53 protein-coding genes (2 of these 53 running past the window's edge) are annotated in these 55,239 nt (G+C 71.7%); 31 read left to right on the plus strand and 22 right to left on the minus strand.

Annotation, left to right across the window (positions count from 1 at the left end; translation table 11 throughout):
- The 3 genes from HYN04_RS03425 to HYN04_RS03435 all read right to left on the minus strand — a co-directional run.
- Positions 1 to 88: the 5' portion of a DUF2147 domain-containing protein gene (locus tag HYN04_RS03425; protein ID WP_110449460.1), read on the minus strand. 380 nt of this gene lie to the left of the window's left edge; only the first 88 of its 468 coding nucleotides appear in the window; the start codon lies at positions 86 to 88; its stop codon lies beyond the left edge, outside the window.
- Positions 89 to 233: 145 nt separating this feature from the next.
- Positions 234 to 1,589: an ATP-binding protein gene (locus tag HYN04_RS03430; RefSeq protein WP_110449461.1), complete on the minus strand. Its 1,356-nt coding sequence runs from the start codon at positions 1,587 to 1,589 to the stop codon at positions 234 to 236.
- Positions 1,589 to 2,299, minus strand: a complete 711-nt coding sequence (locus tag HYN04_RS03435; protein WP_110449462.1) for a response regulator — start codon at positions 2,297 to 2,299, stop codon at positions 1,589 to 1,591. Before HYN04_RS03435 ends, HYN04_RS03430 begins: the two co-directional genes overlap by 1 nt.
- A 94-nt stretch (positions 2,300 to 2,393) precedes the next feature.
- Between HYN04_RS03435 and HYN04_RS03440 the strand changes: the two genes are divergently transcribed.
- Positions 2,394 to 3,272 (plus strand): branched-chain amino acid aminotransferase, encoded by an 879-nt coding sequence (locus HYN04_RS03440; protein WP_110449463.1) that lies wholly within the window; start codon positions 2,394 to 2,396, stop codon positions 3,270 to 3,272.
- Positions 3,273 to 3,278: 6 nt separating this feature from the next.
- On the opposite strand, the gene HYN04_RS03445 is transcribed toward HYN04_RS03440, so the two are convergent.
- From HYN04_RS03445 to HYN04_RS03465, 5 genes are all read right to left on the minus strand, one after another.
- Positions 3,279 to 4,352 (minus strand): DUF2336 domain-containing protein, encoded by a 1,074-nt coding sequence (locus HYN04_RS03445; protein ID WP_110449464.1) that lies wholly within the window; start codon positions 4,350 to 4,352, stop codon positions 3,279 to 3,281.
- Positions 4,353 to 4,443: 91 nt separating this feature from the next.
- On the minus strand, positions 4,444 to 5,202 hold the full coding sequence (locus HYN04_RS03450) for an ABC transporter permease (RefSeq protein ID WP_110451279.1): 759 nt from the start codon (positions 5,200 to 5,202) through the stop codon (positions 4,444 to 4,446).
- A gap of 5 nt (positions 5,203 to 5,207) precedes the next feature.
- Complete coding sequence (locus tag HYN04_RS03455) at positions 5,208 to 5,960, minus strand: ABC transporter ATP-binding protein (protein ID WP_110449465.1); 753 nt, start codon at positions 5,958 to 5,960, stop codon at positions 5,208 to 5,210.
- Positions 5,961 to 6,968: an ABC transporter substrate-binding protein gene (locus HYN04_RS03460; RefSeq protein WP_110449466.1), complete on the minus strand. Its 1,008-nt coding sequence runs from the start codon at positions 6,966 to 6,968 to the stop codon at positions 5,961 to 5,963. It lies immediately after the preceding gene.
- Between the two features lie 493 nt (positions 6,969 to 7,461).
- Positions 7,462 to 9,261: an ABC-F family ATP-binding cassette domain-containing protein gene (locus HYN04_RS03465; RefSeq protein WP_110449467.1), complete on the minus strand. Its 1,800-nt coding sequence runs from the start codon at positions 9,259 to 9,261 to the stop codon at positions 7,462 to 7,464.
- Positions 9,262 to 9,340: 79 nt separating this feature from the next.
- Between HYN04_RS03465 and HYN04_RS03470 the strand changes: the two genes are divergently transcribed.
- The 17 genes from HYN04_RS03470 to HYN04_RS13390 all read left to right on the plus strand — a co-directional run bounded on the left by HYN04_RS03470 (position 9,341) and on the right by HYN04_RS13390 (position 26,345).
- Positions 9,341 to 9,805 (plus strand): YcgN family cysteine cluster protein, encoded by a 465-nt coding sequence (locus HYN04_RS03470; RefSeq protein ID WP_110449468.1) that lies wholly within the window; start codon positions 9,341 to 9,343, stop codon positions 9,803 to 9,805.
- Positions 9,806 to 9,911: 106 nt separating this feature from the next.
- Positions 9,912 to 10,820: a DnaJ C-terminal domain-containing protein gene (locus tag HYN04_RS03475; RefSeq protein WP_110449469.1), complete on the plus strand. Its 909-nt coding sequence runs from the start codon at positions 9,912 to 9,914 to the stop codon at positions 10,818 to 10,820.
- Between the two features lie 45 nt (positions 10,821 to 10,865).
- Positions 10,866 to 11,192 carry a PepSY domain-containing protein gene (locus tag HYN04_RS03480; protein ID WP_241962681.1) on the plus strand — a complete coding sequence of 109 codons (327 nt, stop codon included), beginning with the start codon at positions 10,866 to 10,868 and terminating at the stop codon, positions 11,190 to 11,192.
- 3 nt (positions 11,193 to 11,195) lie between these two features.
- Positions 11,196 to 11,867 (plus strand): response regulator transcription factor, encoded by a 672-nt coding sequence (locus tag HYN04_RS03485; protein ID WP_110449471.1) that lies wholly within the window; start codon positions 11,196 to 11,198, stop codon positions 11,865 to 11,867.
- A gap of 3 nt (positions 11,868 to 11,870) precedes the next feature.
- Entirely contained in the window at positions 11,871 to 13,274 is a 1,404-nt protein-coding gene (locus HYN04_RS03490) for a sensor histidine kinase (RefSeq protein ID WP_110449472.1), read from the plus strand.
- 40 nt (positions 13,275 to 13,314) lie between these two features.
- Positions 13,315 to 14,397: a c-type cytochrome biogenesis protein CcmI gene (ccmI, locus tag HYN04_RS03495; protein ID WP_241962682.1), complete on the plus strand. Its 1,083-nt coding sequence runs from the start codon at positions 13,315 to 13,317 to the stop codon at positions 14,395 to 14,397.
- On the plus strand, positions 14,394 to 14,870 hold the full coding sequence (gene ccmE / locus HYN04_RS03500; RefSeq protein WP_110449473.1) for a cytochrome c maturation protein CcmE: 477 nt from the start codon (positions 14,394 to 14,396) through the stop codon (positions 14,868 to 14,870). The genes ccmI and ccmE overlap by 4 nt, the downstream gene beginning before the upstream one ends.
- A complete protein-coding gene (locus HYN04_RS03505) occupies positions 14,867 to 16,843 on the plus strand; it encodes a heme lyase CcmF/NrfE family subunit (protein WP_110449474.1) in 1,977 nt (658 codons plus the stop codon). The genes ccmE and HYN04_RS03505 overlap by 4 nt, the downstream gene beginning before the upstream one ends.
- Positions 16,840 to 17,343 carry a cytochrome c-type biogenesis protein gene (locus HYN04_RS03510; protein ID WP_241962683.1) on the plus strand — a complete coding sequence of 168 codons (504 nt, stop codon included), beginning with the start codon at positions 16,840 to 16,842 and terminating at the stop codon, positions 17,341 to 17,343. Before HYN04_RS03505 ends, HYN04_RS03510 begins: the two co-directional genes overlap by 4 nt.
- A gap of 95 nt (positions 17,344 to 17,438) precedes the next feature.
- Entirely contained in the window at positions 17,439 to 18,977 is a 1,539-nt protein-coding gene (locus HYN04_RS03515) for a Do family serine endopeptidase (protein WP_110451282.1), read from the plus strand.
- Positions 18,978 to 18,991: 14 nt separating this feature from the next.
- The gene (locus HYN04_RS03520) at positions 18,992 to 19,663 is read left to right on the plus strand and encodes a response regulator transcription factor (protein WP_110449475.1); all 672 of its coding nucleotides are present in this window, start codon (positions 18,992 to 18,994) and stop codon (positions 19,661 to 19,663) included.
- The gene (locus HYN04_RS03525; protein ID WP_110449476.1) at positions 19,656 to 21,089 is read left to right on the plus strand and encodes a sensor histidine kinase; all 1,434 of its coding nucleotides are present in this window, start codon (positions 19,656 to 19,658) and stop codon (positions 21,087 to 21,089) included. Before HYN04_RS03520 ends, HYN04_RS03525 begins: the two co-directional genes overlap by 8 nt.
- Positions 21,086 to 23,959 (plus strand): bifunctional [glutamine synthetase] adenylyltransferase/[glutamine synthetase]-adenylyl-L-tyrosine phosphorylase, encoded by a 2,874-nt coding sequence (locus HYN04_RS03530; RefSeq protein WP_110449477.1) that lies wholly within the window; start codon positions 21,086 to 21,088, stop codon positions 23,957 to 23,959. Before HYN04_RS03525 ends, HYN04_RS03530 begins: the two co-directional genes overlap by 4 nt.
- Before the next feature lie 56 nt (positions 23,960 to 24,015).
- Positions 24,016 to 24,453, plus strand: a complete 438-nt coding sequence (locus tag HYN04_RS03535) for an EF-hand domain-containing protein (RefSeq protein WP_110449478.1) — start codon at positions 24,016 to 24,018, stop codon at positions 24,451 to 24,453.
- Positions 24,454 to 24,478: 25 nt separating this feature from the next.
- Entirely contained in the window at positions 24,479 to 25,045 is a 567-nt protein-coding gene (locus HYN04_RS03540) for an RNA polymerase sigma factor (protein WP_110451283.1), read from the plus strand.
- A complete protein-coding gene (locus HYN04_RS03545) occupies positions 25,042 to 25,572 on the plus strand; it encodes a hypothetical protein (protein WP_110449479.1) in 531 nt (176 codons plus the stop codon). The genes HYN04_RS03540 and HYN04_RS03545 overlap by 4 nt, the downstream gene beginning before the upstream one ends.
- Positions 25,573 to 25,961: 389 nt before the next feature.
- The gene (locus HYN04_RS13390; RefSeq protein ID WP_162599522.1) at positions 25,962 to 26,345 is read left to right on the plus strand and encodes a hypothetical protein; all 384 of its coding nucleotides are present in this window, start codon (positions 25,962 to 25,964) and stop codon (positions 26,343 to 26,345) included.
- Here HYN04_RS13390 and HYN04_RS03555 read toward each other — a convergent pair.
- Both HYN04_RS03555 and pepN read right to left on the minus strand, forming a co-directional pair.
- Positions 26,281 to 27,753 (minus strand): sensor histidine kinase, encoded by a 1,473-nt coding sequence (locus HYN04_RS03555; RefSeq protein WP_277870411.1) that lies wholly within the window; start codon positions 27,751 to 27,753, stop codon positions 26,281 to 26,283. The genes HYN04_RS13390 and HYN04_RS03555 overlap by 65 nt on opposite strands.
- A gap of 106 nt (positions 27,754 to 27,859) precedes the next feature.
- Positions 27,860 to 30,478, minus strand: coding sequence for an aminopeptidase N (pepN, locus tag HYN04_RS03560; RefSeq protein WP_110449481.1), 2,619 nt, complete (start codon positions 30,476 to 30,478; stop codon positions 27,860 to 27,862).
- 110 nt (positions 30,479 to 30,588) lie between these two features.
- On the opposite strand from pepN, the gene HYN04_RS03565 reads away from it, so the two are divergent.
- Both HYN04_RS03565 and HYN04_RS13805 read left to right on the plus strand, forming a co-directional pair.
- Positions 30,589 to 30,960, plus strand: a complete 372-nt coding sequence (locus tag HYN04_RS03565) for an EthD domain-containing protein (RefSeq protein WP_110451285.1) — start codon at positions 30,589 to 30,591, stop codon at positions 30,958 to 30,960.
- Positions 30,961 to 31,150: 190 nt separating this feature from the next.
- A complete protein-coding gene (locus HYN04_RS13805) occupies positions 31,151 to 31,297 on the plus strand; it encodes a lmo0937 family membrane protein (RefSeq protein WP_110449482.1) in 147 nt (48 codons plus the stop codon).
- Between the two features lie 195 nt (positions 31,298 to 31,492).
- Here the strand turns inward: HYN04_RS13805 and HYN04_RS03575 are convergent, their stop codons facing one another.
- The 3 genes from HYN04_RS03575 to HYN04_RS03585 are packed head-to-tail and all read right to left on the minus strand — an operon-like array spanning position 31,493 to position 36,520.
- The gene (locus tag HYN04_RS03575) at positions 31,493 to 32,137 is read right to left on the minus strand and encodes a DsbA family protein (protein WP_110449483.1); all 645 of its coding nucleotides are present in this window, start codon (positions 32,135 to 32,137) and stop codon (positions 31,493 to 31,495) included.
- A 52-nt stretch (positions 32,138 to 32,189) separates the two neighbouring features.
- Positions 32,190 to 32,906 carry a hypothetical protein gene (locus HYN04_RS03580; protein ID WP_110449484.1) on the minus strand — a complete coding sequence of 239 codons (717 nt, stop codon included), beginning with the start codon at positions 32,904 to 32,906 and terminating at the stop codon, positions 32,190 to 32,192.
- Positions 32,903 to 36,520: a hydantoinase B/oxoprolinase family protein gene (locus HYN04_RS03585; protein WP_241962684.1), complete on the minus strand. Its 3,618-nt coding sequence runs from the start codon at positions 36,518 to 36,520 to the stop codon at positions 32,903 to 32,905. Before HYN04_RS03585 ends, HYN04_RS03580 begins: the two co-directional genes overlap by 4 nt.
- 191 nt (positions 36,521 to 36,711) lie before the next feature.
- Here HYN04_RS03585 and HYN04_RS03590 point away from each other — a divergent pair, with 191 nt between their 5' ends.
- On the plus strand, positions 36,712 to 37,401 hold the full coding sequence (locus HYN04_RS03590) for a tellurite resistance TerB family protein (protein ID WP_110449486.1): 690 nt from the start codon (positions 36,712 to 36,714) through the stop codon (positions 37,399 to 37,401).
- A 62-nt stretch (positions 37,402 to 37,463) separates the two neighbouring features.
- On the opposite strand, the gene HYN04_RS03595 is transcribed toward HYN04_RS03590, so the two are convergent.
- A complete protein-coding gene (locus HYN04_RS03595) occupies positions 37,464 to 38,459 on the minus strand; it encodes a hypothetical protein (protein ID WP_110449487.1) in 996 nt (331 codons plus the stop codon).
- Between the two features lie 374 nt (positions 38,460 to 38,833).
- Between HYN04_RS03595 and HYN04_RS03600 the strand changes: the two genes are divergently transcribed.
- The 5 genes from HYN04_RS03600 (at position 38,834) to HYN04_RS03620 (ending at position 42,584) form a co-directional block, all read left to right on the plus strand.
- The gene (locus HYN04_RS03600) at positions 38,834 to 39,391 is read left to right on the plus strand and encodes a glycosyl hydrolase 108 family protein (protein ID WP_162599523.1); all 558 of its coding nucleotides are present in this window, start codon (positions 38,834 to 38,836) and stop codon (positions 39,389 to 39,391) included.
- Between the two features lie 105 nt (positions 39,392 to 39,496).
- Entirely contained in the window at positions 39,497 to 39,811 is a 315-nt protein-coding gene (locus HYN04_RS03605; RefSeq protein WP_241962685.1) for a hypothetical protein, read from the plus strand.
- Positions 39,812 to 39,899: 88 nt separating this feature from the next.
- Entirely contained in the window at positions 39,900 to 40,187 is a 288-nt protein-coding gene (locus HYN04_RS03610) for a putative quinol monooxygenase (protein ID WP_110449489.1), read from the plus strand.
- A 16-nt stretch (positions 40,188 to 40,203) separates the two neighbouring features.
- Entirely contained in the window at positions 40,204 to 41,427 is a 1,224-nt protein-coding gene (locus HYN04_RS03615; RefSeq protein ID WP_110449490.1) for an acyl-CoA dehydrogenase family protein, read from the plus strand.
- Between the two features lie 14 nt (positions 41,428 to 41,441).
- Complete coding sequence (locus HYN04_RS03620; protein WP_162599524.1) at positions 41,442 to 42,584, plus strand: serine hydrolase domain-containing protein; 1,143 nt, start codon at positions 41,442 to 41,444, stop codon at positions 42,582 to 42,584.
- Positions 42,585 to 42,725: 141 nt separating this feature from the next.
- On the opposite strand, the gene HYN04_RS03625 is transcribed toward HYN04_RS03620, so the two are convergent.
- Entirely contained in the window at positions 42,726 to 43,994 is a 1,269-nt protein-coding gene (locus HYN04_RS03625) for a cytochrome P450 (protein ID WP_110449492.1), read from the minus strand.
- Positions 43,995 to 44,214: 220 nt separating this feature from the next.
- Between HYN04_RS03625 and HYN04_RS03630 the strand changes: the two genes are divergently transcribed.
- Entirely contained in the window at positions 44,215 to 45,315 is a 1,101-nt protein-coding gene (locus HYN04_RS03630) for an NADH:flavin oxidoreductase (protein WP_110451287.1), read from the plus strand.
- A gap of 21 nt (positions 45,316 to 45,336) precedes the next feature.
- Here HYN04_RS03630 and HYN04_RS03635 read toward each other — a convergent pair whose 3' ends face one another.
- The 5 genes from HYN04_RS03635 to HYN04_RS03655 all read right to left on the minus strand — a co-directional run bounded on the left by HYN04_RS03635 (position 45,337) and on the right by HYN04_RS03655 (position 48,775).
- On the minus strand, positions 45,337 to 45,771 hold the full coding sequence (locus tag HYN04_RS03635) for a globin (protein WP_110449493.1): 435 nt from the start codon (positions 45,769 to 45,771) through the stop codon (positions 45,337 to 45,339).
- A gap of 7 nt (positions 45,772 to 45,778) precedes the next feature.
- Positions 45,779 to 46,690: an SMP-30/gluconolactonase/LRE family protein gene (locus HYN04_RS03640; protein WP_110449494.1), complete on the minus strand. Its 912-nt coding sequence runs from the start codon at positions 46,688 to 46,690 to the stop codon at positions 45,779 to 45,781.
- A 68-nt stretch (positions 46,691 to 46,758) separates the two neighbouring features.
- A complete protein-coding gene (locus tag HYN04_RS03645) occupies positions 46,759 to 47,277 on the minus strand; it encodes a dihydrofolate reductase (protein WP_110449495.1) in 519 nt (172 codons plus the stop codon).
- 5 nt (positions 47,278 to 47,282) lie between these two features.
- Positions 47,283 to 48,134 (minus strand): thymidylate synthase, encoded by an 852-nt coding sequence (locus tag HYN04_RS03650; protein WP_110449496.1) that lies wholly within the window; start codon positions 48,132 to 48,134, stop codon positions 47,283 to 47,285.
- An 86-nt stretch (positions 48,135 to 48,220) separates the two neighbouring features.
- The gene (locus tag HYN04_RS03655) at positions 48,221 to 48,775 is read right to left on the minus strand and encodes a DUF924 family protein (protein ID WP_110451288.1); all 555 of its coding nucleotides are present in this window, start codon (positions 48,773 to 48,775) and stop codon (positions 48,221 to 48,223) included.
- 123 nt (positions 48,776 to 48,898) lie between these two features.
- Between HYN04_RS03655 and HYN04_RS03660 the strand changes: the two genes are divergently transcribed.
- On the plus strand, positions 48,899 to 49,750 hold the full coding sequence (locus HYN04_RS03660; RefSeq protein ID WP_110449497.1) for an RcnB family protein: 852 nt from the start codon (positions 48,899 to 48,901) through the stop codon (positions 49,748 to 49,750).
- Positions 49,751 to 49,892: 142 nt separating this feature from the next.
- Positions 49,893 to 50,912 carry a ketol-acid reductoisomerase gene (ilvC, locus tag HYN04_RS03665; protein ID WP_110449498.1) on the plus strand — a complete coding sequence of 340 codons (1,020 nt, stop codon included), beginning with the start codon at positions 49,893 to 49,895 and terminating at the stop codon, positions 50,910 to 50,912.
- A gap of 396 nt (positions 50,913 to 51,308) precedes the next feature.
- Here ilvC and HYN04_RS03670 read toward each other — a convergent pair whose 3' ends face one another.
- Positions 51,309 to 52,295, minus strand: a complete 987-nt coding sequence (locus HYN04_RS03670; protein WP_110449499.1) for a sodium-dependent bicarbonate transport family permease — start codon at positions 52,293 to 52,295, stop codon at positions 51,309 to 51,311.
- 125 nt (positions 52,296 to 52,420) lie between these two features.
- Between HYN04_RS03670 and HYN04_RS03675 the strand changes: the two genes are divergently transcribed.
- Entirely contained in the window at positions 52,421 to 53,305 is an 885-nt protein-coding gene (locus HYN04_RS03675; protein WP_110449500.1) for a LysR substrate-binding domain-containing protein, read from the plus strand.
- Positions 53,306 to 53,470: 165 nt separating this feature from the next.
- Here HYN04_RS03675 and HYN04_RS03680 read toward each other — a convergent pair whose 3' ends face one another.
- Positions 53,471 to 54,214: a tRNA1(Val) (adenine(37)-N6)-methyltransferase gene (locus tag HYN04_RS03680; protein WP_110449501.1), complete on the minus strand. Its 744-nt coding sequence runs from the start codon at positions 54,212 to 54,214 to the stop codon at positions 53,471 to 53,473.
- Positions 54,215 to 54,279: 65 nt separating this feature from the next.
- Between HYN04_RS03680 and HYN04_RS03685 the strand changes: the two genes are divergently transcribed.
- Positions 54,280 to 55,239, plus strand: the 5' portion of a protein-coding gene (locus HYN04_RS03685; RefSeq protein WP_110449502.1) for a polyprenyl synthetase family protein. Its footprint extends 63 nt past the window's final position; only the first 960 of its 1,023 coding nucleotides appear in the window; the start codon lies at positions 54,280 to 54,282; its stop codon lies off the right edge, out of view.

Genomic DNA, 55,239 nt, shown 5'->3' on the forward strand with positions numbered 1-55,239 from the left:
AGGCAGTTAAGAGCAGCGCCGATGCGGCGGCGGCGCAGAGGCCAGCAATGACCGGTGCGCGGATCGCGCTTACGACGGGACGGGGCATGGCGGTCGGCTCCTCGAGGGTTGGACACTCAGAATTTTACAGTGTAAAAATACACGCAGGTCGGGGATTCTGTCAATCCCACGGGATCCTCTAACGCTCCGAAACGGGACGTTGAAAGGTGAAAGACAGGTCAGGTCTGCATCCACTAGCTGCCCGCCGGCAACCGTAGGACAGCACGAAGTCCGCCCAGCGGCGAGTCCTCCAGGCGTACGTCGCCGCCATGCCCCCGGGCGGCATCCCGGGCGATGGCGAGGCCCAAGCCAACACCCTTGGCGTTCTGGTTGCGGGACTCATCCAGGCGGTTGAAGGCGCGGAAGGCTTCTTCGCGGCGCTCGGGCGGAATCCCGGGCCCGTCATCGTCGACGGTCACCGTGACCCCACCGTCCGTGAGGCTCACGCCGACCTGCACCCGCTCTCCATGAGCCGCTGCATTGGAGATGAGGTTGGCGAGGGCCCGCTTGAGGGCGCCGCGACGACCCCGGCAGGAAACGCCGTCGGCGGGAAGCGCAACCTCGATTTGCGCGCCGCTCCGGCGGGCCCCTTCGGCGGCTTCCTGGACCAGGGCGCCCAGGTCCATATCCTCGGCCTGTTCGCCGCCCTCCCCGCGGGCGAAGGCCAGGTATTCGTCGATCATGTGCTCCATCTCGGAGAGATCGCGCTTCATGGCCTCCGTGGCGGGACCAGGGTCTGTCATGGCGAGCTCGAGGCGCAGGCGCGTAAGGGGCGTCCTGAGGTCGTGGCTAACCGAGGCCAGCAGCGCCGTCCTCTGTTCGATATGTCTCTGGATACGCGCCTTCATGGCGAGGAAGGCCTTGGCGGCCTGACGAACCTCCCGCGCCCCATAGGGCTTGAAGGCTGGCGCGTCCCGCCCGCGGCCGAAGTCCTCCGCCGCCTGGGCCAGGCGCTCGATCGCCCGGACCTGGTTGCGGATGAAGATCAGGGAAACCCCGGTCAGGATCAGGGTCGCCGCCGCCATCCACCCCAGGAAGATCAACCCCTGGGTCGCCACCGCGCGCTCGCGCGGCGCCAGGACCCTGAGCACCCCGTCCTGGACCTGGACCCGGATGTCGACATGCGCGGGATAGCGGGTGGTGTCGAACCAGAAGGGAGCGTCAATTCGCGCTTCCAGGGCCTGCCGCAGGGAAGAGTCCACCGTCGCCAGGGCGTTGCGGCGCCGGGTCTCCGGCAGTGTCCGGCCCGGCTGGAAGGCAATGGACAGGCTCATGGAGCGTTCTGCCCGCCCGGCGGTCCGGGCGAGGCCTGCGGGGGAGGGGTCATCCTCGTAGCTCTCCAGGGCCCAGGCGACATCGCCCGCCAAGCCATCGGAAAGCTGCATGGTCACGGTCCGCCAGTGGGCGTCGAAGAAGATCCAGGCCACGGCCAGCTGCATCAGGGCGACCGGCAGGACGATGATCAGGAAGGTGCGCCCGTAGAGGGTGGCGGGCAGGCTCTGCTTGACGAGCCGCCGCCAGGCCCCGGGAAGTCGGCCAAGCTCCGCCATCAGTCTGGCGCCAGGAGGTAGCCGATCCCGCGCACCGTCTGCAGGTAGCGGGGCGCGCGCGGGTCGGCCTCGATCTTCCGCCTCAGGCGGGTCACCTGGATGTCTATGGCCCGGCCCCCGGGATCCATGTCGTCCTGGATCAGGTCCCGGCGGTCGACCGGCTCGTGCGGGGTGCGGGCGAGGCGGCGCAGCAGGGCGACCTCGGCCTCGGTGAGGCGGACCGGGCGCCCGTCGCGAAGGAGTTCGCCCCGGGTCGGATCGAACAGGCACGGGCCAAGGATGAGGTCCCCGCCGCCGGCGCCCGGATCCTCTGCGGCCCGGCGCAGGATGGCCTCGATGCGCAGGACCAGCTCCTCCGGCTCGAAGGGCTTGGAAAGGTAGTCGTCGGCCCCCCGCCTGAGACCGGCGATGCGGTCCTCCGCTTCGCCCCGCGCCGTCAGCATCAGCACGGGCAGGCGGCCGGTCCGGCCGGGCTGGTCGCGCAGCCAGGCGACCAGGGACAGGCCGTCTTCGCCCGGCATCATCACGTCCAGGATCGCAAGGTCGAACTCCAGGACCTCCAGGAGCCGGCGGGCGGCGGGCGCGCCCGGGGCGGCGGTGACTCGGAACCCCGCGCGGTGCAGGAAGGTCTTGAGAAGTTCACGGATACGGTCGTCGTCGTCGACCACGAGGAGGTGCCGCGCGCGGGCGGGCGATGCCGGCGGGGTCATCGCCGGGACCCTCTGGACGGTTGCAGGTTAAGCCATTGACGCCGCGCGCTGCGGGGGCTGTAAGGGACCGCCTGCGAAAGGAGACACGCTTCCAATGTCAATCGTTCCCTTTGACGACCGCGACGGATGGATCTGGCTGGACGGCCAGTTTACGCCCTGGCGCGAGGCGAAGGTGCACGTACTGACCCATGGTCTCCACTACGCCTCCGCCGTCTTCGAGGGCGAGCGGATGTACGGCGGCGAGATCTTCAAGCTGCGCGAGCATACGGAACGGCTGTTCAAGTCGGCGGAGATCCTGGATTTCGAGATCCCGTTCACGGTGGACGAGATCGATCAGGCCTGCAAGGACGCGTGCGCCCGCAACAGCCTGGAGGACGCCTATGTCCGCCCCATCGCCTGGCGCGGTTCCGAGATGATCGGGGTCTCGGCCCAGAACACCCGGATCCACGTGGCCGTGGCTGTCTGGGACTGGCCCTCCTACTTCTCGCCGGAGCAGAAGGCCCAGGGCATCCGCCTGTGCTGGGCGAAGTACCGCCGGCCCTCACCGGACACCGAGCCGGTGCACGCCAAGGCCACCGGCCTCTACATGATCTGCACCCTGTCCAAGCACGCTGCAGAGAAGGCGGGCTACACCGACGCCATGATGCTCGACTACCGCGGCTATGTGGCCGAGAGCACGGGCTCGAACGTCTTCTTCGTCCAGGACGGGGCCCTGGTCACGCCCACGCCCGACTGCTTCCTCAACGGCCTGACCCGGCAGACGGTGATCGCCATCGCCCGGGCCAAGGGCTTTGAAGTCATCGAGCGCCATATACTCCCTGAGGAGCTGGCCAACTTCACCGAGTGCTTCGTGGTGGGCTCTGCGGCTGAGGTCACCCCTGTCGCCGAAATCGGGGAGTACCGGTTCACGCCGGGAAACATCTCCCTGAGCCTGATGGACGATTACGCCCGCCTGGTGCGCCGCCAGGGCTGAGCCGGCTCAGCCCTTGCGACCGCCCCAGAACCGGACCGTCCGCTTGGCGACCTCCTTCGGGAGGGCGTCGTAGATCTCGCCGTACTCGCGGGCCCGACCCATGGGGTTGTTCTCGCGGCCGAGGACCAGGACAGCCAGCGTGATGAAGATGGCCCGCTCGAAGCCGGCCGCCTTGCAGATGATGGACAGGGCGTCCAGCTCACGCCGCTCGTGAATGGTCCGGGCGGTCTCGAAGTCGACGCCGGCCAGCTTCGAGATGGCGATGAGGTAGGCGGTGTTGTCGCCGCTCCGCAGGAAGCCGACCAGGGCGTTGGGGCTGATGGTCCCGCGCACCTCCACCGCCTTGACGGTCTTTTGCGCCGTCGCGAAGTCATCCGGCGGGGGGCGCTTGCGGCTCGCGACGCGGTCACGGCTCTTCTTGAGGGCCTCGTCCAGGTCCTCAGGCTTGATCTGGGCGTTGCGCTGCAGGATGGCGCTGCGCATGCGCGCCTCCACGACGAAGTACATTTCGTTCAGGAGGTCGATGGGCAGCTTGGCGTAACGGACGACGGCCGACTGCAGGGCGGGGTGTTCCATCGCCCGGTCGACCAGACGCTCCTGGGCCTCCCGCGAGAGGTTGGCCGAGGCGTTGGCGAGCAGGACTTCCAGGGTGCCTTCACCCCCCCGGTCGACGATCACGTCGGATACGGTGGCGGGCAGGTTGGAGCGGCGCGAGATGGCCTTCAGGTGCGCCTCGCTGCGCGTGCTGGCCACCGCGATCAGGTCGTCCTCGGTCACCGCCCGCGACAGCTGGAGGATGGGACTGGCGACATCGATGGTCTCGTCCATGGCCAGGGACCGGATCAGTCCCTTTGGCGGCGTCTTGGCCAGGGCCATGCGGTTGGCCAGCTCGGCCCGCACCTTGCTTTCCATCTCCTGGGAGAGCTGGCTGAGGACGTCGTCGAACAGGCCCAGCTCCGGGTCATCCGGCCGCGGGCCGAACTGGAAGTACATGTCGGCGACGCGGTGCATGAGCTCGCGCCTTCGCTCTCCCGACTTCTCGCGGGCGAGTTCCATGAGATGGGCGGCGCTTTGCTTCATGCGCGGTTCACTCTCAGCGGCGTTTCTGCCGTCTGCGACAGGAGGTTGACCTCAGAGCCTACAGGCTAGCGTCCGCCCTGTTAACCGTCGCCTAACGGCCCCGCCACCAGCGCAGGCCCGCCCGCTCCAGGCGCTCCAGCCCCGCGTGTACGGCGACGCCCATGACCGCCAGGACAAAGAGGGCGGCGATCATCCGGTCGGTCTGAAGCTTGTTCCCGGCGTCGAGGATCTGCCAGGCCAGGCCCCGGACTCCGCCCGAGCCGGCAGCGAACTCTGCGACGACGGCCCCGATGATGGCCAGTCCTGCGCCGACCTTCAGGCCCTCCATCAGAAAGGGGACCGCCGCCGGCAGACGCAGCCGCATCACCCTCTGGAGACGGCCGGCCCCGTAAAGGTCGAACAGCCGCTCCAGGTCGGGATCCGCTGACCGGAGCCCCGTGACCGCACCGGAGAAGATCGGGAAGAAGGCCACAAGGACGGCCAGGGCGATGACCGCCCGCTCGGGGTTGTCGATCCCGGCCCAGATCAGGATCAGGGGCGCCACGGCCACGACGGGGGTCACCTGCAGGGCCGAGGCCAGCGGGCGGACAGCGCGTTCCAGCAGCGGACTGAGCCCCACCAGGATCGCCAGGAGCAAGGCGCCCGCCGCAGCCAGGGCGAGGGCGACGAGGGCCACCGACAGGGTGTTCCAGGCCGCCGGGACCAGCACCGGAAGGCCGGTGGCTGCGGCGACGGCCACCTGCGAGGGCGGCGGCAGGAAGTAGGCGGGCACGCCCGTCAGGCGGCAGGCCGCCTCCCAGGCGCCCAGCAGCAGGAGCATCAGCCCCAGGGGGGCGAGGGCGTCGGCCAGGCGGTTCACGGCGTCGCCTCCGCGCCCTTGGCCAGGAGGGCGGAGATCGCCTCCGCCGCCTCGCTGAAGACCGGCCAGGTGCGGAAGCCCGTCGGGCGGGGCAGGGGCGCCTCGACCCGGACCTCGCCGGCGATGCGTCCGGGACCGCGGGTCAGGACCACGATCCGCTCGGCCATGTAGGCGGCCTCCTCGACATTGTGGGTGACGAAGACAATGGCCGGCCGGGTCTGGGACCAGAGGGCCAGGACATCGTCGGCCAGGGTCCGCCGGGTGATCTCGTCGAGGGCCGCAAAGGGCTCGTCCAGCATGAGGAGGCGGGGCTGGGTCACCAGGGCCCTGGCCAGGGAGGCGCGCATGGCCATACCGCCTGACAGCTGGGCGGGCCGTGAGGCGCCGGCGCCCGCAAGGCCGACCCGCTCCAGGGCCTCCAGCGCGCGGGCGCGCGCCTCGGCCTTCGGGGTCCCGGAAAGCTCAAGGGGCAGGGCGACATTGGCCGCCGCGCTCATCCAGGGCGCGAGGGTGGGGGCCTGGAAGACCACCGAGGTCTCTCCACGCCCCGGCGCGCGCCTAACCTGTCCGCGGGTCGCGGGCTCCAGGCCGGCCAGCAGCCTCAGGGCCGTTGACTTGCCACAGCCCGAGGGTCCCACGAGGGCGACGATCTCACCCTCCCCGATGCTCAGGGACACCGGGCCGAGGGCCCTTCCGCGACCGCGGTAGTCGACCTCGACGTCCTCCAGGGCGACGGTGGCGGTGGTCATCTACTTCGGCGCCGGACCGGCGAAGCCGAGGCTGTAGGCCTTCGTGTAGTCCAGTCCCTTGGGATAGACCCCCTGGGCGATGGCCATCTCGGCAAAGGCCTTCCAGCGCGCCTCGGTCATCACGCCGACGCCCCCCGAGGCGGCGTCCCCGCCCTCGACCAGGGCGTACTGGCGCATCTTCTCCCGGGCCTGGTCCAGCACGTCCTGGGTCATTTCCGGGTTGTCCTTGAGGATCAGGGCGTCGCCGGGCTTCGGGTCGCCGTTCAGGTAGGACTTCCAGCCCGCCGCGCTGGCCTCGACGAAGGCGCGCACCCGGGCCGGGTCCTTCTCGATGGCGGACTGGGGAAACAGGATCATGGCGGCATAGGACGGATAGCCGTTGTCCGCGAGCAGGAAGACCTTGGGCTTCAGGCCGGCGGTCTTCTCGATCGTGTAGGGCTCGCTGGTCAGGTAGCCCTGCTGGGCCACTGACTTGTCCGCCAGGAAGGGCGCGGCGTTGAAGGTGTACTTGCGGATCTGGGCGTCCTCGAAGCCGTACTTCGACTTCAGCCAGACCCAGAAGGCGGAAACCGAGGCGTCCGACAGGAGGATGGGCCGGCCCTTCAGGTCCTCGATCTTCTCGATCCCCTGATCCGGGTGGGCGATCAGGACCTGGGGGTCCTTCTGCATCATGGCGGCGACGGCGCGCACCGGCGCGCCCTGGTTGGCCAGGTTCAGGGCGATGAAGCTGTTGGAGCCCATGCCCGCCTCCACCGCGCCGGCGGCCAGCAGCTGGGGCACGTTCACGCCGGGCCCACCCTGGATGATCTGGACCTTCAGCCCGCGCTTCTCGTACTCACCGGTAGCCAGGGCCTGGTAGAAGCCGCCCTGCTCGGCCTGGGCGCGCCAGTCGGTGGCGAAGCGGACCACGCCGGCGTCCCCGCCCGAGGGCGCGGCCTCCTTCTTCGGCGAGCAGGCCCATGCCAGCGCTGCGGCGGCGAGGATGGCGAATGTCCTGACGATCTTCATGGCGCGGCCTCCCGGAGCGGCTCTTGGGAGGCAAACTAGGCGCCTTTCAGGCGAAGGCAACCGCTGAGGCGGCTGGCAGGGCCTGCCCCGAAACGGCAAGAGGGCGACGCACCGGTCGCCCGGTCCGCCGCCCTCTTTCAGATCCGTTGGGAGATCTGAGTCCCGAGGCGGGTCGGCTGAAGTCCTGCAGGTCGCCCCGCCGGTTCCGCCGCGCCCGGGACCGCGTTCCTGGACATCTCCCGGGGTCGCCCCCGCTCGCCGTCCTGGCCCGGCCCTCCCGCCCGGCCCCGTCCGGGTCGCCCCTTCCGTCACCGCGCGTCGCCTCTCGACAGGCCCACGCTCTCACCGGACCGCCGGGCCGGCAAGGGTCGCCGACGGGGCGGGAGGGGACGACCCAGGGGACAGTCTGTGGGCGTCTTGTGGACAGCCTGTGAAGGCCGCCATTTTCGCAAACGGATTCAGCGCCGGGACGTTCTCCACAGGAACGCGGAGATCAGCTGCCGGAGGCGAGGCTGGCCTTGAGTTCCTCGAGCTCCAGCCACTCCGTCTCGGCCGTCTCCAGCCGCGCACGGGCGGCTTCCAGTTCGGCCGTCAGGCGCTCGAAGGCCTTGGGGTCACGGCTGTAGAGTCCGGAATCCGAAAGGCGCAATTCCATGTCCTGGATCTCCGCCGGCAGGCTGGCGACCAGGGCTTCCGCCGCCTCCAGCCGCCTCTGGTCGCGGTAGGACAGCTTGCCGGGGCGGGGCGGAGGCGGGGCCGGCGGCGCGGCGGCCTTGCGGGCCGGAGCGGGCGTGCGCGCAGGCGGGAGCAGGAACCCCGGGTTCTGGCCCTCGAAGTCCTTCCACCCGCCGGGGGTCTCGACGATGTCGCCGCGACCGTTCAGGGCGATGGTCGAGGTCGCCAGGCGGTCGATGAAGTCCCGGTCATGGCTGACCAGCAGGAGGGTGCCGGCATAGTCGTCCAGGGCCTCCTCCAGGAGATCCAGGGTGTCCATGTCGAGGTCGTTGGTGGGTTCGTCCAGCACCAGCAGGTTGGACGGGGCGGCCAGCACCCGGGCCAGGAGGAGCCGGTTGCGCTCGCCACCGGACAGGCTCCGCACAGGCTGGCGAAGCTGGGCGTCGGTAAACAGGAAGGACTTGGCGTAGGCCGCCACGTGCCAGGGCTTGCCGTGGACCAGGATCTGGTCGCCGCCCAGGGGGGCGAGCACCTCGCGCAGGGTCATCTCGGGCTTCAGCTCGGCCCGCGTCTGGTCGAGATAGGCGACTTCCAGGCCGGTCCCCAGCTTCACGCTTCCGGCGTCGGGCTCCAGCTGGCCCACCAGCATCTTCACCAGGGTCGTCTTGCCCGCCCCGTTGGGGCCCACCACGGCCACCCGATCGCCCCTCTGGATGCGCGTGGAGAAGTCGCGGATCACGGTCCGGCCGGCCCAGGCCTTCGAGATGCGGCGCACCTCGATCACCCGCTGGCCGGAGCCCTCGCTCGCGGCCGCCTCAAGGCTCATCTGGCCCCGGGCCTCGCGCAGGAGGTCGGCCCGGGCGGCGCGCAGGTCCAGGAGGGCGCGTCGCCGGCCCTCGTTGCGGGCCCGGCGGGCGGTGACGCCCCGCTGCATCCAGTGCTCTTCCTGCTCGATGCGCTTCTGCAGGCGCCGGGCGTCCTCGGCTTCGGCGGCGGCGATGCCCTCCGCCCAGGCCTCGAAATGGCCGAAACCTCGGTCCAGCCGCCGCACCCGCCGGCCCTCCAGCCAGAAGCAGCGGTCGGACACCCGCTCAAGGAAGGCCCGGTCGTGGCTCACCAGCAGGACCGCCGCGCGGCTTTCGGCGATCGCGGCCTCCAGGGTCGCGATGGCGGGAATGTCGAGGTGGTTGGTCGGCTCGTCCAGCAACAGGACGTCGGCGTCCCGGGCGAAGGCGGCGGCCAGGGCCGCCCGCCGGACCTCGCCCCCGGACAGGCCCTCGGAGGGCTTGGCGGGATCGAGGCCAAAGGTCTGCAGGGCCGCCTCGGCCTCATGCGGCGCGGCCCCGGCGGCGACCACATGGTCGAGGACCGTCGGGCCCGAGATCGCCGGTTCCTGGGGCACCCAGGCGATGCGCAGGCCCGGGACCAGGGTGCGCTCGCCGTCGTCGGCCTCGACCTCGCCGGCCAGGATCCGCAGGAGGGTGGTCTTCCCCGCCCCGTTGCGACCAACCAGGCAGGCGCGGCAGCGGGGCTCCAGGGCCAGGTCGACCCCGTCGAACAGCATGCGCGGCCCGTCCGCGAGTCGGACCTGCCTGAGGGCGAGAACGGGCGGCTTCATGGCCCCCCTTAACCTCCGCGCGGCCGCGCTCCAACCCCCCGGGCTGGCGCCCCCCGGGCGGCGCGGCTAGACAGGGGCCATGAGCCGGCCCTTCTGGGAGACCACCCCCCTCGACCGCATGAGCCCCGAGCAATGGGAGAGCCTCTGCGACGGCTGCGGCCTGTGCTGCCTGGTCAGGTTCGAGGATGCTGACACCGGCGAGATCATTCCCACGCGGGTGCATTGCCGACTGCTCGATGCGGGGACCTGCCGCTGCTCGGACTATGTCCACCGCAAGCGCGAGGTGCCCGACTGCATCACCCTGACGCCCGACCTGATCCCGCGCCTCGGCTGGATGCCGAAGTCCTGCGCCTACCGGCGGATCCATGAGGGCCGGGGGCTTGCCGACTGGCATCCCCTGGTCAGCGGCGACCCGGAAAGCGTCCATCGGGCGGGAGTCTCGGTGCGCGGCCAGACGATCAGCGAGGCCGAGCTGGAGCACGAGGACGACATGGTGGACCACGCCGCACCCGACCTCCTGGACGAACGCGGCCTGGAGGACTGAGGCCCGTCGCCCCCACCGAGTGACATTTCCGCAACACTTGCCCTTGCAAGCCCGACGGCGGACCCTAATTCTAGAGCGAGTTCGTTTTCCCTGCTGAGGTGACCCCGTGGCGCGAGATCCCTACCAGGTGCTCGGCGTTCCCCGCGGCGCCGGGGCCGACGATATTCGGAAGGCCTTCCGAAAGCTCGCCAAGAAGCACCATCCCGACGCCAATCCCGGCGATTCCGCCGCGGAGGAGCGCTTCAAGCAGGTCAGCGCCGCCTTCGACATCCTCGGCGACGCCGAGAAGCGCCGGAAGTTCGACGCCGGCGAGATCGATGCCGACGGGCGCGAGACCTTCCGCGGCTTCGGCGGGGGCCCGGGGCAGGGGGGTCCTTCCGGCGGCTTCGAGGGCGCGGACTTCAGCGATATCTTCGGCGAAATGTTCGGTCGCCGGGCGGGACGGGGCGGCCCGCGCGGTGGCGCCGGGCCCGGTCCGGGCGCAGGCTTCTCGGCCAAGGGCCCCGACGTGCGCGCGCGCCTGGAGATCGATCTCGAGGAAGCCATTCTGGGGGGCAAGAAGCGCATTTCCTTCCAGGACGGCCGCACCCTGGACGTGACCATTCCCGCCGGCGCCGCCGACGGCCAGACCCTGCGCCTGCGGGGCCATGGCGAGCCGGGGCGCGGCGGCAAGGGCGACGCCCTGATCGAACTCGCCATCAAGCCCCATGCGGTCTTCCGCCGGGAGGGAGAGCAGTTGGTCATGGACCTGCCGGTCTCCGTGCCCGACGCTGTCCTCGGCGGCCGGGTCCAGGCGCCGACCCCGGACGGGCCTGTCACCCTGACCGTGCCCAGGGGCGCGAACTCCGGCCAGTCCCTGAGGCTGAAGGGCAAGGGGCTTTCCGATGCGCGCGGCGTGCGGGGCGACCTGATCGCCCGGATCCAGGTCATGCTGCCCGAAGGTCCGGACGCCAAGCTCGAGGCCTTCGCCGCGCGCTGGCGCGAAGAGCGGCCCTATGCACCCCGCCGCCGCTGAAGGCGGTTCAGCCCGCGTTCAGGCGAGCCGGCCCAGCGTGGCGGCATGAGCGCAAGGCGACGCGGAATCCTGATGCTGCTGGCCGGCGTGCTGGCGGCCGCCCCCCTGCCGCTGGCCGCCCAGCAGGGCGCCCGGCGGAGCGAGCAGGACCAGGCCCGGGACGCCGTCCGCGATGGGCGGCTGACGCCCCTGTCCCAGGTCCTCTCGGCCCTGTCCGCCCGGACCCCCGGCGAGCACCTGGACACCCGGTTCAGCGAGACCACCGACGGCCGCCCCGTCTACCTTGTCACCTGGAGGACCCCGGACAACCGGGTGGTCATTTTCGTCGTCGACGCCCGCACCGGCCGGGTCCTCGAGCAGAGGGGGGACTGACCCATGCGCCTCCTCCTTGCCGAGGATGACCCCGACCTGGCGCACAGCCTGCGCCTGTCCCTGGCGGACGCCGGCTACGCCGTCGACCTGGCCCGCGACGGCGAGGAAGCCGCCTTCCTCGGCGAGACCGAGCCCTACGACGTGGTGGTGCTGGACCTCGGCCTGCCGGTCCTCGATGGGGTGAGCGTCCTGCGCCGCTGGCGCGCCTCGGGCATGACGGCGCCGGTGCTGATTCTCACCGCCCGGGACGGCTGGGCCGAAAAGGTGGCCGGCTTCGACGCCGGCGGCGACGACTACCTGACCAAGCCCTTCAACATGCCCGAGCTCCTGGCCCGGCTCCGGGCCCTCCTGCGCCGGGCGGCGGGCCGGGCCAGCGCCAGCCTGGCCAGCGGCGACCTCGTCCTGGACCCCGGCGCGGCCCTCGTCACCCTGGCCGGCCAGCCCGTGCGCCTGACCTCCCTCGAGTATCGCCTGCTGCACTACCTGATGATGCACGCCGGGCGGGTGGTCAGCCGGACCGACCTGGTGGAGCACCTCTACGATCAGGATTTCGACCGGGACTCCAACACCATGGAGGTCATCATCGCCCGGCTCCGCAAGAAGATCGGGGCCGACAGGATCCTCACCCAGAGGGGCCTTGGCTACCGGCTCGCGGACCCGGCCGGGGCCGGTTGAGGCATGGACCCAGCGCCCGCCATTTCCTCCCGTGCGCCCTCCCTCGTTCGGCGCCTTGTCCTCCTGGCCTCCGTCTGGTCGCTGGCGGTCCTCATCGCCTCGGCGGTTTTGCTGGGCCTGCTCTTCGAACAGGCGGCCCTGAGGCGTTTCGACCAGGGCCTCGCCGACCTCACCGACAGCCTGGCCGCCGCCGCCCAGCCCGAGGCGGGCGGAGGTCTCGTCGTGCGGGACCTCGGGGACCTGAGGACCGTCCGCGCCTATTCCGGCCGCTACTGGCAGGTGTCGCGGGTAACGCCCGGCGGCGCCCCCGCCGTGCTCGCCCGGTCCCGGTCCCTCTGGGACACCGAACTCGGGCTTCCGCCTGACCTCGCCGGGCGCCTGGAGGCCCGGCCCTCCGGCGCCGTCAGCTTCGCCGCCCCGGGTCCCGAAGGCCAGAAGCTGAGGGTGCGGGCCACGCGACTGGTCCTGCCCGGCGACGTCGGGCCGGTGATCGTCCTGGCCGCAGAGGACCGCCGACCGGTGGACGCCGACGTCCGCGGCTTCTTTGTCGCCACGGCGGCGGTCTTCGGCCTGCTGGCCCTCGGGCTCATTGCCGCGGTGGTGATCCAGGTGCGCCTGGGCCTCCGGCCGCTCTTCGCCCTGAGTCAGGAGCTCGGCGACCTGAGGGTGGGCCGGGCCGAGGGGCTGAAGGGCGGCTATCCCCGGGAACTCACCCCCCTGGCGGACCAGTTGACCGCCCTGATGCGCCACAACCGGGACACCCTCGAACGCCAGCGGGCGCACGTAGGCAACCTGGCCCACGCGCTGAAGACGCCCCTGGCCGTGCTGTCCTCCGCCGCCGCGCGCGAGCCGGGGCCCCTCTCGGGCCTGGTGGTCCAGCAGGCCGGCGCCATGCAGCGACAGGTGGACCATCACCTCCGACGGGCCCGGGCGGCCGCCTCCGCCGGCGGACCGGGAGCCGGCCTTGCGACCCCCGTCGCCGAGGTGCTGGACGACCTCGTCCGCACCCTGTCCCGCCTGCACCAGGACGCCGGTGTCCGGATCGACTGGGACGCCCCCGACGACCTCGTCTTCCTCGGCGAGCAGCAGGATCTGATGGAGATCGCCGGCAACCTCCTGGAGAATGCCTGCAAGTGGGGCGGGGGCCGGGTTTCCGTCCGGGCGGCCGCGGAGGGCGGCGAACGGCTTGTGCTGGAGATCGACGACGCGGGCCCGGGCCTGACCCCGGACCAGCGCCGCGACGCCCTGGCCCGGGGCGCCCGGCTGGATGAGTCCGCGCCGGGATCAGGGCTCGGCCTGAGCATCGTCAACGACCTGGCCCGGGCCTACGGTGGCGACCTCGACCTTGGAGCCTCCCCGTTGGGCGGGCTCAGGACCCGGGTGCGCCTGCCGCGCGCCGCCGATTGAAGGGCGGGGACCCCTCGCGCCGGCGGTCCAAAACGTCTACATGGCGGCCATGGTCGTTTTCTGGATGGCGGCGGGGCTGCTTGCGGTCGCCGCCGCGGCAGTCATCCTGCTCCGGGCCGCCCGGGCTGCGCCCGAGCCGGGCGCCGAGGACCCGACTCTGGACGTCTACCGGCGTCAGCTCTCTGAAATCGACGACCTTGCCGAGCGGGGCCTCATGGAGCCCGCCGAGCGCGAGGCCGCCCGGGCGGAGGCCGGCCGCCGGCTGCTGGGCGCCGCCGAGGCCTCGGCCTCGGGCTGGGTCGCGCCGGTCGCCCAGCGGCCGTGGATCCTTGCCGCGGCCGGGGTTGTCGGCCTGGCGGCCCTCGGCGGCTATCTTGTCCTGGGTCAGCCGGGCGCCGCCGACCAGCCACTGGAGAGGCGGATCGAAGCCTGGCGTTCGGGACGGCTGACCGACCTGACCCCACCGCAGCTGGCGGCTGTCCTGCGGGAAGCCCTGAAGGTGCGCCCCGAGGTCGAGGGTTTCCGCTTCCTGGCCCTCGCCGAGGCGCAGTCCGACAATCCCGCCGCCGCGGCCCGCGCCCTTCGCCGGGCCGTGGCCCTGGCGCCCGAGCGGGCCGACCTCTGGGAGATGCTGGGTCTCAGCCTGCTCAGCCAGTCCGGCGGCGAGGTCACGCCGGACGCCCGCGACGCCCTCGCCCAGGCGGTCCGCTTGAACCCCGAGGCGTTGGCCGCCCGTTTCCACCTGGCGCGCGGCCGCGCTGCGTCGGGGGACCGCGAAGGTGGGGTGAATGACTTGAGGGCCCTGGCCAGGTCCCTCCCGGCCGGCGATCCCCGGCTCGCCGATATCGACACCGCCATCCGGGAGGCGACGCAGGCCCCCCCGGCCGCGGCCGCCGGCCCCGCCTCGGGAATGATCAACCAGATGGTCGCCGGCCTCGCCGAACGCCTGAAGGCCAACCCCGACGACCCTGAGGGCTGGGTCCGCCTGGTCCGCTCCTACGCCGTGCTGGGCGATGGCCCGAGGCGCGACGCCGCCCTGGAGCAGGCCCGTCGCCGGTACGGCGCCCGGCCCGAGATCCTCGAGCAACTTGAGAAGGCCGCCGCGACGGAGCCCATGAAATGACCGGCTGGTTGCCCCGCTCCCCCCGCGCCCGCCGGCGGCTGACCCTCTTGGCGGTGATCGCGCCGGTCCTCGCCCTCGCCGCGGGCCTGACCCTGTGGGGCCTTGGGGACTCGGTCTCCTACTTCTACACCCCGGCCCAGGCGGACGCGGCCCGCCCTCCGGCCGGCCGGTCGGTCCAGCTGGGCGGCCTGGTCGTCGACGGCAGCGTCGTGCGGCATTCGGACGGCCGGGTGGAGTTCAGCATCCGGGACAACGTCGCCGTCGACCGGATTCACTACCGGGGCGACCTGCCCGACCTCTTCCGCGAGGGCCAGGGGATCGTGGCCACCGGCGCCTTCCGGTCGGACGGGGTCTTCGAGGCGCGGCAGGTCCTGGCCAAGCACGACGAGACCTACATGCCCAAGCAGGTTGCCGACTCGCTCAAGGCCCAGGGCGAATGGCGCGGCGAGGGTGTTGCGAGGACCGCCCCATGATCGTCGAGTTCGGCGCCTTCGCCCTGGTCCTGGCCCTCGTCCTCTCGGCCGCTCAGGTCGGCCTGTCCGCCGTCGGCCGGCGGCGTCGCTCGGCCCTGCTGGCGGGCGCGGGGGAGGGCGCGGCCCTTGCCGGCTTCGGCGCCCTGGCCCTGTCCTTCGCGGCCCTCATCTACGCCTTCGTCGTCTCCGATTTCTCGGTCGCCAATGTGGCGGCCAACTCGCACTCCGAGAAGCCCGTCCTGTACAGGGTGGCCGCCGCCTGGGGCAGCCATGAGGGCTCCATGCTGCTCTGGAACCTCGCCCTCACGGGGTTTGGCGCCGTCCTGGCCTGGCGCGGGCGCGACCTTCCCCGGGACCTGAAGGCCACGGCCCTCGCGGTCCAGGGCCTGATCGGGACCGTATTCCTGGCCTACACCGCCCTGGCCTCCAACCCCTTCGTCCGCCTCGCCGACGCGCCGGTGGAGGGTCGATCGCTCAATCCCCTGCTCCAGGACCCGGCCCTGGCGGTGCATCCGCCCTTCCTCTACGCGGGCTATGTCGGCATGTCGGTGGTCTTCTCTCTCGGCGTCGCGGCCCTGATCGAGGGACGGATCGACGCGGCCTGGGCGCGCTGGGTCCGACCCTGGGCCCTGGCCGCCTGGAGCTTCCTGACGGTCGGCATCGCCCTGGGCTCCTACTGGGCCTACTACGAGCTGGGCTGGGGCGGCTGGTGGTTCTGGGATCCGGTCGAGAACGCCAGCTTCATGCCCTGGCTGGTCGGGGCGGCCCTCCTGCACTCTGCGGTGGTCACCGAGAAGCGCGGCGCCCTGCCGGGCTGGACCGTCTTCCTGGCCATCGCCGCCTTCAGCTTCTCCATGCTGGGCGCCTTCCTGGTGCGCTCCGGGGTGCTCACATCGGTTCACGCCTTTGCAGTGGATCCGACCCGGGGGGTCCTGCTCCTCGGGATCCTCCTGGCCCTCGCCGGATCGGCCTTCGCCCTCTTCGCCTGGCGGGCGCCAGGCCTGGCGCCGGGCGGGGTCTTCGCCCCTGTCAGCCGCGAGAGCGCCCTGGTCGCCAACAACATCCTCCTCTCCGCGGCGACCCTGACCGTCCTGCTCGGGACCCTCTTCCCCCTGATCCGGGAGGCCGTCACCGGCGAGGCCATCTCGGTTGGGACGCCCTATTTCAACCTGACCTTCACCCCGCTGATGGCCCTGCTCTGCCTCCTGGTTCCCTTCGGGCCCCTTCTGGCCTGGAAGCGGGGAGACCTGCCGCCGGCCGTGCGCGCCCTCCTGCCCGCCCTGGTCCTGGGCGTCCTGGCGGGCCTCGCCGCCCTCTGGCTTCTGACGCCGCGCAAGGCCTTCGCCAGCCTGGGCCTTGCCCTGGCGGTCTGGCTTATCGCCGGCGCCCTGGCCGAAGCCGCCCAGCGCATCCGCCTCTTCCGGGCGCCCCTGGCGGAGTCCCTGCGCCGCCTTCGCGGCCTGCCCCGGGGGGCCTGGGGCGCGACCCTGGCCCATGTCGGGCTGGGGATCTTCGTCCTGGGCGCCTGCTTCGAGACCGCCTGGAAGATCGAGGCCGCCCAAACCCTCGCCCCCGACCAGTCCCTGCGGGTGGGCGCCTGGGAGCTCGTCCTGAAGGACGTCCGGCGTCTGGACGGCCCCAACTACGAGGCCGAGACGGCGCGCATCAGCGCCGTTCGTGACGGACGCGAGGTCTGTGCGCTCACCCCCGCCCGGCGCTTCTATCCCGCGGGCGGCCAGACCACCTCCGAGGTCGCGATCTGCAGCGTCGACGTCAGCCACCTCTACGTCGTTCTCGGCGAGCGACGCGAAGGGGCCGGCGGCAAGCCTGTCTGGCTGGTCCGAGGGTACTGGAATCCCCTGGCGGTCCTGATCTTCGCCGGTCCCGGCGTCATGGCCCTGGGCGGACTGGTCTCGCTCACGGACCGGCGGCTTCGGCTGGCGGCCGGGCGTCGCCGGGAGGCGAAGGCGTGAGGCGCCCCGGGCTCGCCCTCCTGGCCGCCATGGCCTCGGCCCTCTGCCTGGCTGCAGCTTCGGACCCGGCCGAGAGGCTTTCCGACCCGGCCCAGGAGGCCCGCGCCCGGACTCTCTTCAAGGAGGTCCGGTGCATGGTCTGCCAGAACGAGTCCATCGAGGACTCCGAGGCGGCGCTGGCGGTCGACCTGCGCCGGATGGTCCGCGAGCGCGTTGCGGCCGGAGACGATGACCCCACGGTGCGCCGCTGGCTGGTGGACCGCTACGGCGAGTTTGTCCTGCTCCGGCCGTCCTTCTCCCCCGCCAACCTCATCCTCTGGCTGGCGCCCCTCGTCGCCGTGCTGGTGGGAGGCCTGGCCCTGGTCCAGCGGTTACGTCAGGTCCGGCCGACAGCGGAGGCCCTGACCCCGGAGGAGACGGTGCGCCTCTCCCGGCTGGTCGGAGACACGAATGGTCACGATCCTGCCCTGAAATCGTCTCGGGACGATCCCAATGCATGACGTAATCCTCATTTGAGCGGCTCGCCGCTCTTTGGCATGAAGGTCAAGGCCGTCCGCGGGGTGCGCGGCGGGCCACAGGGAAAGAGTTGCGCAAGATGAGCTCGAGCAAGAGCCGTTACATGATCGGCGCCCTGGCGGGCGCCCTTGTCGCCGGTTCGGCCATGGCCGCGGCCGGCCTGGGCGTCGCCGATCGGCCTGACGCCGCCGCCCCTGCGGGCGCCGCAACGTCGGGCCCGGCCCCCAGCTTCGGTCCGCCGCCCGGGGCGCCCATGACCTTTGCCGACATCTTCGAGAAGGTCTCGCCCGCGGTCGTCTCGATCAACGTCACGACCCGCGTCGACCTGAGCAAGATGCCCCGGCAGATTCCGGGCCTCCCCTTCGAGTTCCGGGCGCCGGGCCAGGGTGGAGACGAGGATGGCGACGGCGAGGGGCCGCGCGGCCCCCGTCGCCAGTCCGCCGGCTCCGGCTTCTTCATCTCCGCCGACGGCTTCCTGGTCACCAACAATCACGTCATCGAGGACGCCGAGAGCATCAAGGTCGTCCTGAAGGACGAGACCGAGCTCGAGGCCACCGTGGTCGGGCGCGACGAGGGCACCGACATCGCGGTCCTGAAGGTCAAGGGCTCGGGCTACACCTTCGTCAACTTCGAGAATTCAGCCCGTCCCCGGGTGGGCGACTGGGTCATGACCGTGGGCAACCCCTACAACCTCGGCGGTACGGCCACGGCCGGCATCGTGTCCGCCTACGGCCGGGACATCGGCGAGACCTTCGTCGACTACATCCAGCTCGACGCCCCCATCAACCGCGGTAATTCCGGCGGCCCGACCTTCGACACCTACGGTCGGGTGATCGGCGTGAACACCGCCATCTTCTCCCCCACCGGCGGCTCGGTGGGCATCGGCTTCGCCGTCCCCGCCGACGTGGCCGCCCGGGTCTCGCGCCAGCTCATCGCCAACGGCAAGGTGGTCCGGGGCTACATCGGGGCCACCATCCAGAACTTCGACGAAGACATGGCCGCCGCCCAGGGCATGGCCGGCCAGAAGGGCGCCATCGTCGCCGAGCTGACCTCCGGCGGTCCCGCCGAGCGGGCGGGCCTGGCGACGGGCGACATCGTCCTGTCGGTGAACGGGACCCGCGTGCGCTCGTCCTCAGAGCTGACCCGCCAGGTCGCCAAGGCGGCCCCGGGCGACCTCCTGCGCCTTGAGGTCATCCGCGACGGCAAGCCGCGCACCATCGACATCCGCTCGGGCACCCGCCCCTCGGAGTCGCAGCTGGCCGCCAGCCAGGGCGGTCCGGGCGGAGCCCCCGGCCCGGCCCGGCCTGCGCCCTCGGCCGGCCAGACCCTGCTGGGCATGACCGTCGCGCCCCTCGATGAGGCCGCCCGCCGGCGCACCGGCCTGCCGGCCGAGGCCCGCGGCCTGCTGGTCTCCGGCGTCGACCGTTCCTCGGACGCCGCCACCAAGGGCCTGCAGCCCAATGACGTGCTGATGCGCGCCGGCGACCGGGTCCTGAACGCGCCGGGCGACCTTGCGGCGGTCGTCGACCAGGCCCGCAAGACGGGTCGACCCAGCGTCCTCGTGGCGGTCTGGCGCGGCGGCAGGACCATCTTCCTGCCGATCAAGATCGCCGGCTGAGCGGGGCGAGGGGCATGCGCATCCTGATCGTCGAGGACGACCAGCCGGCGGCGGAGGTCATGGCCCGCGGCCTCTCCGACGCCGGGCACGCCTGTGTCCTGTCCCCCGACGGCGTCGCGGGGCTTGAGTCCGCCCGCCAGGGCGGCTTCGACGTCATGATCATCGACCGCATGATGCCCTGCCTGGACGGGGTGGGCGTGGTCGAGGCCCTGCGCCGCGATGGCGACGAGACCCCCGTGCTCTTCCTCTCGGCCCTGGGCGAGATCGAGGACCGCGTCACGGGCCTGCGCGCCGGGGCGGACGACTACCTGGTCAAGCCCTACGCCTTCGCCGAGCTGATCGCCCGGGTCGAGGCCCTTTCGCGGCGCCGTGAGACCGGGTCGGTGCTGACCCAGCTGCGGGTGGGGGACCTGGAGATGGACCTCATCGCCCGCCGCGTGCATCGCGCCGGACAGGAGATCGACCTCCAACCCCGGGAGTTCCAGCTCCTGGAGTTCCTGATGCGCCACGCCGGCCAGGCGGTGACCCGCACCATGCTGCTCGAGAAGGTTTGGGAGTACCACTTCGACCCCCAGACCAACGTCATCGACGTCCATATCTCGCGCCTCCGGTCCAAGATCGACAAGGGCTTCGAGCATCCCATGCTCGAGACCATCCGCGGGGCGGGATACCGGCTGGATGCCTGACGAGAGGGATGCGCCCGCCGAGGGGCTCATGCGCCTCTTCCGGGCCGCGCCCTTCCGCCTGACCCTCCTGTCCCTGGCCCTCTTCGCCTTCGCCGGGGCCGCCTTCATGGCCTACGTCTATGTCGCCGCGGCGGGCGAGGCCCGGCGCCGGACCGACGCCGAGATCCGGCGCGAGGCCGACAGCCTGGTGGAGGTCTACAACCGCGCCGGGGTCACCGCCCTCAATCCGGTTCTGGTCGGGCGCATGGCCGGGGAGCCCCGCTTCCTCTACCTCCTGATGGCGCCGGACGGCCGGAAGATCTCGGGCTCCCTCGCCGAAAGCCCGGTGGAAGCCTTCACCGACAAGCCGACCTGGATCCACTTTTCCCTGGCGGAGCCCCAGCAGGGCGGCCCTTCCCGCTCCACCCCGGCCCGCGGCCTCCAGCTCCGCCTCAAGGGGGGTGAGGTCCTGTTCGTCGGCGCCGACACCGGTGACGACCGCGAGTTCATCGTCACCATCGTCCGCGGCATGTGGGGCGCCGGCGCCCTCGTCGTGGTGCTGGGCATAGCGGCCGGGCTGCTGGTCAGCCGCAACTTCACCCGGGCCATGACCGGCCTGACCGAGGTGATCTCCGCCGTGCGCAATGGTGACCTCGCCGCCCGCGCCCAGGTCCGCGGCGCGGGGGACGAACTGGACCAGCTGGCCGAGGGCCTGAACGACATGCTCGACCGGCTGGACCGGTCCATGTCGGCCCACCAGCACGCCGGCGACGCCATCGCCCACGACCTGCGTTCGCCCCTGACCCGGCTGAAGGCCCGCCTGGAGACCGCCCTTCTGGACATGGAGGCGGGGCGGGGCGACGCCCGGCAGGGCCTGCGCCAGGCCCTGGAGGACACGGACGGCGTCCTGCGCACCTTCTCGGCCGTCCTCGCCATCTCGCGCCTCCAGGCGGCGGGCGAGGCGCCCAACGCCGTGCTCTTCGACCCGGCGGGCCTGGTCAGCGACATGACCGAGCTCTACGGCCCCCTCTGCGAGGACAAGGGCCTGGAGATCGCTTCGGACATCGCCGCCGGCCTGACGGTCCGCGGCAATCCGGCCTTCCTCGCCCAGGCCCTCGCCAACCTGGTGGACAATGCGGTCAAGTACACCCCGCGCGGCGGGGCGGTGATGGTCCGCCTGCGGCGACGGGCCTCTGGCGAGGCCGAGATCTCGGTCACCGATACCGGCCCCGGCGTTCCCGACCTCGAACGCGCCCGGGTCGTGGACCGCTTTGTCCGGCTCGAGAACAGCCGCAACCTGCCCGGCTCCGGCCTCGGCCTGTCCCTGGTGGCCGCGGTCGCCCAGGCCCATGGCGGTCGCCTGGAGCTGGGCGAGGGGCCCGGCGCCTACGACGGCTCGGGTCCGGGTCTCCGCGCCGCCCTCATCCTTCCGGCTGTCGCCACATGACCGCGCTCGGCGGCCGGATCCAGCCCTGCGGACCGGTCATTGATCCGCGCCCGGCGGATCGCCTGCTCGACGCAGTCGAGGCCCTGGGCCCGCTGTCTCCGGAGGCCCGTTCAGCCCTGGCCCCCATATTCGGGGCCTCGACCTACCTCGCCGGCCTCGCCCGGCGGGATCCCGCCCGGCTCGTGCGCCTCCTGGAGTCCGACCCCGACGCCCACCTCGAAGCCCTCCTCGGGGCGACGCGGGTCCTCGCCGCCGAACTCCCGGAGACAGTTGGACCGGGCCTGAGACGCCTGAAGGCCGAGGTTCACCTCCTGACCGCCCTGGCCGATCTCGGCGGGGTGTGGGACCTCGACCGGGTCACCGGGGCCCTGGCCCGCTTCGCCGACGCCGCCCTGGCCACCGCCCTTGCCTCCGCCGCCCTGGCCGAGATCGCCGCGGGCCGGATGCGGCCCATAGACGACCCCGCCCATGGTCCTGTCCCGGGCTTCTTCTGCATCGCCATGGGCAAGCACGGCGCCTTCGAGCTCAACTATTCCAGCGACATCGACATCTCGATCTTCTTCGAGCCCGAGCGCCTGCCCCTGGCCGAAGGGATCGAGCCCCAGGCCTTCGCCGTCCGCCTGACCCACCGGCTGGCCGAGCTGATGCAGGAGCGCACCGCCGACGGATACGTCTTCCGGATCGACCTTCGCCTGCGGCCCGACCCGGGGTCCACGCCGCCGGCGGTCCCGGCCGCCGCCGCCCTCGACTACTACGAGACGGTCGGCCAGAACTGGGAAAGGGCGGCCTTCATCAAGGCCCGGCCCTGCGCCGGCGACCTGCCCCGCGCCGCGGCCTTCCTGCAGGAGCTGGAGGCCTTCATCTGGCGCAAGAACCTGGATTTCGCCGCCATTGCGGACATCCACTCCATCAAGCGGCAGATCCACATCCACAAGGTCGACGACCGTCTGTCCGCCAAGGGCGCCGACCTCAAGCTGGGCCGCGGCGGCATCCGCGAGATCGAGTTCTACGTCCAGACCCAGCAGCTCATCCTGGGAGGCCGGCGACCGGGCCTGCGCAGCTTCCGCACCCTCGAGGCCCTCGACGCCCTGGCGGGGGAGGGGCATGTCTCGCCCCAGGCCCGGGACGACCTGCGCGAGGCCTACGACCGGCTGCGGGCCCTCGAGCACCGGGTGCAGATGCTGGCCGACGAGCAGACCCACCGCCTGCCGGAGTCCGAGGCCGAGCGCCGGCGGGTCGCGGCCCTCTCCGGCTACGACCGCCTGCGCGTCTTCGATGCGGCCGTCGAGCGGATCCTGAAGACGGTCAACCGGCGCTACGGCGAGCTCTTCCCCGGCGAGGAGCCCCTGTCCTCGAGGTTTGGCAGCCTCATCTTCACCGGCGTCGACGATGACCCCGAGACCCTGAGGACCCTGTCCCGGATGGGCTTTTCCCAGCCCGCCCAGGTCTCCCAGACCATCCGCGCCTGGCACCATGGCCATATCGCCGCCACCCGGTCCGAGCGGGGCCGGGAGCTGTTCACCCGCCTGGCGCCCCGCCTGCTGGAGGCCGCCCACGCCGCCGGCGCCCCGGATGCGGCCTTCCTGAGGTTCGGCGCCTTCTTCTCGCGGCTCTCCAGCGGCGTGCAGCTCCAATCCCTCTTCCTCGCCCAGCCGGCCCTCTTCGAGCTGATCGTCGAGGTCATGGCCTTCGCGCCCCGCCTGGCCGACACCCTGGCCCGCCGCCCAGCCGCCCTTGACGCCATGCTGGATCCGGCCTTCTTCGGCGACATCGACCCGGACGAAGACCGCCAGGCCCTCAGGGCCGCCGTCGCCGGCGCCGGGGATTTCGAGGCGGCCATGGACACGGTCCGCCGGCAGCACCGCGAGCAGGCCTTCCGGGTGGGCGTCCAGGTCATGAGCGGTTCGGCCGGGGCCGAGGCGGCGGGCCGCGCCTTTGCAGGCCTGGCCGACGCCAGCATCGAGGCCCTGGCCCCGGCCGCCCTGGCGGAGGCCACGCGCATGGGCGGCGCCTTCGAAGGGCAGGTTGCAGTCGTGGCCCTGGGCAAGTGCGGGTCGCGCGAGATGAGCGCCGGCTCCGACCTTGACCTGATGACCCTGCACAGGGCCCCTGCGCCGGACGCCCTGTCGGCCCTCAAGGGCTGGCCAGCCGAGGTCTTCTACGCCCGCTTCACCCAGAGGCTCGTTGCCGCCCTGTCCCTGCCGACCTCCGAGGGCGAGCTCTACGAGGTCGACATGCGCCTGCGGCCCTCGGGGGCCAAGGGGCCGGTCGCCGTCGCCTTCCCGGCCTTCAGCGCCTACTACGAGACCGAAGCCGAGACCTGGGAGTTCATGGCCCTGACACGGGCCCGGGTCGTCTGGTCCAGCCATCCCGCCTTCGCCGCCGATGTCACCGACGCCATCGAGGCCGCCCTGCGGCGACCGCGGGATGTCGCCGTCCTGGCCCGGGAAGTCCGCGACATGCGGGCCCTGATCGCCGAGGAAAAGCCCGCCTCCGGCGTTTGGGACATGAAGCTGGCTCCCGGCGGCCTGGTGGACATCGAGTTCGCCGCCCAGTTCCTTCAACTGGCCCACGCCCCGGCCGGCGGTCCCCTGCGGGCGGGCACGGCCGAAGCCCTCGAGGCGCTCGCCGCCGCCGGCCTCGCCGACCAGGTGGGACCGCTCCTCGAGGCCTGGATCCTCCAGCAGAACCTGACCCAGATGCTCCGGCTGGCCCTCGGCGACGGCGACGATCCTGCAGACCAGCCTGAGGCCTTCCGCCGAAAGCTCGCGAGGGCGGGCGGGGCCCGGGACTTTCGCAGCCTCGGCACGCGCCTTGCCCGCGCCCGGAAAGAGGCCATTTCCGCCTACGAAAGGCTGGTCCGCCCTTGAATCGACGGAATTGCCGGTACAGTTCGTTCAATACGAGACAGTCGGAGACCCTTCCCGTGTCCCTGAGACGCCCCGCCTTCGCCGCTTTCCTGGGCCTTGCGAGCCTCTTCGCCCTTCCGGCCGCCGCCCAGATGGGCCCTCCCAAGCTCGACCAGAATGGCGATGGGCGGATCGTCTACGCCGAGTACCGGTCGGCCAATGTCGACAAGACCCTCGAGACCCTCGACGCCGACCGCAACGGACAGGTCTCGCGCAAGGAGTTCGACAAGTTCGCCGGCATGGCCCGGACCTTCGGCGGCGCTCGGGCCGCGTCGGCCATGGACCAGTGGTGGCGGACCACCGACGGGAACAGCGACGGCGCCATGTCCCGCAGTGAACTCGAGTCCTCCAGCCGACGGCGCTTCGACGCCGCCGACTCCAACCGCGACGGGGTGCTGGACAAGACAGAGGTGGCGGCCATGCGCCAGAGGCAACGTGCCGCGTCCGGCAACTGACGCCCTGGGCCTCGGCCGGGGGATCCTGCGTCCGGCGGATGCAGCCCCCCGGCCGGAGGACCCCGACGCCGACCTGGTGCTCCGGGTCGGCCGCGGCGACCTCGCGGCCGTCCGCGCCCTCACCGCCCGCAAGCTTCCACGGCTGACCGCCCTGGCCGCCCGCATGTTGGGCGACTCCGCCGAGGCCGAGGACGTGGCCCAGGAGTCCCTCATCCGCGCCTGGCGCCAGGCGCCGGTCTGGCGTTTCGGCGAGGCGCGCTTCGACACCTGGCTGCACCGGGTGGCGGTCAACCTGTGCCGCGACCGGCTCCGCCGCCGGAGGCCCGGCGACGCTGCGGACCTCGAGGCGCTCGTCGACACGGGCCCGGCGCCGGATCGCGGCCTTGAGGCGCGCGACGTGGGCGGGCGGGTGGCCGCCGCCATGGCGACCCTGCCGCCGCGCCAGCGTGAGGCCCTGGTCCTTTGCCATTACCAGGAGATGGGGAACATCGAGGCCGCCGCCGCCCTGGGGATCAGCGTCGAGGCGCTGGAGAGTCTCCTGTCCCGGGGCCGGCGGGCCCTCCGCGCCGCCCTTTCGGACCTGGTCCGATGAGCCTCCGGTCGTCCTCCAGCCCGCTGGACGCCGTCCGGGTCCGCGCCCTGGCCGAAGCCTTCGGCGCGGATCCGGCCCGATGGCCCGAGACCGAGCGCGAGGCGGCCCTCGCCTGGCTGCAGGCCCACCCGGCTGAGGCCTCCACCCTGCTCGCCGAAGCCCGCGCCCTCGACGGCGTACTGGACGCCTGGAGGCTCGATCCGCCCCCTGCGCCGCTCGTGCGGCAGGTCCTCGCCCCGGCGCGGGCGGTCGTACGCCAGGCCCGGCGGCGCGCCTTCATCCTCACCCTGGGCGGAGGCGCGGGCCTCGCGGCCGCCTGCCTCGCCGGCATCCTGGCCGCCCCATCCCTCTTGTCCCCATCCCTCTTGTCCCCGTCGCTCTCCGGTCCGCTGGAGGGCGCCCTGGCGGTCCCATCGATCCAGCTCGTGTCCGACGATGAGGCGGTGGCTTCGACGGACGAGGTCCTTGTCGAGGTCCTCGCCGACTGGGAGGCGCCGGTCGGGGATCCGGCCGATCCGGCGCCTTGAAGTTCCGCTTCCTGCCGACGGCCCTCTTCATCTCCCTGGCCCTGAACCTCTTCCTGGTCGGCGTCCTCGCCGGCGGCTGGCGGGAAATGCGCGCCCGGCCTGCTCCCCAACCGACGCAGGCGCCCCCCCTGGACCCTGCCGCCTCGCCCCGGGAAATCGAGCCTGCGCCAGCGCCCGTCGCCCCGACGCCTCCGGGGGCGCTGCGACCTCCTTCCTCCCGCGAGGCGGGTCCGGCCGCCGTCCAGGTTCCGGAGCCCCGCCCCGCGAGGGCGGGGCCGTCTGCGCTTAATCCACCGGAATCGGCGCCTCCGGAGTTCGCTCCGCCGCCGTCGGGCAGGCCGCTCCCGCCGGGACTCGATCGGCTTCGGGGTCCTGGCGACAGCCCGCTCATGAGGGCGGCCAGGGACCTCCCGGACCCCGAGCGCATGGCGCTCCAGGCCCTGTTGCGGGTGGAAAGCGAGGCGGTCCGCGGAGACCTCCAGCAGGCGCGACGCGAGCGCGCCGCCGCCTGGAGGGCCCTGGCCCGGGGTGAGATCGGCGAGGCGGAGGCGAGTCGACGGCTGGACCAGTCCCGGCGTCGGGAACTCGCCGCGCGGAGCCGGGTGGAGAACGCCGTCGCGGACTGGGCCTCGCGACAGTCGCCGGAAGTCCGGGCCCGCCTCGGTGAGGCCCTGGCCGAGGACGCCCAGCCCCCGCGCCGCCGGCCGGTCAGGCCTCCGGGCTGGCCGGGGCCGCCGCCAGGTTCCGGCCCGGGAAGGGAAGAAGGAAGCTGACCCGCGTCCCCTGGCCGGGGCGGCTCTCGATGGTCAGGTTCGATCCATGAAGCTCCACGAAGGCCTTGGACAGGGCAAGGCCCAGGCCCGTCCCCTGGATGGTCTTGGACTGCTGGCTCTCGACCTGCTCGAAGGGCGCCGCCAGGCGGGGAAGATCATCGGGATCGATGCCGATGCCGGTGTCCTCCACCGAGAGCTGGACGCCGCCTTCCTCCGCCTGGGCGCGCACGGTCACCCGCCCGCCGGCCGGAGTGAACTTCACGGCGTTGGACAGGAGGTTCAGCAGGATCTGCTTCAGGGCCCGCGCGTCCGCCTCAACCTCGGGCAGGTCCTCGCTGATGTCGGCGAAGAGCATCAGGCCTGAGGCCTCGGCCCGGTTCCGGACCAGGCGAAGGGCGTCTTCCGCCAGGTCGCCGACGCAGACGGGCTCAAGGAAGAGCACCATCTTCCCGGCCTCGATCTTCGACATGTCCAGGACGTCATTGATCAGGGCCAGGAGATGCTGGCCCGAGTTGAGGATGTCGTTGACATAGCCCTTGTAGGAGGCCGCCCCGATGGGGCCGAACAGCTCCTGGCTCATGATCTCAGAGAAGCCGATGATGGCGTTGAGCGGCGTGCGGAGCTCGTGGCTCATGTTGGCCAGGAACTCGCTCTTCGCCCGGTTCGCCTCCACCGCGCGGAACTTCTCGGTCTCATATTTCCGGGCCAGGTCCGTCAGCTGGGCGCGGCTGGCCTCAAGGCGGCTCACGGCGTCGCGAAGGGCCTCCTCGTCGCGGCTGCGCTCGGCCTCGCGAAGCTTCAGGGCGGTGATGTCGACGGCGGTCATGACCAGGCCGCCGGTGGGCGTCCGGCGCTCATGGATCTGGGCCCAGCGTCCATCCCGGAACTCGACCTCGCGGACACCGGTGGCGCCGCCCTCGGGCTTCAGGGACTGGCGGATGGTCTGGCGGGTCAGCCGGGCGAACTCGGCGTGGTCAGCCTCGGGCTTGAGGGCGTCTCCCTCGACGCCGAACATGCGGGCGAAGGCGGGATTGGCGGCCACCAGCCGGCCCTGGGCATCCCAGCAGGCGAACGCCGAGGCCATGACCTGGAGGGCTTCAAGGAGGGATTCCGGCGGGGCCTCGCCCTGGGAGCCGGGGGGCGGGCCGCCCGAGCGTCCGCGGGCGCCCCGGCGCCCGATCCAGAGGCCGCCGGCGCCGGCCAGGGCCCCCAGCGGGCCGGCCATCATCATCACTTCGGGAAGGGCCGGGCCCTGCGCCAGCGCAAGGGCGCCCGAGAGGGCGGCTGCGCCCAGTCCAGCTGCACCCAGTCCCGCTACACCCAGTCCGGCCAGGGCCAGGGGCGCGCGGGCGGGAAGGTTCCAGAAGGCGGGCCGGACATCTCCGGCGAAATCACTGGCGGCCGACACGGTTCCTGCTCCCCGGGGCGGAGGCCCTTGTGGCGCTCCGACTCACTCCTTGAGCACGAAGAGGGTGAACAGATCCCAAAGACCCCGGATGTCTTGTGGGGAAAAGTCAGCCCTCGAGGGCCCGGCTGACCAGTTCCACCACGTTCCGGGACAGGTCCGGCGCGGCGGCGATACGCTCCAGCTCCGCCTTCATCCTGGCGCCCAGGTCGGGCCGGTAGCGCCGCCAGGAGCCCAGGGGCTCCACCAGACGGGCCGCCGTCATGGGGTTGAAGCGGTCCACCGCCAGGATCTGGTCGGCGAGGAAACGATAGCCGGACCCGTCCTCGGCGTGGAAGCGGGCGGGATTGGCCGAGGCGAAGGTCGCCACCAGGGCCCGGAGACGGTTCGGCACCCGGGCGTCGAAGTCCGGATGGGCGGTGAGGGCCGCCACCTTGTCCAGCGCGTCCGGCGACGGGTCGCGGGCCTGGAGGGCGAACCACTTGTCCATGACCAGGGGCTCGTCCTTCCAGCGGGCGCGGAAGTCCTCGAGGGCCGAGGTGAAGGCGCCCCCGCCCAGCAGCATCAGGGCGTTCAGCCCGCCCATGGCGTCGGTCATGTTGGAGGCGGCGCGATAGTGGCCCTCCGCCAGGGCGGTGACCTCGGCGCCTGGCCGGGCGGCCAGGGCTTCCAGGGCGGCGTTGCGCAGGGCGCGCCGACCCGCGCTGGCGGCGTCCGGCGAAAACTCTCCGCCGTCCTGCAGGCCCAGGTGAAGGCGCTTCAGCGTATCCTCCAGATGGACGGCGAGGCGCAGGCGCAGGGCCTGCCGGGCCGCATGGATGGCCGCCGGGTCCGCGGGCGGGCTGGCCACCGCCAGGTCGGACTCCGTGGGCAGGGCCAGCAGCAGGGCCTTGAAGGCGGGCTCCGAGGCCTGGTCATTCAGGGCCCGGCCCATGGCTTCGGCAAAGCGCTCCTCGCCGACCTCGTCCGGCGCGCCGCCGGCCCGGGCCAGGATCAGGTCGCGGGCCACCTCCTGGCCGGCCTCCCAGCGGTTGAACAGGTCAGCGTCGCCGGCCAGCTGGACATAGCGGTCGCCGGGCCGGGCGTCCGAGGACAGCTCCACGGGCGCCGAGAAGCCCCGCAGGGCCGAGACCACCGGGCGAGAGGTCACGCCGGTCAGGGTCACGCGCGTCTCCTCGCCTTCGAGCACCACCAGGGTCTCGTCCGCCGCCTCGCCGTCAAGCTCGAAGGCCAGGGTCCGGCCCTCGGCGTCCAGCAGGCCCAGGCGGACGGGCACGGGCAGGGCGCGCTTGTCGGCCTGGCCCGGGGTGGCCGGCGTCCTCTGGGTCAGGGTGATCTCCAGTTCGCCCGTCTCCGGCGTCCAGCGCGAGGCCAGCCGCACCCTCGGGGTGCCCGCCTGCTCGTACCAGGCGAAGAAGGCCGACAGGTCCCGGCCCGAGACCTCCGCGAAGCAGGCGATGAAGGCCTCCACCGTCGTGGCGTGGCCGTCCCAGCGCTCGAAGTAGAGGTCCATGCCCTTCCGGAAGGCCTGGGCCCCGATCAGGGCCTTGAGCATGCGGATCACCTCGGCGCCCTTCTCGTAGATGGTCGCCGTGTAGAAGTTGTCGATCTTCAGGTAGCTGGAGGGGCGCACCGGATGGGCCAGGGGCCCCTGGTCCTCGGCGAACTGCCGGGCCCTCAGGGCCTTCACGTCCTTGATCCTCTGCACCGCTTCGCCGCGCATGTCGGCCGAGAAGGCCTGGTCGCGGAAGACGGTCAGGCCCTCCTTCAGGCACAGCTGGAACCAGTCGCGGCAGGTGATCCGGTTGCCGGTCCAGTTGTGGAAGTACTCGTGGGCGACGACGCTCTCGATGCGTTCATAGTCCAGGTCCGTCGCCGTCTCCGGGTCGGCCAGCAGCAGGGACGAGTTGAAGATGTTGAGGCCCTTGTTCTCCATGGCCCCGAAGTTGAAGTCGCGCACGGCGACGATCATGAACAGGTCCAGGTCGTACTCGCGGCCAAAGGCCTCCTCGTCCCAGCGCATGGACCGCTTCAGGGCGTCCATGGCGTAGGCGGCCCGGGCCGACATGCCCGGGTCCACAAAGACCTTCAGCTCCACCTTGCGGCCGCTGGCGGTGACGAAGCTGTCGGCCAGCTCGTCCAGCTCCCCCGCCACCAGGGCGAAGAGGTAGCAGGGCTTGGGGAAGGGATCGTTCCAGACCGCATAGCGCCGGCCATCCGTCCCCCGGCCGGTCTCCACCAGGTTGCCGTTGGAGAGCAGGCGCGGCCAGGAATCGTCCGCCGTCATGCGCACGGTGAACCGGGCCAGGACGTCCGGACGGTCGGGATACCAGGTGATGGTCCGGAAGCCCTCGGCCTCGCACTGGGTGCAGAACCGTCCCCCCGACATGTAGAGCCCTTCCAGGGCCTTGTTGGCCGCTGGGTTGATCTCGACCTCGGTCTCCAGGACGAAGGCGTCCGGAACCCCGGGGATTGTCAGGCTGTGGGCCTCCTCGGTGAACTCGCCCGCCGCCAGGGCCCGGCCGTCCACCGCCACCGACAGGGTCTTCAGCCGCTCGCCGTCCAGCCGCAGGGGCGCGCCCGTCTCACCGTTCCGCCGCAGGGTCAGCCGGGCCTTTACCCGTGTGGCCTCCGGCTTCAGGTCGAAGTCCAGGTGGACTTCGTCCACGAGGAAGGCGGGCGGCCGGTAGTCGGTCAGGCGGATCGGGGCGGGAGTTTCTGTGCGCATGCCTTCGATTTAGGCCATCCCGCCCGCGAGGGGGAGGGGCGCGGCGCGGGAAGGACTCGCCAATCGCCGGCGTACCGGGCGAAATGGCCGGGGAAAACGAAAGGCCGCCCATGATCAAGCTTACCTTCGCCCTCGTCCGCCTGCCGCATCTGACGCGGGAGCAGTTCCAGGATTACTGGCTCAACACCCACGGCCCCCTTGTGGCCAGCGTGAAGGACGTCCTGCGCATCCGCCGCTACGTCCAGCTGCACTCGATGGACGAGACCTTCAGCGCGGGCATCCGGGCCAGCCGCAACGCCCCGCCCCAGTTCGATGGGGTGGCGCAGCTCTGGTACGACAGCCTCGAGGACCTGGCCGCCCTCGGCAATGATCCGGCAGCCCGCGAGGCGGGGCGCATGCTGCTGGAGGACGAACGCAAGTTCATCGACCTGCCCAGGAGCCCCCTCTGGTGGGGCGAGGAAAAGGTGATCATCGACCGGTGAGGGCGTTCAGCGGGGCGCGGCCGGCGTCCTGTCCATTCCGACCCCTCTCCCGCTCGGAGGAGCGATTACCCGCACACCGGTGTATTGAGTTTTGATTCATCGCAAATACTCACTACGCAATCGGCGCCACGATTGATTTAGGGAGTGCGTTCTCCCTCGCCTGCGGTCCGTGACCGACAAGGAAAAACACATGCTTTACACAATTGCAGTGATCCTGATCGTGCTATGGCTTGTGGGAGTCGTCTCTGCCTACACACTGGGCGGCTTCATCCATATTCTTCTGGTCATCGCCGTTATTTCCATTCTGCTTCGCGTCATACAGAATAGACGGATCTGACGGGTCAGGGCCGCCGGAAGACGAACCAGACGACCCGCCCTCCGACAGGCAAGGGGTCTGCGGAACCGCCGTTGGCCTCCTCCGGCCCGCTGCGCGCTCCACCTCCCCCTGGGGGCAGGAATTTGGGAGCCCATTGTTTCCCAAAGGGGAAGCTGTCAGCGAAGCTGCCTGAGGGGGTCAACGGCGGTTCGGCCTTCAACCGTTCGCCGGCGGGCCTTCCAGCCAGGCCTTCAGGATCGCCACGACCTGATCGCCGGGATTGTAGCCCCGGGTGACGACGCCGTAGGTCCCCTCCGCGCCGGGGCCCGCCACCAGGGTGGGGAAGCCCGTCACGCCGGCGCGCTGCGAGACGCCATAGTCGGCCCAGGTCTCGTGTTTCAGGTCGTCCGTGTCGAAGTCCGCCAGGAAGGCGTCGGGGGCCACGCCGTAGCCGGCGGCCAGTTCGGCCAGCACCTCGGGGCGGGTGATGTTGCGGTCCTCGGCGTAGAAGGCCCTCTGCAGGCGTCCCAGGTAGGCGATGGCGCCCTCGGGGTTGTCGCGCCGCACCCGCACCACGGCCCGGGCGGCGGGGTCGGTGTCATAGAGGAAGCCAGGCTCATCCAGCACCGCGCGGCCGAAGGGCAGGCCGGTGGCCTCGGTGATGTGGGTCCAGTGGCCGCGCAGGCTGTCCCTCGCCTCCGGGGTCATGGGGGTCTCGGTCCCGGGGCGCAGGCCGCCCATGACGAGCCGTACGGGCAGGGCCCGGCCAAAGGTGCGGCGGATGTCCTCCATCACCGGCGAGAAGCCGTAGCACCACGAACACATCGGGTCGGCGAAGTAGATCAGGTGCGGCGCGGTCATGGCGGGGCTCCGGGGACGACGCCGCCAGCCTACACCCGGTCCGGTCGTGGGGCTATTGCGGCCCGGGGGCCTCCCGCAGGGCGGGCGGGCCCTCTGCAGGCGGCGGCTCGAGGGGCGCCTCAGGCGGCGCGCCTTCCGCGGGGGCGGGCTTGGGGGCTTCCGGCGCGGGCGCCGGGCCGGGCGTCTCGGTTCCGGCGCCGAAGGCGACACCCATGAGGGCGGCGTTGGCCTTCAGGCGATCGGCGGTGACGGGACAGGCCTGGGGCAGGGTCCAGCCCATCCACTGCTGGGCGACGGTGCGGGTCGGCAGGTTGGCCGCTGGCGCCCAGACCGCGCGGCCCTTGGCGATGGCGGCCTCGCCGCGCGGCCGCAGGGAGGACAGGCTGGCCTTCTCGGCGGCCTGGAGGGCGGCGTTGAAGGCCGCAAGGTGGGCCCGGCCCTGGACCTGCTGGTCGGCGTAGACCTTCAGGTCGTCCGCCAGGGACGAGCCGGGGCGGCGATAGGTTTTCTCGATGCGGGTGACGTCGGGCATGACCCGGTCGTGCTGGCCGAGGTAGCCCTCGAGGATGCCGTAGCACCAGCCCACGAAGCCATAGTCGTCCCGGGGCGCGCCCGTGGGCCATGGGGGCTCGTCCGTCGCCGGCGGGCTGGCGGCGGCGGGCTCAGAGGGGGGCGCCGGGGCCGTGACCTGGGGGGCGTCGGAAGGCGGCGGTGAGGCGGGCGTCGGCTCCTGGGCGGCCAGCAGCAGGGCGAGGACGAGGGCGATCATGGGGCGGCACTAGCCTCGGAATCCGGCGCAGGTGTGGCGACAGGCGCGCCGAAGCCGCCGCCGCCAGGGGTTTCGATCTCTATGGCCTCGCCGGCCGCGACAGTCACCGAGAAACAGCCCTCAAGGGGCTGGACCGATCCGTCCGTGCGGATCAGGCGCTGGACGCCGGGCAGGGCGGAGCCGCCCCCCGCCAGACCCTGAGGCGCGAACTCCCGCCGGGTCGAAAGCAGGGCCGCTTCCAGGGGCGCCAGGAACCGCACCCGCCGGCGCACCCCGTCGCCGCCCCGGAAGACGCCATCGCCGCCGGAATTCTGCCGGATTTCAAAAGCTTCCAGGCGAACCGGAAAGCGGCGCTCCAGGATCTCCGGGTCCGTGAGGCGCGAATTGGTCATGTGGGTGTGGACGCCGCTGGCGCCCGGCCCGAGCGCCGTGGCGCCGGCCCCGCCGCACAGGGTCTCGTAGTACTGCCGGTCCTCGTCCCCGAAGGTGAAGTTGTTCATGCTGCCCTGGGCGTTGGCCATGACCCCGAGGGCGGAATAGAGGGCGTCCACCACGTGCTGGCTGGTCTCGACATTGCCCGCCACCACCGCCGCGGGCGGGTTCGGCGCGAGGAGCGACCCCGGGCGGGTGCGCACCCTCAGGGGCTCCAGGCAGCCGGCGTTCAGAGGGATGTCGTCGTCCACCAGGGTGCGGAAGACATAGAGGACTGCGGCGTCGACGATGGCCGAGGGCGCATTGAAATTCGACGGCAACTGATTGGAAGATCCTGTGAAATCGATCTCGGCGCCCTGCCGGTCGGGGTCCAGGCGGATGCGCACGGCGATCTCGCCGCCGCCCTCCATGGGGACCCGCGCCTCGCCGTCGGACAGGCGGTCGAGGGCCCGGCGGACGGCCCGGGCGGCGTTGTCCTGGACGAAGCCCATGTAGCGGGCCACGACCTCTGCGCCCTGGTCGCGGATCATGGCCGCCAGGGCGTCGGCCCCGGCCTGGCAGGCGGCGAGCTGGGCTTTGAGGTCGGCCAGGTTCCGGTCCGGCGCCCGGCAGGGCCAGGGCCCGGCCAGCAGGGCCTGGCGAACCTCGGCCTCAAGGAAGGCGCCGTCCCGCATGATCGGCAGAGCGTCCAGCAAAATCCCTTCGTCTTCAAGGGTTTGCGAGTAGGGCGGCATGGATCCGGGCTGGATGCCGCCGACGTCGGCATGGTGCCCCCGGGCGGCCACATAGAGCTCCGCCGGCCCTTCGGACCCGGGCCGGGTGAAGACCGGCATGACGACGGTGATATCCGGCAGGTGGGTGCCGCCGGCATAGGGATTGTTCAGGGCGAAGGCCTCGCCGGGGCGCACCGCACCGCGCCGCTCGCGCACCGCCCGGACCGAGGCGCCCATGGAGCCGAGGTGCACCGGCATGTGCGGAGCATTGGCCACAAGGCCGCCGTCGGCGTCGAAGAGGGCGCAGGAAAAGTCGAGCCTTTCCTTGATGTTGACCGAATGGGCCGTGCGCTCCAGGGCCGCGCCCATGGCCTCGGCCACCCCCATGAACCGGCGGTTGAAGAGCTCCAGGGTCACGGGGTCCGGGCGGTCCAGGTCCACGGTCCGGGCGCCGGCGCCGGCGACCTGGACCAGGCGGATCAGGCCGTCGGCCTCGCCCTGCGCCCGCCAGCCGGGCAGGACCGCGATCTGGGTGTCGCTGCGCACGACAAGGGCCGGACCCTCGATCGCGGCCAGGCTCCCGGCCTCCAGGACGGGCGCCAGAAGGGGGACCGATAGGCAGGTCATCTGCATAACGGTCGGCGTCGCGGCGGGCGTCGGCGCAGCGTCGCCGGCGGGGCCCTGCAGGGGAGGGGGCGTCGTCGATGCGAGCGGTTCGGCGGCCTCGACCTCGACCCGGGCGATCAGCAGGGGGCGGTCGGGTTCGACGAAGCCGAAGAGGCGCCGGTGAGCCGCCTCGAAGGCCGCCCGGACTTCGGCCTCCGGTCCGGGCGCGGCGGCCAGGACGGCGTCGGCGCCGTCGTAGCGGAGGCCGAGCCGCACCTCAGCCGCGCCGCCTGTGACCCCCTGGGCGAGGAGGCCGTCGAGGGCCTCGCCCGACAGCCTTTCGGCCAGCCGCTTCGCCGCCTCCAGCCCCGTCGCGTCGAGGGGCGCCTCCAGTCCGGCCTGACGCAGGACGGCGGGCCGGGCCTGGCCCATGCCCCAGGCGGACAGGACGCTGCCCCGACCCGGGCACAGCACCTCGGAGACGCCGAGCGCCGCGGCCACGTCGCAGGCGACCTGCCCCGCCGCGCCGCCAAAGGCGACCAGGGCATGCCCGCGGGGGTCGAAGCCGCGCTCGGTGGAGATCCGGCGCACGGCCTGGGCGGTCTGCTCGACGGCCACGGCCAGGAAGCCCTCGGCGGCGGCCTCGGGGCTGGGCAGTCCCATCCGCGACGCCAGGCCGGCCAGGGCGGACCGGGCCGCTCCGGCGTCGAGGGGCGCGTTCCCCTCGGGCCCGAAGACGGCCGGGAAGCGGGCGGGATCGAGACGGCCCAGGACGAGGTTGGCGTCGGTGACGGTGGGCGGTCCGCCGCGTCCGTAGGCCGCCGGGCCGGGAATGGCGCCGGCGCTGGCCGGTCCCACCCGGGCCCGGTCGCCGTCAAAGGCGAGGATGGAGCCGCCGCCCGCCGCCACGGTCTCGACGTCCACCATGGGCGCCCGCAGCCGCACCCCCGCCACCTCGGCGGTCTCGCGCCGCTCGAGGGTCCCGGCGAAGCGGCAGACGTCCGTCGACGTGCCCCCCATGTCGAATCCGAGCACGGCCGGGGACCCCGCCGCCCGCGCTGCGGCGGCCACGCCCGAGACGCCCCCGGCGGGTCCGGAGAGTACGGCGTCCCGCCCGCGGAAGGCTTCGGCCCGGACAAGCCCGCCAGCGGAGGTCATGAACCAGAGGGGCGCGCCGCCCACGGCGGCCTGGACGCGGTCCACATAGGCCCGCAGGACCGGAGTCAGGCAGGCGTCCGCCACCGTGGTCTCGGCCCGGGGCAGGAAGCGGGGCAGGGGCGAGACCTCATGCGAGAGGGCGACGAAGGCCAGGCCCGCCTCGCGCGCCAGCCGCCCGGCCAGGATCTCGTGCGCGGGATTGAGGTCGGCGTGGAGGAAGGCCACCGCCGCGGCCTCGTACGTCCCCGCCCGGGCGGCCAGCCGGGCGGCCAGGGCGTGGGGGTCGAGGGGCGTGACGACGGCCCCGTCGGCGCCCAGGCGCTCGTCCACCTCCAGGACCCCGGCGTAGAGCGGTCCGGGCCGGCGGATTTCGAGGGCGAAGAGGTCCGGGCGGGCCTGGTCTCCGATCCGAAGGGCGTCGGCAAAGCCCCGGGTGGTGATCAAGAGGGTGCGGGGCAGCCGGCGCTCGAGCAGGGCGTTGGTGGCGACGGTGGTGCCCATGCGGATGGCGTCCACCCGCTCGGCCGGGAAGGGCGCGCCGGGCTCGACCCCCATCAGGCGGCGCATGCCCTCGACGGCGGAGTCGCCGCCGCTGGGCGAGGCCGACAGGAGCTTCGCCACCTGCTCACGGCCGTCGTCCGTGCGCCCCACCACGTCCGTGAAGGTCCCGCCCCGGTCGATCCAGAAGGTCCAGCGCCTGTCCAAGGGGCCTCCGCCGCCACACATCGCGGCTTAAGACCACACCCGGGAAAGGTGCGTCCAGAGGGGCGGCCCGCCGCAGGCCCGGGCGCCTGTCGAATTCGTAACGATCCCGGCGGCCCGGCAGGGTGTATTACCGATCCCGGGCGAAGGGGTGTGCAGGCCGCATGGCGGCTGCGCAGGCTTGGGAAGACGGGATGGGTTTCTGGAACCGAATAGCCGCCCTGGCGGTCCGCAGGCCCGATGCGGGCGACTGCGACTGTCCTCCCGGCCCGCCGGGCGCCGACCCGGCCTTTTCGACCGCCGTGACCGCCCTGGGCGCCAAGCTCGCCAAGGCTGACGGCCGGGCGCGGGTGTCCGAGTTCGACGCCTTCGCCGAGGTCTTCTCGCCGGAGGCCGCCTCCGAGGGCAATGTCCAGCGCCTGTATGACCTGGCTCGCCAGACCACCCACGGCTTCGAGGGCTATGCCCGCCAGCTGGCCCGCCGCTACCGCAACTGCCCCGGCCTGCTCGAGGATGTCCTGGACGGCCTCTTCCATATCGCCCGGGCGGACGGCGCCGTCTCCGGCGAGGAGGAAGCCTATCTCGAGCGGGTGGCCGAGCTGTTCGGCTTCGGCCCCCTGTCCTTCCGGCGCATCCGGGCGGCCCACCTGGGCATGCCCGAAGACGATCCCTATGCGGTGCTCGACGCCCCGCATGACGCCTCCGATGATGTCCTTCGCGCCGTCTGGCGCCGCCGCATCGCCGACGCCCACCCCGACCGGGTCCGGTCGCTGGGCCTGCCCGAGGAATACATCGACATCGCCCACGCCAAGGCCGCCGCGGTCAACGCCGCCTACGACGCCATCCGCCGCGAGCGTGCGGAGATGGCCGGGGTGCGAGGGTAGGGGCCCTGGCCCTTGAGGCCTTCCACCCTTCACGAACCCCTCCTCAAGAGCGCGCCTGTTGTTCAGGCTTTCCGATCGCACATCGACGGCGGCAGGCCCTGCAGGATGCAAGCCATGGCCTGGCCGCGGACCGGGCCGTAGTCGGCGATGAGGCCGGACTGGAGGTCGCGCCAGATGCGGTCGGTCTCGCCGGCCGCGGCTTCGAAGGCGCGGGCGAAGTTGCCTTCCACGCCGCCGCGCGGGGGATCGAGCTCGGTTGATGTGGGGTCCTGCCGGTGATCCTTGTTGAGGTCGGCATGGCGGGTCCGGCCCCGACAGTAGGCGCTCTCGGGGAAGAAGACGAAGCAGCCGGACATCAGGCCGGGGGGCGGGGCGTCGGTGTTGTTGGCGGCCAGCCAGGGTATCGGGCCGGCGCCCTCCAGCCCGGGCGGATTGTGAAGCGAGACCGTGGAGCCCGGCGGCAGGCGGTCGACCCAGTTGGTGTGGGAATAGAAGTCCTGGGCGGCGTGCAGGGCCCGGCCGAGGTGGAAGTCCACCTCGCAGAGGGGCGTCCGCGGCTTCAGGACCCGCCAGGCGCAGTCCCCGGAGCCCCTTGTGGGTTTGCCCTGGGCGTCGACCAGGCCGTCGGCGGCGGCCCTGGCGAGGGCGAGATTCTCCCGGATCCAGTCGCGACAGGCCGAGAGGGCGGCGGGTCCCAGGCCCCGGGGAGGCCCCCCGTCCGGGGCAAGGTCGCCGCCGTCGCAGTGCGCGGCGTTCCTGAAGGTGATGGCGGTGATGTCCGGCCGCTTCAGCGACACCTCAAGGCGGTCGAGTGCGGACCGGGACCAACAGGCCGAAGCCGGGCCTCCCCCGCAGGCCAGGGCGGCGTCGGTGATGCGCCGGTGCTCGCTGGGGCCCCGGGCGACGGGGAAGGGTGCGAAGGCCTGGGCGGACGATGCCGCCATGGCGAGGACGAGATAGGCGGCCAGGCTGACGGCCAGCCAGAACCAACGCCGGCCCCGGTCGGGCTGCACCGGTCTTCCGTTCCCCACGAGATTGAATCGGACCCAGTTGCTCATGACGCCCTCTCCCTGTCGGATCGCCCCACCGGGCGCCCGGGTCCCTCCCTGTCTGCAGAGGCGAGGCCTGTCCATCCCGGTCCCCGCGCCTGAAGCCCTATTTCACGGGAACTCACGACGATTTCACGAAAGCGTCGCGCCATGCGCGGGCCGAAGGAGGAAGAGCGGTCGGCAGCCCCCGTCCGCCCAGGGTCACCCGGCATCCCCCGGCGCGGAGTAAAACTGGACGGATGAATCCAGTTTATCCAGGATACATGGGCGAAATCACGGACTTTTCACGTATTTTTCCCGATGGGCCCTCTGCTGCCTGGGTGAGACTCCGAGCAAGCGGGGGCGTCGGACGACTCACGTCGCCTGTCGCGTGGAGTCGCCTCATGCCCAACAGACCGCGAAGTGTTGACCGGGATGGCGTCTCGTCGCCTCCGCCGGCGCCGGAATCGGCGGATGAGGCCTTGGCCCTGGCGGTCCGAATCTCCCGGGAGGTGCGCGGTTCTCTTTCGGAATCCCCCGAAGGCGGTCCTCCGGAGACGCTGACCTTCGAGGAGGCCTTCAGCGAACTGGCGGCGCGTGAGAACGGTCGTCTGCGGGATCCCCGGGTCCCGGACGGCGAAATCTGTTTCGGGGACCTGGCCATTGAGGCGCCCCGCCTGTCTCCTGACGTAGCCCGCGACCTTTACCGGACGTCCTGCTGGGTTCCCACCTTCTGTGACCACCTGCCCCGGGCGGTGGCCCTGGAAGTCTTTGACATGGCGGTGTTCAGCGGTGCGGAAGCGGCGCGCCGGGCGCTGCAGGTCGCCCTCAGGCTGCCCGAGACCGAACTTCCGGCGACGGAGTTCCTGCTTGAGATCCGCCAGGCTGATCCGGTCCGGCTCCGGGCGCGTTTTCTCATCGCCCGGCTGGCCGACATCGCCGGCCGGCTCTCCGGACCCTGAGGCTCACTCCGCCGGCGGATTCCCGTTGACGTCCCCACCTGGGCGCACAACATGTGTGGGACGGCGGGCCGGAGGATCCGGCGCCGCCCCCTGCAGAGGACGACGATGATCCGCATCGCCTACAGTACGGGATCTTCCACCCTTCGCGGCCCCAAGGCCGTGCTGGCGGTCCTGGCGGCCGTGGCGGGGCTGCTGCTGGCTGCGGTCGCCGCCCTGTTCGCGGCGGCCACCGTTGTCGTGGCGGCCGTTGTGGGGACGGCCCTCCTGGGACTGGCCGCCCTGGCGGGCCGCCTGCGCCGCCAGCCGGCGTCGGTCACCCGGGGACCGATGGGCGAGGACGGCGTAATCGAGGCCCGTAAGGTGGGCGGCCATGAGTGGGTCGCCTACGGCTGGAGCGACCGGGACAGCCCCGAGCGCTGATTTCCGGCAGGGTGACGCGGCGGCGGGGCTTGTCGCCTGCGGGAGCCGCCTCTACCGTCCGCCTCCTCACACAAACGGAGGAAACGGAATGATCGGCGTCATCGCGACCCTGACCGTGGCGGAAGGCAAGAACGCAGAGTTCGAGGCCATCTTCACCGAACTGGCCAAGCAGGTGCGGGCCAACGAGCCCGGCTGCCACGCCTACCAGCTGACCCGCAGCCGTGCGAACCCGCAGGTCTACAAGGTGCTGGAGCTCTATGCCGACGAAGCGGCCCTGAAGCACCACGGCGGCACGGAATACTTCAAGGCGGCGGGTCCGAAGATGGGCCCCTGCATGGGCGGCCGGCCCGAGATCGAGTACCTCGACGGCGTCTGATCAGGAGACAAGAACCATGGACCTGGCCTTCAGCAAGGAGGACCTCGCCTTTCGCGACGAGGTCCGCGCCTTCATCGCCGAAGCTTTCGATGACGACATGCGCGCGCGCATGGACCAGTCGAAGAACGCCCACATCGACAAGGCGGGCCAGGTCCGATGGCTCAAGCGGCTGCATGACAAGGGCTGGATCGCCCCGGACTGGCCGGAGGAATACGGCGGCACGGGCTGGAGCCACAGCCGCAAGTACATCTTCGAGATGGAGATGGCCCTGGCGGGCGCGCCCTCGACCTCGAACATGGGGCTGACCATGTGCGCCCCGGTGGTCATGGCCTTCGGCACGCCCGAGCAGAAGGCCCAGCACCTGCCCAAGATCCTGTCCACCGACGTCTGGTGGTGCCAGGGCTATTCCGAGCCGGGCTCCGGGTCGGACCTGGCCTCCCTGTCGCTCAAGGCCGAGCTGGACGGCGACCACTATGTCCTGAACGGCTCCAAGATCTGGACCACCTACGCCCAGTGGGCGGACTGGATGTTCTGCCTGGTGCGGACCTCGAACGAGGCCATCCGCCAGGTGGGCATCAGCTTCCTGCTGCTGGACATGAAGACGCCGGGCATCTCCATCGTCCCCCTGCCGACCCTGGACGGGCCGGCCCAGGGCGAGCAGGAGATCAACCAGGTCTTCTTCGAGAACGTCCGGGTGCCGGTGTCGAACCGGATCGGCGAGGAGGGCCAGGGCTGGACCTACGCCAAGTACCTGCTTCAGTTCGAGCGCGGCAATCCCTACGCCCCGGGCCTCACCCACCAGCTGGAGAAGGTCAAGCGCATCGCCTCCCTGCAGGCCTCCGACGGCGGCGGCAAGCTGGTCCATGATCCGGCCTTCCGGCGCAAGCTGGCCGAGATGCAGATCAAGGTGGACACGCTGAACGCCACCGAGCTGCGCGTCTTCGGCGCACGGGTGACCGGCGAGACCCTGGGGGCCGTGTCCTCCATGTTCAAGCTCGAGGGCAGCCAGGCCCAGCAGGCCATCACCGAGCTGGCCCTCGAGGCGGCGGGCGTCTACGCCGCGCCCTTCGTGCGCGACACCTGGGCCGAGATCCGGGGCGAGCGCAATGAGCCGCGGGCCGGTCCGGACTATGCCGCCACCCTGGCGCCGCACTACTTCAACTATCGCAAGACCTCGATCTACGCCGGGTCGAACGAGATCCAGCACAACATCATGGCCAAGATGGTGCTTGGCCTCTGACACGGGAGGCGGGCGTGTACGCAGGCTTTGAGAAGGCCCTGGAGGCGGCGGTCGCCTCCGGGCGGATCGCCGGCGCGGTGGCCGCCGTGGCCGACCGAGACGGGGTGACCTATACCCGCCAGGCCGGGGTCCGGCAGGCAGGCGAACCTGCGGCCATGACCCAGGACACCATCTTCTGGCTGGCCAGCATGACCAAGGCGGTGGTCTCGGTCGCGGCCCTGCGCGAGGTGGAGGCCGGGCGGCTCGGCCTGGACGGGGACCTGTCAGGCCTCCTGCCCGAATTCGCCGACCTGAAGGTGCTGGAGGGCTTCGGCGAGGACGGGGCGCCGCGCCTCAGGCCCGCCCGCCGGGCGCCGACCCTGCGGGACCTGCTCACCCACACCTCGGGCTTTGGCTACGGCTTCCTGAGCGAAGACCTGACCCGCTGGCACGCGGCCACCGGCGCCGCCGATCCGAACGGCGGGACCCGGGTGGCGCACGTCCTGCCCCTGCTGCATGAGCCGGGTGAGGCCTGGAGCTACGGCATCGGCATCGACTGGGCGGGCCTTGCGGTGGAGGCCGCCAGCGGCCAGCGCCTGGACGCCTATCTCTCCGAGCACATCCTGGGGCCCCTCGGCATGACCGACACCGGGTTTGCCCCGGTGGACCCGACCCGCCGCGCCGTGGCGCACCTGCGGGTGGAGGGGACCCTCTTCCCGGCCCCGACCCCGCCCGGCGGGACGGATGCCGAGGTCCTGTCCGGCGGCGGCGGCCTGCACGGCACGGCGCCGGACTATATCCGCTTCCTGCGAATGCTGCTGAACGGCGGCGAGCTGGACGGGGCGCGGGTGCTGAAGCCGGAGACCGTGCGGTCGCTCAGCGAGGTGCAGACGGGGCCGCTGAAGGCCGGCGCCTTCAAGACCGCCAACGGCGTCCTGACCACCGACTTTGACCTCTATCCGGACATGCTGACCGGGCACGGCCTCGCCACCGTCGTCACCCCCGAGGCGACGAAGGAGGGGCGCAGTCCCGGCGCCCTCAACTGGGCGGGGATCTTCAACACCTACTTCTGGGCGGACCCGGAGGCGGGCAAGGCCGGGGTGCTGCTGACCCAGCTCATGCCCTTCGGCGACCCGGACGTCCTGGCCCTGCTGAGGGCGCTGGAGAAGGGCGCCTAGGGCGGGAGCCGTTGACCCCCTCCGTCCCGCTTCGCGGTCCACCTCCCCCTGGGGGGAGGAATTAGAGCGCCATTGCTCCCCCAAGGGGGAGCTCCCGGCGAAGCCGGGTGAGGGGGTCAGTCCCCCTCGCCGTTCCCATCCCTAGAGCCGGGAGGGGATGACCACCTGCATGCTCTCGTAGCCCTTCACGAAGGACGAGTAGACGCGCTGGGGTTCTTCGACGACCTGGATTTCCGGGAAGCGCTGGAGAATTTCTTCCCAGAGAATCTTCAGTTGCAGCTCGGCCAGGCGGTTGCCCACGCAGCGGTGGATGCCGAAGCCGAAGGACAGGTGCTGGCGCGGGCGCTCGCGGTCGATGATGAAGGCGTCGGGGTTCTCGATGACCTCGTCGTCCCGGTTGCCCGAGACGTACCACATGACGACCTTGTCGCCCTTGCGGATGGTCTTGCCGCCCAGCTCGATGTCCTGGAGCGCCGTGCGACGCATGTGGGCCAGGGGGGTCTGCCAGCGGATGGTCTCGGAGACCATGGAGGGGATCAGGTCCGGATTGGCCTTCAGCTTGGCGAACTGGTCCGGGAACTTGTTCATGGCGTAGACCGAGCCGGTCATGGAATTGCGTGTGGTGTCGTTGCCGCCCACGATCAGCAGGATCAGGTTCCCCAGGTATTCCATGCGGTCCATGTTCCGCGTGGCCTCGCCGTGGGCGAGCATGGAGATGAGGTCGCCCTTCGGCTCGGCGTTGACGCGCTCGTTCCAGAGCCGGGTGAAGTAGTCGACGCACTCGAAGAGATACATCTTCCGCTCGGTGTCCGGATCGTCGGTCTTGAAGTGCTTGGACGTCTTGTCCGCGGTGGCGACGTCGGACCAAAAGGTCAGCTTGCGGCGGTCCTCGAAGGGGAAGTCGAAGAGGGTCGCCAGCATCTGGGTGGTCAGCTCGATGGAGACCCGGTCCACCCAGTCGAAGGGCTGGCCGATGGGCAGGTCGTCCAGGGTGTTCTGGATCCGGCTGCGGATCAGGGGCTCCATCAGGTGCAGGTTCTGCGGCGACACGATCGGGCTGACCGTCTTGCGCTGCACGTCATGCTTGGGCTGGTCCATGGCGATGAACATGGGCAGGGTGAAGTCGTCTTCCGGATCGAACAGGGTGATGGCCGGCTCGGAGGAGAAGACGCCGTGGTTGGTGTCCACGGCCATGATGTCGTTGTACTTGGTCACCGACCAGAAGGAGCCCTGCTCGTGGTGCTCGGGCGGGTGGAAGTGGACCGGGTCCTCCTTCCGCAGGCGCTCGAAATAGGGCCAGTGGCTGTCGGTCTTGAACAGTTCCGGGTCCGCGACGTTGATGTCGTCGAGCGGGATGGAATAGGCCCGGGCGCGGGCTTCGGCCTTGAGGTCAACGGCTCCGTCGCTCATGGCGGACTCCTTGGGTCAGGGCGCAGCGGCGTCAGGGGCCGGGGCGCAATTTGAGCATTGCTCAGACCATGGCGAAGGGAGGCCCGAAAAGCAAGGCGCCCGCGCCTCCGGGCCGCCCCGGAATTTCGCCTGACGCCGGCGCGCCGACGGTGCATAAGGTCGCCCCGAAACACCGAAACCGGGGTCCGCCAGGACGGACCCGATGCAGGAGACGCCGTTCATGGCCGCCGAAGCCCTCTTCCAGCCCTGGTCCTTCAAGGGCCTCAACCTGAAGAACCGCCTCGTCATGGCGCCCATGACCCGGTCCTTCTCGCCCGACGGCGTGGTGACCGAGGACGTGGCCCAGTACTACCGTCGCCGCGCCGCCGGCGAGGTGGGCCTGATCATCACCGAGGGCACGGGGGTCGACCGCGCCGCCTCCCTGAACGACCGCAACGTCCCGCGCTTCCACGGCGAGAAGGAACTGGCCGGCTGGAAGCGTGTGGCCGACGAGGTGCACGCCGAGGGCGGCGCCATCGCCCCCCAGCTCTGGCACGTGGGCGCGGTGCGCTCGCGCGACCCGGAGTGGAACCCCGAGGGCGGCTATGACAGCCCCTCGGGCCTGTCGAGCCCGGGCAAGAAGTTCGGCGAGGGCATGAGCGAAGAGGCCGTGGCCGACGCCATCGACGCCTTCGCCCGCGCCGCGGCCGACGCCAAGCGCCTGGGCTTCGAGACCATCGAACTGCATGGCGCCCACGGCTACCTGATCGACCAGTTCTTCTGGGACGGCACAAATGCGCGCGAGGACGCCTACGGCTCGAAGGACCTGCCTGGCCGGGCCCGCTTCGCCGCCGACATCCTCCGGGCCGTGCGCAAGGCGGTGGGGCCGGACTATCCGGTGATCATCCGCATCAGCCAGTGGAAGCAGCAGGACTTCACCGTGAAGATGGCGCCGACGCCCAAGGAACTGGAGGCCTGGCTGACGGCCCTGACCGACGCCGGCGCCGACATCCTGCACTGCTCGCAGCGCCGCTTCTGGGAGCCGGAGTTCGAGGGCTCGGACCTCAACTTCGCCGGCTGGGCCAAGAAGCTGACCGGCGTGCCGACCATCACGGTGGGCTCGGTGGGCCTGTCGGGCGAGTTCGTGGCGGCCTACGCCGGCGAGGCCTCCCAGCCTGCCTCCATCGACGACCTGCTGCGGCGCCTGGAGCGGGAGGAGTTCGACCTGGTGGCCGTGGGCCGGGCCCTGCTGCAGGACCCGAACTGGGCGGTGAAGATCCACCAGGGCCGCAATGACGAGCTCCTGAGCTTTGACCGCACGGCCATGGCCAGCCTGTCCTGAGGCCGCAAGGCCCCGGCCTTCTCAGGCCGGGGTCATCGCCTGGTCGGGATGGGTGACGTACCAGTCGAGGTCGACCAGGGTGGTGGCCCAGGCCGCCTCCCATTCCGGCCGCCAGTCGTCGCCGCAGACCTCGCGGACCGAGTCCCGCACGGTGGCGAAGAAGGTGCGGAAGACGTCCGGCGGGACGTCGTAACCCTCGTGCACCACCACCTCGCTCTGGATGAGGGTGCGGGAATAGAGGCGCTCGCCCACGAAATCGAGGATGGCCTGGAGCACCCGGGTCAGCATCTCGCCGCGGATCTGGTGGTTCTGGTCCCGCCAGAAGAGGACCTCCATCTCCGGCTGCTCGCTGAAGAGGCGGTCATAGACCACCGGCGTCAGGTCCTCGCAGAGCTCGCCCGCCCGCTCGAGGCTGGCGACGATGTCGGGCTCATGGGGGTCGGGCGCTCGGGGCATCCGGGCCTCAGGCGTTGAAGTTGAGCTTCAGGCCCGGCCGCGGCCAGGTCGCGCGGTAGAGCTTGCCGGTGGCCGAGGCGGTGATCCAGGCCGTGCGCATGTCGGCCCCGCCGAAGCAGATGTTGGTGGTGACCAGGTCCGGCACCGGGAAGTGCTCCACCGACCCGTCCGGGTCGAAGGCGGTGATCCCGCCATTGATGATGGTGGCCACGCAGACCTTGCCGCCGGCCTCCACCGCCAGGCTGTCGAGCAGCTGGTATCCGGGCAGGTTGCAGACGACGCGGCCGGGGGCGAAGCCGTCCGGCGGGCCCAGCACGCCGGTCTCGGCGACGTCGAAGGCCCAGAGCCGGCCGAGGTTGGTGTCGGCCAGGTAGACGACCTTCTCGTCCGGAGAGAGGCCGATGCCGTTGGGCGAGATCAGGTGGTCGCGCTGGCGGCTGATGTGGCTGCCGTCGATCTTCGCATAGTAGATCGCCCCGAACTTGCGCCCCTCGGGGGTGGAGCAGCCATGGTCGGAGAACCAGAAGCCGCCCTGCCGGTCGAAGACGATGTCGTTGGGACCCACCAGCTTCTTGCCGTCGCACTCGGTGTAGAGGGTCTTCAGCTCACCGGTCTTCAGGTCGAAGCGCTGGATGTAGCCGCCGGTGTGCGAGGGCGGGGTCGGGCCGGGGATGGTCATGCCCTGGTTGTCCAGCCACTCGAAGGAACCGCCGTTGTTGGTGATGTAGATGGCGCCGTCCGGGCCGATGGCCGCGCCGTTCGGCCCGCCGCCGGTGTTGACCAGGATCTCCTTGGACCCGTCAGGCTTCACCCGGGTGAGGGTCTGGCGCTTGATCTCGGTGAGGATCACCGAGCCGTCGTTCATGGCGATGGGGCCTTCCGGAAACTGGAAGTCCTCGGCGATCAGCTGCAGGTCCATGGCCCGTCTCCTCCCGGGATTGTCATTGGCGGGGACTATGGGCGAGGGCCGCGGCGAGGGAAAGGGCCTCAGGCCCGCTCCAGCACCCGGAAGGTTACGGGATAGTCGTCGCCCTCGCCGGCGGGCAGGTCCTCGCGGCGGACCTCGCGCCAGCGGCTCTCGTCGAAGGGGGCCAAGAGGATGTCGCCCTCCACCTCGGCGTGGACCTCGGTCAGGTAGATGCGCCGGGCGCGCTGCAGGGCCAGGGCGAAGAGCGAGGCGCCGCCGATCACGCAGACCTCGCTGGCGCCGTCCTCCTCGGCCTGCTCGCGGCCGATGGCCACGGCCTCGGAGAAGTCCTCGCAGACCACGCAGCCGTCGGGGGCGTAGGAGGCGTCGCGGGACAGGACGATGTTGGTGCGGCCCGGAAGCGGCTTGCGGGGCAGGCTCTCCCAGGTCAGGCGGCCCATGATGACCGGCTTGCCCATGGTCAGGGCGCGGAAGCGGGCGAGGTCGGACTTCAGCCGCCAGGGCAGGGCGCCGGCGCGGCCAATGACGCCGTTGCGGGCCCGGGCGATGGGGCCGGCGGTGAGGAGGGGGGCGGCCATCGCCCTCAGACCGCGATGGGGGCGGAGATGGCCGGGTGGGCCTTGTAGCCCTTGAACTTCACGTCGCCCGGCTCGAAGGCGAAGAGGTCGTCGCGGGCCGCCAGCTCCAGCCGGGGCGGCGCCAGGGGCTCGCGCGTGAGCTGCTCGCGGGCCTGGTCCAGGTGGTTCAGGTAGAGGTGGGCGTCACCCAGGGTGTGGACGAAGTCGCCGGCCTCCAGCCCCGTCACCGCCGCCACCATGTGCGTCAGCAGGGCGTAGGAGGCGATGTTGAAGGGCACCCCCAGGAAGACGTCCGCCGAGCGCTGGTAGAGCTGGCAGGAGAGGCGCCCGTTGGCCACGTGGAACTGGAAGAGGCAGTGGCAGGGCGGCAAGGCCATGTCGTCCACGTCCGCCGGGTTCCAGGCGGTGACGATGTGGCGGCGGCTCTCGGGGCTGCGCTTCAGCCCTTCGACCAGGGCGGCCATCTGGTCGATGGCCCGGCCGTCCGGGGCGGCCCAGGAGCGCCATTGACGGCCATAGACCGGCCCCAGCTCGCCCTCGGCGTCGGCCCACTCGTCCCAGATGCTGACCCCTCGCTCCTGCAGCCAGCGGACATTGGTCTCGCCGCGCAGGAACCAGATCAGCTCGACCACGATGGAGCGCCTGTGCAGGGTCTTGGTGGTCAGGAGGGGAAAGCCGCGCGAAAGGTCAAAGCGCATCTGCCGGCCGAAGACCCCCCGCGTGCCGACGCCGGTGCGGTCCGGCCGGTCGACCCCGTTGGCCAGGATGTCGGCCAGCAGGTCGAGATAGGGCTGCTCGAGCGCCGGCCCGACCACAGCGGAAGTCTCGGGGGCGTCGATGCGGGCGGGCGCGTTCATGGAGGCTCCGGAAGGTTGCCTAGGGGACCCGATTCGGGCGGGGCCGGGAACCGTCCGAGGGGGGCAAGTCCACAGGACCGGCGGAGTTATCCCGCGAATCCGCCGTCGGAGAGGTAGGCCAGCTCGGCCGGCGTGCTCTCCCGGCCCAGGGCGGCGTTGCGGTGGGGGAACCGGCCGAAGCGGTCGATGATGTCCCGGTGCATCTCGGCGAAGCGCAGGATCTCGGTGTCGCCGGTCTCGGCGCAGAGAGCCTGGATAAGGCGCACACAGTCGGCCTGGTCGACGGGGTCCTCGGAGTGCTCCAGCGGCATGTAGACGAAATGGCGCAGCTCGAGTTCGACCTGCAGGTCGAAGCCCCGGCGCAGGGCGGTGCGGGTGGCGCGCCGGGCCTTGCCGTCGGTGGCGAAGGCGTGGGCGCTGTCGCGGTAGATGTTGCGGGGGATCTGGTCGAGCAGGAGGATCAGGGCCAGGGCCGGCTCGGCCTCCTGCACCCAGTCGTCATACTGGCCCCGGGCGGCGGCGAGGTGCACGGGCTCGAACCTCAGGCGCAGGGCGTCGTCGAAGGCGACGTCCTTGCGGAACCATCGGCGTGGGCCCGCATTGCGCCAGTAACCGACGACATCCAGGGGCAGGGCGGGCATCTTCACGGACCTCTTCGGGCGGCGGCGTTCAAGCGCGGTTCAGATTGGTCTTCCTAATCCTAAGCGTGCGGGGGCGACAACCGCGCGGAGGCCCCCCGGCGTCCGCACTCGGAGGCAAGGACCATGAACCGTCATTCGGCCAGCGCATCCCTCCTGACCCTGATCCTGGCCCTGGGCCTTGTCGGGGCGTCTTCGGCGTTGGCCCAGGAAGCCGGCGAGGGCGAGGGCCGCCCCGACCGCCGGGAGGACTTCCAGCCGCCCCGCGAGGACGGCCCGCGCCTTGACCGGCGCGAGGCGCCGGCGCCCCCCTTCGCGCCCCCGCCTTCAGCCCGGCCCGAACCCCGGCCCGAACCCCGGCCGGATTCCGGCGCGCCGCCGCAGGCCTGGGGCCGCTACGGCCAGCCCCGGGAGGCGCGCCCCGATCCTGCGCCCGGCGGCGGCGGGGACCGGCCCGGCCGGGAGTCCGGCGGGCGGGACGGCGACCGGCGTGAAGGCGGCGACCGCGGCCGCCATGACGATCGGCGCTATGACGGTTCTCGCCATGACGGATACCGCTACGACGGCTACAGGCCAGACGGCTACAGGCCAGACGGGTACAGGCCAGACGGTTATCGGCCAGACGGCTATCGTTACGACTACCGTCCTGATGGCCGCCGCTACGACGGCTATCGCCATGATGGCCGGCGGCCGCCGCGTTACGATCCCCGGTGGTATCCGCCGGTCTGGATTCCGCCCTACCGCTACCGGGGCGACCCCTGGTCTCCGCCGCCGGGCTTCTCCTATCGCCGCTGGTCCTATGGCGAGGTCCTGCCCTGGACCTGGTGGACCCCGCGCTACCGGATCGACTCCTGGTGGGTCTATGGCCTGCCGGTCCCGCCGGTCGGCTTCGCCTGGGTGCGGCTGGGGCGCGACGCCGTGATGGTGGACCTCTGGACCGGGCGCATCGTCCAGGTGGCCTTCAGCCTCTTCTGGTAGGGTCGGGAGGGCCCGGCCCTCTGGGCTGCGTCCCGGAGGGCCGGCCTTGCTTGACGCGGCGGGAAATTTCCCCTTCAAGCGGCGGGCTTTTGCGCGGCCGGCCCAGCGGCCCCGCGCCCGTCTTGTCCAAAGGAGACCGCCCATGCGCGTCTATTACGATCGCGACGCCGACCTCGCCCGCATTCTGGACAAGAAGATCGCCATTGTAGGCTACGGCTCGCAGGGCCGGGCCCACGCCCTGAACCTGCGCGACTCCGGCGTGAAGAACGTTGCCGTCGCCCTGCGGCCCGATTCCGCCACCGCCCGCAAGGTCGAGGCCGACGGCCTGAAGGTGATGAGCGTGGCCGAGGCCGCCAAGTGGGCCGACGCCCTGATGGTGCTGGCGCCCGACGAGCTTCAGCGCGGCATCTACAACGCCGAGATCGCCCCCAACCTGCGGGACGGCGCGGCCCTGCTGTTCGCCCACGGCCTGAACATCCACTTCAACCTCATCGAGCCCAAGTCCACGGTGGACGTGCTGATGATCGCCCCCAAGGGCCCCGGCCACACCGTGCGCGGCGAGTACGAGAAGGGCGGCGGCGTGCCCTGCCTGATCGCCATCCACCAGAACCCCACCGGCAACGCCCTCGACTTCGGCCTGGCCTACGCCTCGGCCATCGGCGGCGGTCGCTCGGGCGTGATCGAGACCAGCTTCCGCGAGGAGTGCGAGACCGACCTGTTCGGCGAGCAGGCCGTTCTGTGCGGCGGCCTGGTTGAGCTGATCCGCGCCGGCTTCGAGACCCTGGTCGAGGCGGGCTACGCCCCCGAGATGGCCTATTTCGAGTGCCTGCACGAGGTGAAGCTGATCGTCGACCTCATCTACGAGGGCGGCATCGCCAACATGAACTACTCGATCTCGAACACCGCCGAGTACGGCGAGTACGTGACCGGCCCGCGGATAATCACCCCCGACACCAAGGCCGAGATGAAGCGCGTTCTGGAGGACATCCAGTCCGGCCGCTTCGTGCGCGACTTCATGCTGGAGAACGCGGCCGGCCAGCCCAGCTTCAAGGCCACCCGCCGCCGCGCCTCCGAGCACGGCATCGAGGACGTGGGCGCCCGCCTGCGCGCCATGATGCCCTGGATCAGCAAGAACAAGCTGGTGGATACCGAGAGGAACTGATCCGCGGAATCCCGAACCCCTCATTCCTCCCCCAAGGGGGAGGTGGACCGCGCGCAGCGGGCCGGAGGGGGTCAACGGCGTCCGGGATTGACCCCCTCACCCGGCTTCGCCGGGAGCTCCCCCTTGGGGGAGCAATTGGCTCATCATTCCTTCCCCAAGGGGGAGGTGGACCGCGCAGCGGGCCGGAGGGGGTCAACGGCGACCGGGATTGACCCCCTCACCGGGCTTCGCCCGGAGCTCCCCCTTGGGGGAGCAATTACGCTCCAATTCCTCCCCCGAGGGGGAGGTGGACCGCGCAGCGGGCCGGAGGGGGTCAACGGCGACCGGGATTGACCCCCTCACCCGGCTTCGCTGGGAGCTCCCCCTTGGGGGAGCAATCGGTTCTGCATCCGTCCCCTAAAGCGCCCCCGCCGCCAGGGCGTAGAGGGGCAGGCCCAGGATCAGGTTGAAGGGGAAGGCCACGCCGAGCGCGAGGCCGAGATAGACGCCGGGGCGGGCTTCGGGCAGGGCCGTGCGCATGGCGGCGGGCGCGGCGATGTAGGAGGCCGAGGCGGCCAGCAGGATCAGGAGGGCGCTGTCGCCGGGTGCGAGGCCGGCGAGGCGTGAGGCGACGTAGCCCGCGCAGGCGCCCGCCAGGGGCAGGGCGATCCCCAGGGCCAGGACCCGGGCGGGCGGCCTTCCCGCGTCGGTGAGGCTGCGGGCGGCGGCAAGGCCCATGTCCAGCAGGAAGAGGCAGAGGGCGCCCTGGAAGAGGGGGTTCACGAAGATGTCCAGCCGGGCCATGCCGCGCTCGCCCGTCGTCAGGCCGATCAGGAAGCTGCCCACCAGCATAAGGGCCGGGCCGCCGAGGAAGACTTCGCGCAGGATGCTTCCCATGCCGTGGCCGGCGCCGGAGCCTTCCGCCGCGCGCCGGGCGATGATGAGGGCGGTGAGGATGGCCGGGGCCTCCATGATGGCGAGGACCGCCGTCATGTAGCCGCTGAAGACCACGCCGTGAGCGGCCAGGAAGTCGGATCCCGCCGCGTAGGTGACCACCGAGACCGAGCCGAAGGCCGCCGCCGTGGCCGCCGCCGAGGCCCGCTCCAGCCCGCCGAGACGCCTCAGGACCGGATAGGCGACCAGGGGCCAGGTCAGGGACAGGAGGAGGCCGGCGATCCCGGCCCGCACGAAGCCCTCGCTGAGCCCGGCCTCCGCCGCCTCGACCCCGCCCTTGAAGCCGATGCAGAGCATCAGGAAGAGGGACAGGGTGCGGCTGGTGGAGGCCGGCAGCGACAGGTCTGACTTCGCGAAGCCGCCAAAGAGGCCGAGGACAAAGAAGAGGATGGCCGGCGCGAGCAGGTTCTGGGCGCCGAGGGCGGCGGCGGAGGTCAGGGCTTCGGGCATGGAAATCCGGATGATCAGCGCGCCCCCCCGGGCGCCGGGAGCGGACGTCTAGGGCGCGTCGCGGGACAAGGGGCGTTGAAAGGTGCTATTCCTGCAATGAGCAAAACTCATGAAGGACCGGGGCCATGCCGCGCGACGTCAACCTGGACCTCGACCTGGTCCGCACCTTCGTGACCATCGCCGACACCCGCAGCTTCACCCGCACGGGGGAGCGGCTTGGGCGCAGCCAGTCGGCGATCAGCCTGCAGGTCCGGCGGCTGGAGGAGCGGCTGGGGGTGAAGCTGCTGGCCCGCGACCCGCGCCGGGTGGGCCTGACCGAGGCGGGGGAGGCCTTCCTGCCCAAGGCACGGCGGCTGCTGAGGGTGAATGACGAGATCCTCGCCGAGCTGACGGGCGAGGACCTGGAGGGCGAGGTCCGGCTGGGTGCGCCGGAGGACTTCGCCACCGTGCACCTGCCGGACATACTGGGCGCCTTCGCCCGGGCCCATCCCCGGGTGGCCCTGGCGGTGACCTGCGACCTGACGCTGAACCTTCTGGATCGGCTGCAGGCCGGCGCCCTGGACCTGGCCCTGGTCAAGCGCGAGCCCCTGGGGCCGGACCTGGGGGTGCGGGTCTGGCGCGAGCCCCTGGTCTGGGTGGCGGCCGACCGGGCGGTGCTGAGGCCCGATGAGCCCGCGCCCCTGGTGATCGCCCCGGCCCCCTGCGTCTACCGGCGCCGCGCGGTGGCGGCCCTGGAGGCGCGGGCGCGCACCTGGCGGGCGGCCTACACCAGCCCCTCCCTGGCGGGCCAGCATGCGGCCCTGCGCGCCGGGCTGGGCCTGACCGTCCTGCCCCGGGAGATGGTTCCCGACGACCTGGTCCTGCTGGGCGAGGCCGACGGCCTGCCGCCCCTGGAGGACGCCGAGATCGCCCTGTTGAAGGCGCGCGGCGGGGCGCCCCGGGCGGCGGACCGGCTGGCGGAGTTCGTCCTCGCGTCCCTGGACCGGCGCTCGGCCCGGCCGGCGGGCTAGTTCCTGCCCCCATGTGGAGGAAGTGGGTCAGCTGAGGGGCGGTTGACCCCCTCACCGACCTTCGGTCGGAGCTCCCCCTTGGGGGAGCAATGGCTCTCTAATTCCTCCTCCCAGGGGGAGGAGGACCGCGCAGCGGGACGGAGGGGGGTCTGCTGAGGGGCCGTCTCAGTCCCAGCCCAGCGGCGCGGCGTCGCGCAGGATGGCGTCGGCCTCGGGGGTGTGCTTGCCCTCGCCGTCGGGGTGCAGGACGAGGGCCGGCAGGAGAACCAGGGGCGCGCGGCCGCCGCGCACCGCCCGCACGATCACCCGGCTGGCGGGCGAGGCGGCGCGGGGCTGGACCGGCCGGATTCGGAGGGAGCCGCACCGGGGCGCGAGGCCGGCCAGGAGGTCGGCCAGCCGGTCGGCGCGGTGGATGATCGTGATCGTCCCGCCGTCGCGCACGGCCTTGAGGAGAAAGCCCGTCCAGGCCGCCAGGCCGTCGGCCGCCATCCAGGCGCGGGTCTTCTCCGGTGCGGGGCCGCGCAGGGCCCTGGGGTCGTCGAAGAAGGGCGGGTTGCAGAGGGCGGCGTCGAAGCGGGGCAGGCCCAGGCGGGCGAAGGGCAGGGCGACGTCGCCGCCGAGGGCCTCCACCTGGTCTGACAGGCCGTTCAGGTCGATATTGGCCCGGGCGAGGGCCAGGGCTTCCGGGTCCGCCTCGATCCCGGTGAAGCGCGCCTGCGGCCTTCGGACCGCGGCCGCCAGCATGACGGCGCCCGGGCCGCAGCCCAGGTCCAGCACCCGATCCCCCGGACGGGCGTCGCAGGCCGCCGCCAAGAGGGCCGCGTCCATGCCCGCCCGGTAGCCCCGGGCGGACTGGAGGAGCCGGACCCGGCCCCCGAGGATTGCGTCCGACTGGCTTGGGTCCGTCATGCGTTTGCGCCAAAAACCCCGGTTGGGCATTGTGCCGGCGAGGCGCCTGCCTTATCGCGTTCGGCATGTCGTCCGCAACGCAAGCCGCCGAACCGGTCGCCCGCAGCGCACCCTCCATTGCGGGCCTGACCCGCCTCGCCCAGCGCGACATGGAGGGCGTGGACGCCCTGATCCGCAACCGCATGCAGAGCCCGGTGTCGGTGATCCCGGCCCTGGCCGAGCACCTGATCGGCGGGTCAGCCAAGCGCCTGCGTCCCCTCCTGACCATCGCCGCGGCGCGGCTGGCGGGGGCGAGGGACGACGCCTGCCTGAACCTGGCGGCGGCGGTGGAGTTCATCCACACGGCCACCCTGCTGCATGACGACGTGATCGACTCCTCCGAGCTGAGGCGCGGCAAGGTGGCGGCCCACCTGATCTGGGGCGCCCCGGCCAGCGTGCTGGTGGGCGACTTCCTGTTCGCCCGGTCCTTCGAGCTGATGGTCGAGGCCGGGTCCATGCCGGCCCTGGAGATCCTGGCCCGGGCCAGCCGGGTGATCGCCGAGGGCGAGGTCCTGCAGCTGACCCGCGCCCACGACCTGGACCTGCCCCAGGAAACCTACCTCGAGATCATCGGCGCCAAGACCGCCGAGCTGTTCGCCGCCGCCTCGGAGGCCGGGGCGGTGTCGGCGGGGGCGCCGGCCGCGACCTGCGCCGCCCTGCGCCGGTTTGGCCGCAACCTCGGCCTGGCCTTCCAGCTGGTGGACGACGCCCTGGACTATTCGGGGGCGAGCGAGACCCTGGGCAAGAACCCTGGCGACGACTTCCGGGAGGGTAAGGCGACCCTGCCCCTGCTGCTGGCCATTGCCCGGACGGGCGAGGCGGAAAAGGCCTTCTGGGAGCGGACCATCGACCGGCGCGAGCAGACCGAGGCCGATTTCGAGCGCGCCCGCCTGCTCGTCTCCGGCTGCGGCGCCCTGGACTCCACCCTGGCCCTGGCCGAGGACTACGCCGCCGACGCCAAGGCGGCGCTGGCGGGCTTCGAAGGC

It is taken from the genome of Phenylobacterium parvum, from assembly GCF_003150835.1.
Lineage (GTDB): Bacteria > Pseudomonadota > Alphaproteobacteria > Caulobacterales > Caulobacteraceae > Phenylobacterium > Phenylobacterium parvum.

Excerpts from the sequence above, each read along its gene's own strand:
- HYN04_RS03430 (WP_110449461.1), bottom strand. The coding sequence starts at position 1,589 with ATGGCGGAGCTTGGCCGACTTCCCGGGGCCTGGCGGCGGCTCGTCAAG.
- HYN04_RS03435 (WP_110449462.1), bottom strand. The coding sequence starts at position 2,299 with ATGACCCCGCCGGCATCGCCCGCCCGCGCGCGGCACCTCCTCGTGGTC.
- HYN04_RS03440 (WP_110449463.1), top strand. The coding sequence starts at position 2,394 with ATGTCAATCGTTCCCTTTGACGACCGCGACGGATGGATCTGGCTGGAC.
- HYN04_RS03445 (WP_110449464.1), bottom strand. The coding sequence starts at position 4,352 with ATGAAGCAAAGCGCCGCCCATCTCATGGAACTCGCCCGCGAGAAGTCG.
- HYN04_RS03455 (WP_110449465.1), bottom strand. The coding sequence starts at position 5,960 with ATGACCACCGCCACCGTCGCCCTGGAGGACGTCGAGGTCGACTACCGC.
- HYN04_RS03460 (WP_110449466.1), bottom strand. The coding sequence starts at position 6,968 with ATGAAGATCGTCAGGACATTCGCCATCCTCGCCGCCGCAGCGCTGGCA.
- HYN04_RS03465 (WP_110449467.1), bottom strand. The coding sequence starts at position 9,261 with ATGAAGCCGCCCGTTCTCGCCCTCAGGCAGGTCCGACTCGCGGACGGG.
- HYN04_RS03470 (WP_110449468.1), top strand. The coding sequence starts at position 9,341 with ATGAGCCGGCCCTTCTGGGAGACCACCCCCCTCGACCGCATGAGCCCC.
- HYN04_RS03480 (WP_241962681.1), top strand. The coding sequence starts at position 10,866 with ATGAGCGCAAGGCGACGCGGAATCCTGATGCTGCTGGCCGGCGTGCTG.
- HYN04_RS03485 (WP_110449471.1), top strand. The coding sequence starts at position 11,196 with ATGCGCCTCCTCCTTGCCGAGGATGACCCCGACCTGGCGCACAGCCTG.
- HYN04_RS03490 (WP_110449472.1), top strand. The coding sequence starts at position 11,871 with ATGGACCCAGCGCCCGCCATTTCCTCCCGTGCGCCCTCCCTCGTTCGG.
- ccmI (WP_241962682.1), top strand. The coding sequence starts at position 13,315 with ATGGCGGCCATGGTCGTTTTCTGGATGGCGGCGGGGCTGCTTGCGGTC.
- ccmE (WP_110449473.1), top strand. The coding sequence starts at position 14,394 with ATGACCGGCTGGTTGCCCCGCTCCCCCCGCGCCCGCCGGCGGCTGACC.
- HYN04_RS03505 (WP_110449474.1), top strand. The coding sequence starts at position 14,867 with ATGATCGTCGAGTTCGGCGCCTTCGCCCTGGTCCTGGCCCTCGTCCTC.
- HYN04_RS03515 (WP_110451282.1), top strand. The coding sequence starts at position 17,439 with ATGAGCTCGAGCAAGAGCCGTTACATGATCGGCGCCCTGGCGGGCGCC.
- HYN04_RS03520 (WP_110449475.1), top strand. The coding sequence starts at position 18,992 with ATGCGCATCCTGATCGTCGAGGACGACCAGCCGGCGGCGGAGGTCATG.
- HYN04_RS03525 (WP_110449476.1), top strand. The coding sequence starts at position 19,656 with ATGCCTGACGAGAGGGATGCGCCCGCCGAGGGGCTCATGCGCCTCTTC.
- HYN04_RS03530 (WP_110449477.1), top strand. The coding sequence starts at position 21,086 with ATGACCGCGCTCGGCGGCCGGATCCAGCCCTGCGGACCGGTCATTGAT.
- HYN04_RS03545 (WP_110449479.1), top strand. The coding sequence starts at position 25,042 with ATGAGCCTCCGGTCGTCCTCCAGCCCGCTGGACGCCGTCCGGGTCCGC.
- HYN04_RS13390 (WP_162599522.1), top strand. The coding sequence starts at position 25,962 with ATGAGGGCGGCCAGGGACCTCCCGGACCCCGAGCGCATGGCGCTCCAG.
- pepN (WP_110449481.1), bottom strand. The coding sequence starts at position 30,478 with ATGCGCACAGAAACTCCCGCCCCGATCCGCCTGACCGACTACCGGCCG.
- HYN04_RS03565 (WP_110451285.1), top strand. The coding sequence starts at position 30,589 with ATGATCAAGCTTACCTTCGCCCTCGTCCGCCTGCCGCATCTGACGCGG.
- HYN04_RS13805 (WP_110449482.1), top strand. The coding sequence starts at position 31,151 with ATGCTTTACACAATTGCAGTGATCCTGATCGTGCTATGGCTTGTGGGA.
- HYN04_RS03575 (WP_110449483.1), bottom strand. The coding sequence starts at position 32,137 with ATGACCGCGCCGCACCTGATCTACTTCGCCGACCCGATGTGTTCGTGG.
- HYN04_RS03580 (WP_110449484.1), bottom strand. The coding sequence starts at position 32,906 with ATGATCGCCCTCGTCCTCGCCCTGCTGCTGGCCGCCCAGGAGCCGACG.
- HYN04_RS03590 (WP_110449486.1), top strand. The coding sequence starts at position 36,712 with ATGGGTTTCTGGAACCGAATAGCCGCCCTGGCGGTCCGCAGGCCCGAT.
- HYN04_RS03595 (WP_110449487.1), bottom strand. The coding sequence starts at position 38,459 with ATGAGCAACTGGGTCCGATTCAATCTCGTGGGGAACGGAAGACCGGTG.
- HYN04_RS03600 (WP_162599523.1), top strand. The coding sequence starts at position 38,834 with ATGCCCAACAGACCGCGAAGTGTTGACCGGGATGGCGTCTCGTCGCCT.
- HYN04_RS03605 (WP_241962685.1), top strand. The coding sequence starts at position 39,497 with ATGATCCGCATCGCCTACAGTACGGGATCTTCCACCCTTCGCGGCCCC.
- HYN04_RS03610 (WP_110449489.1), top strand. The coding sequence starts at position 39,900 with ATGATCGGCGTCATCGCGACCCTGACCGTGGCGGAAGGCAAGAACGCA.
- HYN04_RS03615 (WP_110449490.1), top strand. The coding sequence starts at position 40,204 with ATGGACCTGGCCTTCAGCAAGGAGGACCTCGCCTTTCGCGACGAGGTC.
- HYN04_RS03625 (WP_110449492.1), bottom strand. The coding sequence starts at position 43,994 with ATGAGCGACGGAGCCGTTGACCTCAAGGCCGAAGCCCGCGCCCGGGCC.
- HYN04_RS03630 (WP_110451287.1), top strand. The coding sequence starts at position 44,215 with ATGGCCGCCGAAGCCCTCTTCCAGCCCTGGTCCTTCAAGGGCCTCAAC.
- HYN04_RS03635 (WP_110449493.1), bottom strand. The coding sequence starts at position 45,771 with ATGCCCCGAGCGCCCGACCCCCATGAGCCCGACATCGTCGCCAGCCTC.
- HYN04_RS03640 (WP_110449494.1), bottom strand. The coding sequence starts at position 46,690 with ATGGACCTGCAGCTGATCGCCGAGGACTTCCAGTTTCCGGAAGGCCCC.
- HYN04_RS03645 (WP_110449495.1), bottom strand. The coding sequence starts at position 47,277 with ATGGCCGCCCCCCTCCTCACCGCCGGCCCCATCGCCCGGGCCCGCAAC.
- HYN04_RS03650 (WP_110449496.1), bottom strand. The coding sequence starts at position 48,134 with ATGAACGCGCCCGCCCGCATCGACGCCCCCGAGACTTCCGCTGTGGTC.
- HYN04_RS03655 (WP_110451288.1), bottom strand. The coding sequence starts at position 48,775 with ATGCCCGCCCTGCCCCTGGATGTCGTCGGTTACTGGCGCAATGCGGGC.
- HYN04_RS03660 (WP_110449497.1), top strand. The coding sequence starts at position 48,899 with ATGAACCGTCATTCGGCCAGCGCATCCCTCCTGACCCTGATCCTGGCC.
- ilvC (WP_110449498.1), top strand. The coding sequence starts at position 49,893 with ATGCGCGTCTATTACGATCGCGACGCCGACCTCGCCCGCATTCTGGAC.
- HYN04_RS03670 (WP_110449499.1), bottom strand. The coding sequence starts at position 52,295 with ATGCCCGAAGCCCTGACCTCCGCCGCCGCCCTCGGCGCCCAGAACCTG.
- HYN04_RS03675 (WP_110449500.1), top strand. The coding sequence starts at position 52,421 with ATGCCGCGCGACGTCAACCTGGACCTCGACCTGGTCCGCACCTTCGTG.
- HYN04_RS03680 (WP_110449501.1), bottom strand. The coding sequence starts at position 54,214 with ATGACGGACCCAAGCCAGTCGGACGCAATCCTCGGGGGCCGGGTCCGG.